Below are 57,671 nucleotides of genomic sequence, written 5' to 3'. Positions count from 1 at the left end.
CTTTGGTTTCGCGCTGACGCTCCGGGCAATGAGTGCCGCAAACGACGACAATAGCGCTACTTCAAATTCAAAAGTTCCGTGTGGACTGCCTCTGGTTTAACGCGGCACTCCCTTTCGTCTATCCTGTCCGGCGACATCGCACACGTCCGCGTCCCCTTTCCGTCCACGAACTTCGATATGCCGCACCCCGCATCCAAACTGACTTTGGGGATCATGGCGAAATACTGGACCGCAGGGACCGTAAAGACTCGGTTGGGGCGTTCCATCGGAATGCAAGCCGCAGCCGAAATCCACCGCGAGTTTGTATTGCGTTTGTGCAAACAATTGGCTGAGGTGCGGGATCGCCGCGTCCTTTCGATTGCTCCGGATTCCGCCACCGCGCTTCTCCGCGAGGAACTGGCACGCGACACGTGGGAGATCACCCCCCAAGGCGATGGTGATTTGGGTGACCGAATGTCGCGGTTCTTTCGCTCACAACTGGGCACCGCGTCGTCCGAAACACCGGCGTCCCGCGTCGTTTTGATTGGGGCCGACTGCCCTTTACTGAGTGAGTCGGACATCAAAAACGCGGCACAGCAACTTGAATCACACGATATCGTCTTGGGTCCGGCGATGGATGGCGGCTACTACCTGATCGGGCTGCGAGGCCCGTGGTCGGAGCGTTTTGAGCGTCTGTTTCAAGAGATGCCATGGAGTTCCGCTGATGTGTTCGCGATCACAAAACAGCGAGCCAACGAGAGTCAATTATCGCTGGCGGTGCTTCCGCAAAACGAAGATATTGATACGATCGAATGCCTCGACCGCTTACGCGATCATTTAAACGAATCCCGCGAACAAAACCGATCTCTTGCCGACTTTGCAGATCGGATCGACACAATCCTGAGCCAAAATCGAACCGCATGATGACCGCCACCACCACAGCAACCATCGTCGGCGGCGGTGTGATCGGACTCAGTCTGGCATGGGAACTTTCGCAGCGAGGCATCCAAACGCGAGTGATCGAACAGCGGCAAATCGCCGAGAGTACTTCGACGATTGCGGGTGGCATTCTGCCTCCGGCCAATCTCGATCTCGCTACCGACCCGCTGGACCAGCTTCGCGGATTGAGTCATCGATTGTTTCCCGAGTGGTCCGAGCAGCTCAAACAGACGACCGGAATCGACGTCGGCCTGCGTCGCTGTGGTGGCTGGTACTTGGCGAACTCACCAGGTGAGAAAGCGGTGATGCTCGGGATGTCCGATTATTGGAGCGAGCTGCAGATCCAGTGCGAACGTGCTGCGATTGATGCGTTGCAATCGCGTGAACCCGCACTCTCCGCTTGGCTCTCGCAGCATCCCGACGCTCAAGCATGGTGGGTGCCCGACGAATACCAAATCAATTCGCCGCTTTACATTGACGCGTTGCACCAAGCGTGCCTTGCTGCGGGCGTCACCGTATCACAGCAAACCGCAGTGCTGGATCTTCGCCACGATGCCGGCTCGGCGGCTGTGCGAACCGCCGAGGGCTGGACCGAAAGTGACAATGTCATCGTCTGTGGTGGATCCTGGACCGGGTTGGTGTCGCCTGATTTGCGATTAACGCAAAGCTTGATCCCGATTCGAGGTCAGATTCTCGTTGTCAAAACCGAACGACCGCTGCTTCGCTCGGTGATCAACGTTGGCAACCGTTACGTGCTGTGCCGTGACGATGGCCGGACGTTGATCGGATCGTGCGAAGAGGAAGTCGGCTTGGATAAAACGACGACCGAGGACATGATCCAGACGCTTCGCGAGTTCGCCATCGACTTGGTCCCCAAACTAGCCTCGGCGGCAACGGTGCAAAAGTGCGCAGGACTACGGCCGTTAACGTTCGACGGATTTCCGATGATTGGCCGCGTCCCCGAGACGTCTCATTTGTATGTGGCGTCAGGGCATTACCGCAGCGGCATTCATTTCTCGCCCGCCACTGCGGTCTGTCTTGCCGACATGATCACCGGACAAACGCCTCCGATCGATCTCCAGCCCTTCCGTGTCGGCAAACAACAAAAAAAGGTGTCCGACACCTTTAAGTCAAAATAGGCAAACCGCCAAACTACCCATTCCACCAAAAAGGTGTCCGACACCTTTTTTACTTGAGATTCTTTTTTATGACCTCTGAAACCGCGACTCTTGATCCGCCTGGCAGCATTGCAATTGTTGGTGCGGGACCACTTGGCGTCGAAGCCGCTCTGTACGGCCGATTCCTCGGTTACAACGTGACTTTAATCGAAGCGGCGGGAGTGGGGCACTCGCAACGAGTGAACTACGAATTGCCGCTACCGGTGATGCCGCATGAGTGTTTGTCGCCGCTGGCGGTTTCCGCATTGCACGCGCAAGACGCCGAGTTGCTTCCGCAAACCTTGCCGATGACGTACCAGGATTGGGTTGAAAAAGCACTGAAAGGAATCGTCGCGGGGGATTTGCTCGAAGGGCGTCTTCGCTGTCCCTCGCGTGTCACGAAAATCTCGACCGTGCCGGTCGAACTCGACGAAGAGGATTCCGAAGACGACGATCCAATCCCTCCCGATTTCCGGCTGGAATTGACCAGCGTGTATGGGCAGGCAGACCCGTTAGATTCCGAGGCCGTCATCTTGGCGATTGGCGATTCGGCTGAAATTCCTTTGGATTTCTCGCTCCCCGCAGACTACTTTTTCCGCATCGGGCAATCGTCCACCGGCAACTTGGCCGAAGACCTAAAACAGGGACGTCAAGAAATTGTGACCTTGTTCGCAGGGCTTGCGGGTCGCGAAACGCTGGATCTGTATCGACCTCGCCGCAGCGAGTAGTTTTTCTGCGGCACGCCCCTATGCCGCAAAATCGCGGGAGTCGATGGCATTGGCGATCGGGCAAACCGTTCCGACTGCGACGGTTATGCCGATCAGGCCAACATGTTGCCTACACAGCTCATCGGAACGAGCTGTTTCTTTTTTGCAACTGACGTCTTGTTGCCACAACGTGATCTAGCTTTCTACAGACTCACGTGGAGTCTCTTTGTCCAGCTGGGCGTGACCATTCCGAACGGGGAACACATCAATGATCAAGTTGACGCGACTTGACGGCGAGCCATTTGTGCTCAATGCAGACCTGATTCGCTACGTCGAACGGCGTCCCGATACGTTCGTGACATTGACCTCGGGCGACCGGATTGTGGTCAAAGAAACGATGGACGATGTGATCGAGCGAGCGGTGGAGTACCAACAACGCAAGCATTTTATTCCAACACCGCGTGTCGCCCTGAATCACGCCACGTCTTAGCGGCGGCCCCGCCATCAGAAAAGCGGCGGCCACAGCCCGGATTAAACAAACCAAATACGCTGAACTAGTTTCGGAAATAATTCATCATGGATATCGCCAGCCTCATCGGGTTGATACTCGCCATCGGATTGATCATCGCATCGATTGCCCTTGGCAACGCACCGTTCTCGGCCTTTATCGACATCCCGTCGTTTTTGGTTGTGGTCGGAGGTGCGGTCGCGGCTGCATTGATCTGCTTTCCAATGGGCAGCATGATCAAGTCGCCCATGATCGCACTAAAAGTGCTGCTAAACAAAGGCGAAAACCGCTTGGAATTGATCAAACAAATCGTTGAACTTGCAGAAACCGCACGACGTGATGGATTGCTGGCACTCGAATCTAAAGTCGGCGAGATCAAGAACACGCTGGTGAAAACTGGAATCCAAATGGCGGTCGACGGCAGCACACCTGAGATTGTCGAAGAAGTGCTTCGCACCGAAGTCAATGCGATTGCCGTGCGTCACCGCGAAGGCAAAAGCATCATGGACCAACTCGGACGTTTCGCTCCGGCTTACGGAATGATCGGAACGCTGATGGGATTGATCATGATGCTTCAAGACATGAGCGATCCATCGGGGATTGGTGCGGGGATGGCGGTCGCGTTGATCACAACACTCTACGGAGCGATCGTGGCCAATGTTTTCTTCAGCCCGTTTGCGGAAAAACTAGGCCTGCTAAGCCGTAACGAAATGGTCAGTATGGAAATCGCAATCCGCGGCGTGATGGCGATCCAACAAGGGGAAAGCCCACGAGCGATTGACCAAAAACTTCGTACCTTCCTGCCGCCGAATCAACGCGGCGCTGAATAAGCCCCGAAACAACTTTGCAATTGCATTCCCTCGCTATCATGTCAAAAGAAGTAAACAATGGACGATGAACCAGATGAAATGGGCATCCCTGAATGGGTTGTCACGTTCGGTGACATGATGAGTCTATTGCTGACGTTTTTCATCATGTTGGTATCGCTGAGCGAAATCAAAGAGGAAGAGACCTACCAGGCGCTCGTCGATTCGATGAAGCAGCAGTTTGGCTACGCACGAACAATTGATGCGTTGACCCCAGGTGATTCACGTCCGCGATCGAGCAAATTCAGCGTGCTGTCGACCACGGGCCGTGCGAAGAAGAAAGACACAGCCAAAGGGGGCGTTCCCGAGAAGGCCCCCAGTGGGGAAGACCCGTTGGTGCGGATCGTTCGGCCTGGGCAAGTCACGGCGGTCGGTTCGGTGATCTTTTTTGACATCGGTTCGGATGAACTGCGTCCGAGCGCGAAAGCAGCGATCAAGGACTTGGCGGCTCAGTTGCGAGGCAAACCTCAAAAGATTGAAGTCCGCGGTCATACCTCGGCCGAATATGCCGCTCGCACTGCAGGTACCGACGAAGCGGTCCAATTGGCGTTCCGGCGAGCGATTGCCGTTCGCAGTGCTCTGGTCGCCGAACAGGGGATCGAAGCCGAACGTTTTCGCGTTTCATCCGCGGGCGATAGCGAACCGATGCACCGCGCCGGTGGAAGCGTCGCGATCGCTCGTAATCCTCGCGTCGAAGTCTTTCTGTTGGACGAAACGGTCGAGGATCTGCACGGAACTGCCGATGAACGCAAGGCACGAACCATACAAATGAACGACTCCATTGGGGAGGACAACTAGATGGCTGACGAAAAAGAAGCTCCTGAAAACACCGACAACGAAGCGACCGTTCCGAAGAAAGCCGCCGTCGGCCGCGGACTCGTGATGGCGTTTGTCGGGGTGATTGTACTGCTCGAATCGGCAATGTTCTTTTTGATGATCCCCAGTGCCGAAGAAGTCAGCGCATTGGCGGAAGCCAAACTGATCAAATCGGTCCAAGAGGGCGAAGTCCAAGCCGAAAAGAAGGCGGATGACGAAAACGAAGTCAAGGAAATCGACCTCGGCACTTTTGGGGAAACGTTCAGTCCGATCGATACCGAGCGTGAATACACGATCGAATTGCATCTGTACGGTTTGATCCGCAAAAAGAACTCGGACGCCATGGACGCCGAATTGGGGGAAAAACAGGGGCGTTTGCGGCACGCGATCCGAATGAAAATCCGCACCAGTGCGTTGACGGAACTGCAAGAAAATCAATTGGGGTTGCTTGAAAGACGAATTTTGACGACATCTAATCACTTACTTGCGGAAGATTATTTGCTCGGAGTCGGTTTTCACGACTACCAGCTACGCGAGGAGTAAAGTGCACACGCGGGCCAGAGCGACGCGCGGCGTGTGAAACCGGTCGTGAAACAATGTCGTCCACGGAAGGACCTAGCCAGTGCCAGACCCTGCCAAGCCAGACCCCCAATCGCCTACTGCGACCGACCCTGTGGTCGAGCCAAAGTCCAATGGTGCCGACGAACATCTGGACATGGACGACATCGAAAAGCTGTTAGCCGAAGCGTCGGGAAACCTCGACCAGGCGGCTGGCAAAGGAGTCGCCAATTCGGGCAAACCTGAACCGTTCAACCTCGGCAATCTCGAACCCGACCACGCCTCGGGCGAGCGGCAATCGATCGATTTGCTAGGCGAAGTCGAGTTGGATCTTCGCATCGAGCTCGGTCGCACTCAAATGAAGCTCGAAGAGGTGTTACAGCTTCGTGGCGGATCGGTCGTCGCACTGGACAAACTCGCAGGCGATCCCGTCGATATTTTTGTCAACGGAAAACTGATTGCCCGCGGTGAAGTCCTGGTCATGAACGACAACTTCTGCGTCCGTGTGACGGAGTTGATCAGTGCATAAGACCTGCCATCCGCTCACGACCTGGCCCCGCCATGCCGCCATCACGATTGCATGGGCCGCGCTGGCAATGACCACTTGCAGCACCCCCGCGTCGGCGCAGCAGTACTCACTTGCCCAACCCGCTGCGGGGGAAATGGCATCGATGTCGGATCCGCAAACCGCGCAGCCGGCTTCGACAATCGAGACATCGGCAAACGAACCTTCGCCCAAAGTCATCGCCCGCGGCTTCCCCGCACTTTCGCAACGATCGGTCGCTAACGAAGAAACCGGTGCGCAACCCGAAAGCAAAAAAGAAAGCCAACTTGCGGTTCCCGGGTTTACCGTCGCATCGAGTCTGGCCGTCGTGCTCGGTTTGTTCGCAGGCTTTGTTTGGCTAACACGACGCTTCAGTTCCGGCGGTACCGCCAACGGCGTCATCCCCAAGGACGTCATTCAAAATCTCGGCAGCACCTCGATCGATTCACGCACCAAGGTGTCGATGATCCGCTGCGGCAATCGCATCATCGTGGTCGCCCAAACGGCAACCGGAATCCACCCGTTGTCGGAGATCACCGATCTGAACGAGGTGCAACAGTTAACCGCTTCGTGCATCGGCGATTCGAAACGCAATTTCGCCAGCACGCTTCGCGAGTTTGAAAAAGAGCCGGCGGAAAAAGGGTTTGTGGGTACACCGCCCGAAACACCTCCGACGCCCCGCAGCCGCGGTCGCCTGTTCGCCAGTGCCTAGCGGTTTGTCACAGCACAGTTTTCAGGTAGCAACGGCCCCTGGGCCGCTAAAACTTTGCAATTGACGTCGGATGTTGGTGCTAAGTTTTTCTTCCGGGATTTACTGCAGTTACCTCTCCACCGACGAAGTTGATGGAGAGGTGGCAGAAAACCTGCGCAACTAAAAATCACGAAAACACGAAAGTGATAACAGTCTAGGCGGCCTCGACCACCTCGGCGACCACGAAGTTGTCTCGAGGTTGCGAAAAACCGCATGTGAGCCACGCTCGCCTCGATGAATTACCGAAAGTCCTGGCGACTTTCGCTACGTCCGGAAGTCAATTCATTCGAAAAACGATACAATCGCGGCCATGATTGCCGCACTACTTTTTGTCACCTGTCTGCTGTTGGTCGGAGTCGCTCTGCGAATCCGATTTGGAATTTTCCAGTGGCTTTATATCCCTGCATCCGTGATCGCGGGAATGCTCGGATTGGCCGTGATCCAGCTTGCGCCTGCATCCGTGGGCAGCACCACCACAGCGATTGCTGCCACGTTAAGCGATTGGCCGAACCTGCTAATCGCAGTCGTGTTTGCCGGCATGCTGCTAGAACGCAAGCCTGCAGAACATCGGGAAAACGCAAGCAACGTGGGCCGCGAAGCACTGATGGTTTGGATCATCGTGCTCGGCCAGACCGCGTGCGGATTGCTTGCCACATGGATCTTCATCCAACCTTTTTATGATCTTCCCAATTCGTTCGGAATGCTGATCGAAACCGGTTTCGCTGGAGGTCACGGTACCGCTGCGGCGATGGGCGAGGTGTTCGCACACGAATCGATCGCACTGGCCGGCGGCAGAGACCTGGGCATTCTGATGGCCACCGTGGGACTTGTTTACGGAGTGGTCAGCGGGATTGGATGGATCAATCTTGGTGCCCGGCGAGGATGGTTTCCGACAAACCGCTTGGACAATTTGGATAAAGACACTCCGCGGCTCGATTCGGTTACCAGCGACGCTGCCTCGCCGCCGCCCCGCGTTCCGATCGGCTACGCAACCATTCGCGGTGAAACGCTCGACCCGCTGCTACTGCAAGCTCTGTGGTTGATGGCTGCGTTTGGCATTGGGATGGCGATGCAGCAAGCGGTGCTGATGGCCGCTGCGGCGGCGGATGGCTGGTTTGCCAGCGACACGCTTCGCGACGCCGCCAACCAACAGTTGTCCACTCGCTTGTCGCTTTCGCGAATTCTCGATTTCCCGCTGTTCATCTACACCTTGTTCGGCGGGCTGATCGTTCGCCGCTGCACTCGGATGTTGGGATGTGAAGATCGGATCGATAGCGATTCGATTGGCAGGATCTCGTCCGCGGCGATGGACGTGTTGGTGGTCGCCGCGATTGCGTCGCTGAACATTGCCGCGGTGGCAACGATGATCGTTCCCTTTTCGATCCTGGCGGTTGTCGGAGCGATCTGGACCGGCGTCTGTTTGCTGGTGATTTCACGCTGGGTGCTACCGCGAGACCACTGGTTTGAACTCGGCTTGATCAATTACGGGATGTCGACCGGCGTGACCGCGACCGGGTTTGTTCTGCTACGTCTTGTCGATCCCGACTTGGATACCGACGCCGCGGAAAATTATGCACTCGCGGCACCGCTTTCCGCCCCCTTTGTCGGAGGCGGAATGTTGACGATCGGATTGCCGCTGCTGGTGCTCGAGCGAGTCCCACTGGGCATCACGTCGCTGGTCGCCGTGGGAATCGTGATCGCGATGATTGTCGTGGGACGTCGCTGGCAACAAACCGCTACGGTTTGACCATCCCCAAACGCGTGAGCCAAGTCTGACACAAACTTGGCCACTGGTTCGCGCCGTCAACTTTCTTGGCCAACCCTAGCCCGTGGGCTCCGTCATTGAACAAGTGCATTTCGACTGGCACTTTGTGATCGACACAAGCTCGGTAATACAGCAGACTGTTTTCCACGGGCACTGCGGTGTCTTTGGCAGTGTGAAACAAAAATGTCGGCGGTGTATTCTCGCTGACCTGTGTCGGTGTGTCCAGCGAAGCCAGCAAAGCGGGATCGGGATTGTCACCCAGCAAATTACGCTGACTTCCCTTGTGGGTGTGCGGCTTACCAAGCGACAGCACCGCGTAACACAAGATACTAAAGTCAGGCCGCGAGGAAACGCGTTGCACCGGATCGGCGGACGACGGATCCGCATCGGCAAAGTGAGTCGAGACGGTGGAACAGAGATGGCCGCCAGCAGAAAAACCGATCACGCCAATACGATTGGGGTCGATGTTCAATTCTTTGGCGCGAGCCCGCAGCGTTTGGATGGCCCGCTGAGCGTCCTGCATCGGTGCTGGGTGTCCGTATCCCTTGCCATCGTTACCCTTGCCACGCAAGCGGTAGGTGCAAATCGCCGAAGACATTCCCATCGAATGAAACCAAGCCGCGAACTCATACCCCTCGTGTCCCATCGCGTGGCCGCCGTACCCTCCGCCGGGCAGGATCACGACCGCGGCAGTAGGAGAATCTGAATCGGCTTTGGTGATGATCAATTCAGGCACATCGCCCACTCCCGTCAACGTAACGCCCGGGATCCCATCAGGCCAAAGCGGTTCGGTAGTATTGGCGGGCTGCTGGGCGGAAAGGACGGAGGCGTTTGCCAAGGCAAGGCAAACAAGAGCTGTGGGCAGCAATGCATGAAGCGAGAACAGGATGGGTTTCACAATCAATCTTTCTTGCAAAAAAGGAGGGGGGATCAGGGGGAGGTGGAAAGGCAGGGGAGGACAGGGAGCACTTGGATCTCCTTCCCGTACTCAAATCACCCATCGTTTCCAAACGCTCACTATGGTATCCACGATCGCGTCGAATTGCGAACCACTCCGCCCCTGATGCGTTAAAAACGCCCGCCGAGTGAAAAAAGGAATGACGTCGGTTCGGCGTTGGCGGTTCGGCGTTGGCGGTGGTCTGTTCGGCAAAGGTATTGGTTAGGTAGGATAGGTCCGCCCCCGAACACTCGCTTGCCTCGACTCTTGCCACCCAAAGTCCAATTCCCGATGTCCACTGCCGCCGAAGAACAATGGAGCCCACCGCATCACAACAGCGGGCTGGGATGGCGATTGGCGACGTGGTGGATCATTTTGCGAACCGCACTCGAGGAGCGTTTGGTTTACCGAGGCGACTTTGCCCTCGGAACGCTGATGCGGTTTCTGCCGATCATCACGCAAATTTTCCTGTGGTATGCCGTGTTTGATTCGATCGAATCGAGCAAGAGCGGCGAAGAGGTCACGATCGGCAAGTTTGGCTTCAAAGAAATTATCGCCTATTACTTGCTGACGATGGTCGCACGGGCTTTTTCCAGCATGCCCAATTTGGCGTCCGGAATTGCGCAGCAGATTCGCGACGGCGAGATCAAACGTTATCTGATTCAACCGATTGACTTGATCGGTTTCCTGTTGCTGACCCGAATCGCGCACAAGTTGACTTATTACGTTGTCGCAATCGCCCCGTTTGCGTTGGTCTTTTTTCTGTGCCGCGGTTATTTCGTCGAGGGTTGGCCGTCGCTGCCCGTGTTCGCCGCATTCGCCGCGTCGCTGATCATGGGTTTCTTGATCGGCTTCTTCATGGAAGCTTCGATCGGCATGATTGGGTTTTGGTTTCTCGAGGTTTCATCGCTGCTGTTTGTGTTCATGTTGTTTAGTTTCTTTTTATCGGGACACATGTTTCCGTTAACGCTGTTGCCCGACGGCATTGAACCGTTCGTCCAGTTTTTGCCTTTCAAGTATTTGGCCTATTTTCCGGCAGCAATTTTCCTAGGCAAAGTGGAGCCCGAGACGTTGCCAATGGAATTGGGAATTCAATTCGCTTGGCTGGTCTTTTTTATTGTCGTGTGCCGGTTCGCCTATTCACGTGGCATGAAACGTTACAGCGGATACGGAGGCTAGGCGAATGGCAGACAAAATCGCTGACGAATCCCCTAAAATCGCGCCGAACTACTGGAAAGTGTTCCTGACGTTTGCTCGCAATTCGCTGGTGCGTGACATGACGTTCCGCATGAACTTCTTTTTGCAATGCATCAGCAGTGTCGGCTGGACGTTGATGAACGTCGGCTTCTACATGATCATTTTCCAGTACACCAATACAATTGGCGAAGGATCAGGCTGGGACCGTGACAAGTTCTTTGTCTTTCTCGCGACCACTTGGTTTGTCAATAGCTTGGTACAAGCGTTTTTCATGCCCAATGCGGAAGAATTCAGCGAACTGATTCGTACCGGCGGATTGGATTTTGCGCTGTTAAAACCGATCGATACTCAATTCCTGATCTCGTTCCGGCGAATCGACTGGAGCGCATTATCGAATTTCGCAGCCGGCTTGGTGATCTTGGTCGCGGCTCTCTATTCGTTGGCAACGCGTGAAGTCAATCCGATGGTTCCCACGTTATTGTCGGCGGTGCTGTACGTCGTGTTTATCGGCTGCGGCGTGGCGATTATGTACAGTTTGATGATCTCGCTGAGTGCGACGAGCATTTGGTTGGGCCGCAATCAAACGCTCTATAATTTCTGGTTCTACATCACCAACTTCAGCCGCTATCCGATGGAAATTTACAACCGCGGCTGGGGCACCCCGCTGTACGGATTCTTTACGTTTGTGATCCCCGTCTTGTTGGTGGTCAATGTGCCGGCACGGTTGTTGGCCAAACCGATCCAGCCACGAACCGATTGGGAGTCGATGCTGGTGGTGTGGGCCGTCGGGGCGACGGTGCTGAGCGTGCTGCTGAGCCGGTGGGTGTTTAAGAAGGCTCTTTTGAGCTACCGCAGCGCCAGCTCGTAAGCCGGAGGGGCTTCCAAATCGGCGGCCCGCCCCCAGAAAGGCCCGCCCCCAGACAGGCCCGTTGCCAATTTCGCCCATCCTGACTACCAATACGGTATGCCTATCGAGCCAAGCCGCAGCCGTTTTTCCAGTTACCGCGAAAAAATTCGCCAGCGCAATTCGCGTGCCAAGACCCCCGAGAGCCATTCCTATCATGGTTCAGGTCGAAGTGCCCGAAAACTCGGAACACGCGAGCGAGGTTTCTGGGAGCTGTTTCGCGAATTCATTCGCTTAATCAGCAGCTACCATCGGCAAATCGCGGGGGCGATCGCGCTGCTGACCGTTGGCATCGTGCTGCGGTTGATCCCACCGGTCGGCACGAAATTGGCCATCGACTCGGCACTTTCCACGCCTCGCAAACCGCTGCCGGATTGGACTGCGGGGCTGGGTTTGCCGACCGAGCCGTTTTCATTGCTATTGGCGATCGCCGGCATCGTGACGGTGGTCACCATCCTGGCGACGATCGCCCACTTATCGAGCCGCTGGATCGCAACCAAATCGGTCAATCAGGCCCAAGTCGGAATCCGCCGGCGCGTGTTTGATCACGCGATCCGATTGCCGCTGCAAAACGTTTACGACATGAAGAGCGGCGGCGTGGCGAGCCTGATTCGCGAAGACGCTGGCGGGGTCGCCGAATTGATCTTTAGCATCCTGTACAACCCGTGGCGGGCGATCGTTCAATTCATCGGCAGTCTCGTGATCCTGATGCTGGTCGATTGGAAATTGATGCTCGGCGGACTGCTGTTGCTGCCCGTGGTGTGGGTCACGCATCGCACCTGGATCAACCGAATCCGGCCGCTCTATAAAGACATCCGTATGCAGCGGCAAAAGATCGATGCCGGCGCGACCGAGACATTTGGTGGCATCCGAGTGGTGCGAACGTTCGCACGAAGCCGTAGTGAATCCTCGCGGTTTGTTCGCGAAGGAAGCTTTCTAGTGCGTCAGCAACTCTTTACGTGGTGGTGGACACGGATTATTGAGACCGTTTGGGAAGTCATCATCCCATTGGCATCGACCGGATTATTGCTGTACGGCGGCTACCAAATCATCCAGGCCGAGTTGACACTCGGTGACCTGATGATGTTCTTGGTTTATTTGACGATGTTGTTGGACCCGCTCGCCACCTTGGCGGGCAGTGCGGTCGGTTTTCAGAATAATCTTGCGGGACTTGACCGGGTGCTGGATGTCTTGGAGATCGAAGAAGAACTGCCCAGTCGCGCCGAAGCGGTCACGCTTGATCGCAATCGTGTCGAAGGAAGAATCTCGATCACCAACGTCTCGTTCTCGTACCCTGGGTCCGAAACTCAGGTGCTTAGCGACATCACGCTCGAGGTGGCTGCGGGCGAAACCGTGGCCCTGGTTGGACGCAGCGGAGCGGGCAAGACAACGCTGACTAACTTGATCGCTCGATTCTATGATCCCGACTCGGGTTCGATTCAGATTGATGGTCGTGATTTGAAAGACATCCAGCTCGAAAGCTATCGCCGATTGCTGGGGATCGTCGAACAAGATGTCTTTATGTTCGACGGCACGATCCGCGAGAACATTGCCTACGCAAGACGCAACGCAACCGATTCGCAGATCGCCGAAGCGGCACGGGCTGCTGCGGCGGACGAGTTTATTAACGCGTTACCCAAGGGCTACGATTCGATCATCGGCGAACGAGGCGTCAAGCTTTCGGGGGGCCAACGTCAGCGATTGGCCATCGCTCGGGCGATCTTGGCCGATCCTCGGATCTTGATCCTCGACGAAGCGACCAGCAATTTGGATAGCGAAAGCGAGCGACTGATTCAGCACAGTCTGGCCGATCTGCTGAAGGGACGCACGGCGTTTGTGATCGCTCACCGCTTGAGCACGATTGTGGGAGCCGACAAGATCGTCGTGCTCGAAGATGGCCGGATCGCTGACGTGGGAACCCACGAGCAATTGCTCAGCCGAGTCGGTCATTATCGCGACATGATCTACCTGCAGATGAACGAAACGCTTCCGGCAATCTCGTCATCTTGATTTCCGTGCGTAAAACGGCAGTCCCGCTGCGGCAAAAATGAACTAAGATACAGTGACGCAAGGTCGTGATCGTTTCTTGCGGCCCTCATCCCTAAGTTCATTTCGCCTCTTGCTCGCCATATTCTGCACATGAAGATCAAATGTCCCGCCTGTTCTGCGGTCTTGAATATTCCGGAATCCGCTGCGGGAAAAGTCGTTAAATGCCCCTGTGGAAAGCAATTACGAGCCCCCGGCGGGGCCGCAAAACCGGTCGCCACAGCAGCGGCACGCCCGGCAGCGGCGGCGAACCCCAACCGTGCTCCGGCACCACAGCGTCCTGTCACGCAACGTCCCGCACCGCAGCCGGCCGGTCCATCGATGGGCGATTTTGATCCGGCGATGTTTGACGAACTGACCGACGACGACTTGAAACAACCGGTACTCGCCGTATCACGCCCTGGGGTCGCTCCTGGGCCAGCCCCAGGTGGTGGTGGCGGTGGCAGCGTGAACCCCTACGCGGTAGGTGCTGGCGGAGCGATGCCTTCGCGAGGCAGCGGCAATATCGCCAGCATCGGGAAACGAATTAGCGGCGCTTTGATTGATGGTTTATTCAATGGAGTCGGATTCTTCTTGGCGATGGTATTGGTCGTCGCTTTGGCTCCTGCAGCTGAAGGTGCCGGTGAACAAGCCGCAGCAGGAATCGGACTGATCTTATTGATGGCCTGCGCTTTCATCATGTCGGTCCCGTTCATCATCAACATGGTGCTGATTTCGATGTCAGGGCAAAGCCTAGGCAAAAAGCTTGTAAAAACGCGAATTGTGGACAAACAAACCGGCGTCCAAGTTGGCTTTTTGCAAGGAGTGCTCGTACGAAACATTGGTTTCGGCGCCATCACTGCGATCCCCATGATCGGCGGCTTCATTGGGTTGGCCGACGTGTTTTATCTGTTCACACAGGATCACGAAACCTTGCACGACAAACTCGCAAAGACTGTCGTGGTCGACGCCTAATTGCCGATCACGCCTAACTCTGCCACCGTCGCAAAGTCGCGTCCGTCCTGTTCCGATGTCGCTCGCAGCAAGACGTAACGGCCCTTGACCGGCTCACACGGAATCGTCTGTGGCGTTCGCGTCTTGGCGAGCTCGGCTTTGACAACAGGGTCGGCGAAATGGTCCGCAGAATCGCTGACACTGAACTCGATGTTCTTGATCGCACCGTTCCAACCGCCGTCTTGTCGAGCTAGATAAACAAAGCCTTCGATACGGTACACCGCGCCTAAATCGATCACCAATTCATGAGGCGGCGGCGTGATGCCACCACTGAACTTGGTATGCCACAGCGTTTCGGGATCGCCATCGATGGCATTGCCAGCGAATTTGCGGTTTCCGGCATTCTCGCTGCTAAATCGAACCACGCTCCAATCCTTATTAGATAACATCCCCTTGGTTGGCATCGTGATCGTGGATTTATTTTTGCGAGTCTTCTTCACAGGCGGCTTGCCCCCAAATTTCGCCGCGCGATCACGCTCGTGTAGCTCCCTGGACTCGAACGTTCCTTCGACCACCGGTGTATGAGCTTGTTCGGCAAAGCCTTTTAGCTTGGCAAGCATGCTTGGGTTCGCCTCGGCAAGGTTCATCGACTCGCTGACCTCGCGCTCCAGATCGTACAGCTCCCAGTCACCCTCTTTTTTCGGTTGAATTGCTTTCCAGTTCCCCATCCGAACGGCGGTCTGACCTCCGATTTCCCAATACAAATACTCGTGTTTCGTCTGCGGGTGTCCCGCCGCGGTTTCGCCGATTAATTCCGGCAGGATGCTGATCCCATCGATATCCGCCGGCGCGGTTGCGCCGGTCACCTCGGCAATCGTCGGCAAGACATCGGGAAAGTACCAAAGTAGATCGCTGACGGTGCCGGGTTCAATTTTGCCAGGCCAACGTGCAACCACAGGAATCCGCAGCCCACCTTCGTACAAGTTTCCTTTCTTGCCGCGAAACTCGACTCCGGTGGTGGGATGTTTGTTGGCTCCATGCACCCCACGTGGCTGCTCTTTTGACGCAAAGTAATCCGCACCCCCATTGTCGCCACTGAAGAACACCAACGTGTTTTCATCGAGCCCCAATTCTTTAAGCAACCCGAGAACCTCGCCTACCTGGCGATCCAGCATCGTGACCATCGCCGCGTAACGTTTCGCTTGCTCGGGCAACGCTAGGTCTTTGTAGATGGCCCACGCGGGATCGTCATCGGGAATGTCGAAAATGCCGTGCGGCGGAGTGACCGGCAGGTATGCGAAGAAAGGTTGGTCCTTGTGTTCGCGAATAAACTTCGTCGCCTCGCCCATGATCACGTAATGCGAGTAGGTGTCACCGTTGCTGTTGCCATGGTTTCCCGCCAGCGGCATTTCTTCGCTGTTCCGCAGGATGTAAGGCGGATAATACGAGTGCGCGTGGACTTGATCGTAGTAGCCCACAAACACGTCGAACCCGTGTTTCTCAGGGACTCCGGTCGATCCACGTCCTCCGCATCCCCATTTACCAAATCCGCCCGTCGCGTAGCCGAGCGGTTTTAGCATCGATGCAATCGTTTCCTCGTCCGCTCGCAGCGGCGTTCCGCCTCCGTTGGACCGCACCGACGTGTGACCACTGTGTTTTCCGGTCAAGAAACAGCAGCGAGTTGGGGCACACACGGACGACCCCGCCAAGCCTTGGGTGAAGCGAATGCCTTCGGCCGCCATGAGGTCGATATTGGGCGTTTGAATGATCGGGTTGCCCATATAGGAAGGCTCAAAATAGCCGAGTTCGTCAGCCATGATGTAGATCACGTTGGGCCGCGTCGCGGGGGTGACGGGCCGCGTCGTTTGAGCGGTCGCATGGCTGACGAACGACAGCAAGAACATTCCCATCACATGGAAACGAAGTTGGTATTGCATCGATCGGGTTCGCAAGTTGAATGGGGGAAAAGAGGGCGGGTAGAGTCGCAGTCGAGCGACTGGCGGCCAGCGACTGGACAGTCTCCTACGATACTCGATCGCCACGCACGATGCTGCGACCGATGCCACAACGCCCGTGTCCGCCGGGACCTGGAATCGACGCAATCGCCCGCGTTTGCCGAGTCACGCTCAGGCACCCTGATATCCCTGGTCCAGCTGGCCTGCGATTTGCTATAGTGGACTCTCTCGACACCCACCTCCAATCCTTCCTGCAAAGCTCGACCCTACCCATGAAGTCTATTGCCAAAGTTGCGTGCGTTTCGTTGCTCGGGGCCTCCAGTCTGCTGTTGAGCTCTTTCGCGGTCGCCGGCGATGCCGATTGGCCTCAATGGCGAGGCCCCAACCGCGATGGCCACGCTGCCCCACAAGAATTGAAAAAATCATGGGCTGACGCCGCCCCCCGGCTTCGCTGGTCATTCACCAGTGCGGGACGCGGCTACTCAGCCGTTTCGATCGTCGATGGACGACTCTATACGATGGGCTCGCATGACGAAAAGTGTTTTGCCATCTGCCTGAATGCCAAGACTGGCGAAAAGATCTGGGAAACCGAAGTCGCTCGCGGCAGCACCGACGACGACTACAACCACGGCTGGGGTGGCGGACCGCGCAGCACGCCGACCGTCGATGGCGACCAAGTCTTTGTGCTCAGCGATATCGGGCAACTCGCGGCACTTTCAAAAGCGGACGGCAAAATCCAGTGGAGCACCAATTTTGTCAGCGATCACGGCGGCAGCATCCCAAAGTGGGGCTATGCCGAATCGCCGTTGGTGGACGGCGACCGAGTCGTTGTGACGCCGGGCGAAGCCAATTTCATGGTCGCGTTTGATCGCAAGACCGGCGAAAAAGTGTGGAGCAGCCAAGGTATCAACGCCCCCGCGCAATACGTTTCGATCATCAAAGGTGACGTGGGCGGCAAGTCGTTTTATGTGACCGCCAGCAAACCAGGACTGATTGCTGTCGATACTAAATCGGGAAAGCAAGTCTTCAGCGACCCGACCACGGGAAATGATGTCGCCGTCATCCCCACCCCCGTGTTATCCGAAAATCTGCTGTATCACACCAGCGATTACGGGGCGGGCAACACGCTGCTGAAGTTAAACGCCGACGGCGAAAAGATCGCAGCCGAATCGGTTTACCACTTGGCTGGCAAATCGATGATGAACCATCACGGTGGCGTCGTGCTGCATGACGGAGTGATCTACGGATGCACCAAAGCCAACGGCGGGATGTGGTTGGCACAAGACTTGGAGAGTGGCGAAACCTTGTGGGAGCAAAAGATGCGTCCCAATCGTAGCGGATCGATCTGCTTTGCCGATGGCATGCTGTATTGCTATAACGACGAAGAAGGATCGGTCGTCTTGGTCGAGCCGAATCGCGCCGAGTGGAAGCCCAAAGGCACATTAACGCTGCCACGCGAAACCGAACTGCCACGCGACAAGGGCGCCATCTGGGCGCACCCAGTGGTCGCCGACCAGATGCTGATCATCCGCGACCAGGACTTGATCTTCGCCTTCGACATCGCCCGCTAAAGTACTTGAGCTAACGTAGTGGATCTTGCTAAAGATCCCTGCTGCAATGGTTCTTAGACAAGATCCATGACGGGAAATCACCCCTACAAACGGATCTTTAGCAAGATCCACTACGTGGGGGCGACGAAGACAGGCTGAAAGCCTATCCCCCATTTTAACGTTGGTAGATTGGCAGGTAGCCGCGATCTAATTGCAACATGATCAAGTTGCATGCGGTCACGTAGACCGGATGAATCTGGCCTTCCCAGTAACCGTCCGGTCGCTGCTCGCTGACAATGCGGTCGTACAAACGGTCGCGGAACGTCGTCCATAACTCGTCGCCTTGGCGATAGACCACTTGGCTGTAATACAAATACGTGTAATGCCAATGGCCAAACGCTCGCGTCGAATCGCTGATGTCATGCAGTGATTCCTTGGCATACGTCAACATCTCTGGAACATGCTCGCTGTCGTAATCACCGGCGTTGTACAGTGCGGCCAGTGCGGCAGCGGTAATCGCCGGCCGACTGCTCCCTTTCTGGCGGCTGCTATAGCTAATGCCGCCATCAGGGTTTTTGCACTCGTAAATGTATTCCTTCGCTTTCGTGATCACCTCGGCACTAACGGGAATCCCCGCGTTGCGGCAACCGCGAAGCCCTTGCACCTGAGTGATCGTGGTCGAGCCTTCGTCAAAATCATTTCCCTCGCGAGCCGAGACGTAGCCCCAACCACCCGCGGCGGTTTGTGCATTCCCGCTGAACTCCACCGCCTTGGTCAACACTTCGACCAATTCTTCGCGGCGATCCAACAACCCTTCCTCGCCCAGCACTTGCGACAAAAACAGCATCGAAAATCCGTGCCCGTAGGTGTAGCGGGGATCCGACTGGGGATCACCGATCAAACCGTTGTCGCGGCTCTTGCTGATCAAATAATCGGCCGCTCTGGCGATCTCTTTCGCGTACGGTCCTTGTGTGGTCGTCGATCCGCTGCCGATCATCGCCGTACCGGCCAATGCCGCAAGTGCGGTGGGATAAGCCTGCGTGTTCCACTGGCCACGCGAAGATTGCGTGCGGCTGAGCCAATTGAGCCCCTTGGTGATCGTGTCGTTCCAGCGAGGATCGCGGGCGGCGTACGCAGTACGTGAACTCGCCGCTGTGGCTCCGGCAACCGACAGAACCGCAGCAGTACGAAGCCAGTCTCGGCGTGATGTTTTTTGCGTCATGAGAATGTCGGTGACGTATTGAAGGGACAAATTCGAGATACAGCGAGTGGCGATTAGCTCACGCCCTTCATTCTAGCGATTCGGCTCGCCGCGACGAACTGCAACCTCGATTATTCGTGAAAACGGGGACGAGTGTTTGGTTTCAGGTAAAAAATTAGGGTCGGGCGAAGTGGACGAGGCAACGAGTCGATCGCAAGAAAAGATAACCCCGGGACTCGTCGCCTCGTCCACTACCCCAAAAGCGAGATGCAATAACGCACTCGATATTCGCCGAAAGTCTTGACGACTTCCGCTACGGGGAAGGGGGGATTTTTTAGGCGGGTAGGGGTACGACGAGGCGGTGCAGACCACGCTTTTGCTGGCAAACAGGGCAGAAAAACGTGCTCCGCTGGGCCTGGACCATTCGCCGAATCACGCCGTCGTAACAGCGGGGACAGGGGTCGCCGGCACGAGCGTAGACCTGATGATGGGCTTGATAGCCACCTTCGCCATTAAGCGCGTTGCGGTAGGTCCCATCCCCCAAAGTGCTGCCCTCGTACCGAATCGCTTCCTCTAAAACATGTCGCATCGCCGACTCAATTCGCTGCCACTGAGCCAATGTCAGCCGATCACAGCGAGTGCGAGGATCGATGCCGGCGAAAAAAAGCAGCTCTGCCGCATACAAATTCCCCACTCCCGCCACCACCGCTTGATCCAACAAGGCGACTTTGATCGCCCGTTGGCTCTTCCCTAATTTCGCCTTTAACTGTTCCGCCGTGATCGCCAGTGCATCGACTCCAAGCTTGGCGTCGACGAGCGTTTCGACCTGCTTGGGTGTTAACAAGCGGACGGTTCCCAGGCCACGGCGATCCCAAAACAACAACTGGTCCCCCGCAGGCCCCGTCAACGTGATCCGCAGCCGCAGATGCTCCAGCGTTGGTGGATCCGCCAACAACACCAAACCGGTCATGCGAGGTTCGATCACGACCGTTTGTGCATCCTCGATTCGCAGCATCACGCGTTTGCCGCGGCGATCGACGTCGACGATGTGTTTTCCGCGAAGCCGACGATCAAACGCATCGATTCGCGGCGTCATCAAAATCGGCTTACGCTCGCAGGGCGGCCGAATCACGGCATCAATCCGGCTGCCGACAATCGGCAACACCCCCCGGCGCATGGTTTCGACTTCGGGTAGTTCAGGCACAGATTCTCTTTTGGCACGTGATCGCTGCATTGACCATCGATTGACCTCGGGCGACAATCTTAACGAAAACTGATTGCTATTTTGAGAGCCCCCGTTCAGAGATCCTGTTTAGAGACCCAATATGAGCCTGGAAGAAGCTGCAGCCCCCCACGCCACCGCATCGGTTCCCGATATTCGCGGGCGTTTTGGTGATTTTGGCGGACGCTTTGTTCCTGAAACGCTGACCCGAGCGTTGGACCAACTCGCCGAAGAGTACGACAAGGCCAAGAAAGATCCTGAGTTTCAACGCGAATTGACGTCGCTGCTAAAGACATTCGTCGGTCGTCCCAGCCCCCTCTATCATGCTAAACGACTGACCGATTCGGTCGGCGGTGCGCAAATCTGGCTCAAACGCGAAGATCTAAACCACACCGGTGCCCACAAAATCAATAACACGATCGGGCAAGCCCTGCTGACCCTTCGCATGGGCAAAACGCGAGTGATCGCCGAAACCGGAGCGGGCCAGCATGGTGTCGCCAGCGCCACGGCATGTGCCCATTTCGGTTTGCCGTGCACCGTCTATATGGGCAGCGAAGATATTCGCCGGCAAAAACCGAACGTGTTCAGCATGAAGCTGCTCGGCGCCGAGATCTGTCCTGTCGAAAGTGGCTCCAAAACGCTTCGCGACGCTGTCAACGAAGCGATGCGAGATTGGATGGCGTCGGTCGAAAATACGCACTACATCATCGGCAGCGTGATCGGACCGCACCCCTTCCCGATGATGGTTCGCGATTTCCAATCGGTGATCGGCCGCGAAACTCGCGAACAGTGCCGCGATTCGTTTGATCGGCTTCCCGATTGTGTGGTCGCTTGTGTCGGCGGTGGCAGCAACGCAGCCGGTATGTTCTATCCATTCGTCGAAGACGATAGTGTTCGCATGGTCGGTGTCGAAGCCGGCGGACGCGGAACCGCGCCCGGCGACCATGCGTCCCCGTTGACCTACGGCAGCCCAGGTGTCCTGCACGGCAGCTTCAGCTATGTGATGCAAGACGAAGACGGCCAAACGTGCAATGTCCACTCGATGAGCGCCGGTTTGGATTACCCCGGCGTCGGTCCCGAGCACAGTTATTGGAAAGACACCAAACGAGTCGACTACTTGGAATGCACTGACGATGCGGCGATGAAGGCGTTCGACCAATTGGCACGCACCGAGGGGATCATCGCGGCCCTCGAATCGAGTCACGCAGTCGCTCGGGCGATGACGTTGGCCGCCGAGATGAAACCCGATCAACATCTCGTCGTTTGTCTGTCCGGCCGCGGTGACAAAGACGCCATGGAAATCGCCCGTCTCCGTGGCGAAACCTGGTAACCCGCTTCACCTCCTCTGACCTTCAGCGAGATTCCTGATGTTAAAACTAACCTGGCTATCCCACGCTAGCTGGTTGATTGAAACCGACGAAAATCGCATCCTGCTGGATCCCTTTTTCAGCGATAATCCCGCCGCCAAATCGACGACGGATGACCACCGGGATATCAGCCACATTCTAGTTTCCCATGGTCATTTTGATCATGTCGCCGATGTGGCGGCGATCGCTAATCGCGATGACAGTACCGTGGTGGCGATTTTCGAGATCGCCCAGTGGTTTGCGGAAAAACAGCAAGTGCAATCCACCGTTGGCATGAATTTGGGCGGCAAGACTGAGCTGCCATTTGGCACCGTCAAGATGGTTCCGGCACTGCATAGCAGCCAATTGCCCGACGGATCGTACGGCGGCAATCCTGCAGGCTTTGTTCTCGAGATCGATGGCAAACGAATCTACTTTGCCTGTGACACCGCGTTGTTTTCAGACATGCGGTTGTTCGCACACCAAGTCGATGTCGCGGTGCTGCCGATCGGAGACCTGTTCACAATGGGGATCGACGACAGCATCGAAGCGACCAACTTGATCGAGCCGAAATGCGTGCTGCCGACGCACTACAACACATGGCCTCCGATTGAACAGGACGCCGAAGCGTGGGCGAAACGGATCAGCAGCGAAACCGATGCGATCCCGGTCGTACTGAGCGTAGGCGAGAGTTTTACGGTTTAGGGTTCGGCTCGGGGCTAGAAATCAGGGTCGAGCGTAGTGTAGCGGAAGTCGTCAAGACTTTCGTCGTTATGAATGACCATTTCCTTGTCCAGGATGATCGAAACTCTTGACGCGTTCCGCTACGTAAGAAAAACGCAAAGAATCGCGGAGCGATCAGCGACATTATTCTGACGGAGCTTCTTTCTCGCGAACTTGGACGTCATCGCCGACCACTTTGACTTCGAAGCAATCGACTTTCACTCGCGGGTTGTCCTCCCACGTTCCGTCGTGAATACAGAAGCGCCATGCGTGCCAGGGGCAGGTCACGACGTCGGTTTCAGGATCGACATGACCTTCGGCCAACGACGCGCCCATATGGGGACAAAGGTCGTCGATCGCGTACCACTCCTCGCCCTTGCGAAAAATCGCGACCATCCGGCCATCCACGGGAACCGCGCGTCCGACGCCTTCTTCAAAGTCACTGACTTTACCCACCGTTTCAAAATCGCTCACGCAAATATCCTCATATTTTGTTATGGTTTCAGATTGAGCCCGATCATCCGCTTTTCGATACGGCATCTACTTTAACGATGAAGCAGCGATTCCCCTACCTGACAACGATTGGAATTCAGCGACTATGATTAATCAACAACGCCGCCGATTACTTGAGTCCCGGGTTTGGCCGCATGTTCAAACGCCCGCCCAATACGTGGGGGGGGAACGCAATATTGTCGTTAAGGATCATCGGCAATTGCGAGGCCGATTGTGTCTGGGGTTCCCCGATGCCTACACGATCGGAATGAGCCATCATGGGTTGCAGGTGCTGTATTCGTTGATGAATCGCCGCGATGATTGGTGTGCCGAGCGAGTTTTTACGCCGTGGCCGGATATGGAGTCGCTGCTGCGAAAGCACGAGATCCCGCTCTATTCACTCGAAACGTTCACCTCGCTTGCCGATTTTGACGTAATCGGGCTGAGTCTTCAGTACGAAATCAGCTCGCCCAACGTGCTGACGATGATCGATTTGGGAGGCTTGCCGCTTGAATCAGTCGATCGCACGATGGCCGACCCGCTGCTGGTTGCCGGAGGCCCCTGTTGCCAAAACCCCGAACCGATGGCCGATTACTTCGACGTTATGATCATGGGCGATGGCGAACCGGCACTGCCCGAGATCTGCGATCTGTGGATTGAACTGCGAGAGCGATATCGACGCGACGATGGCACGTTCGCTGGCGGCGACGAAGGACGCCGGCAGCGTGAAGAGGCGGTTGCGGAAATCGCTCAAAAACTTGCGTATGCTTACGTGCCGCGGTTCTATCAACCCGAATACGAAAGCAACCGCATCGTTTCGCTCTCTCGCACCCGCGATGACGTCCCCGCGACGATCGCCCCCAGCGTGATCAGTGATCTCGATGGCATCCCGCTGCCGACCTCGCCGATCGTGCCTTACATCGAATGCGTGCACGACCGGATTGCAATCGAGATCATGCGTGGCTGTCCCCATCTTTGCCGTTTCTGTCAAAGCACCGTGATCAAACGTCCGCTGCGAATCCGCGAGGTCGATACGATTGTCGACGCGGCGATCGAGAGCTATCGCAATACCGGCTACAACGAGATCAGCGTGCTGTCGCTCTCCAGTAGCGATTACCCCCACTTCGCCCCGCTGATCCATCGACTGCACGAGGTGTTTCGCCCGCTTGGCGTGAACATCAGCGTACCGAGTTTGCGAGTGAACGATCAACTTCGCACGTTGCCTCAATTGATCGGCAATGATCGCCGTAGCTCGCTAACGCTAGCACCCGAGGTAGCACGCGACGACATGCGGGAACAAATCCGCAAGAAGATCAAGAACAGCGATCTGATCGAAGGTTGCCGCGTCGCGTTCCAGAACAACTACGAAGCGGTGAAGCTGTACTTCATGTGCGGTTTGCCGGGTGAACGCCCGGTCGATCTGGATGGCATCGTCGACTTGGCCGAAGAAATCGCGACGGTGGGCAAACAGGTCAAAGGCCGCTATCCCCGCGTGACCGCGTCGGTTTCCAACTTTGTTCCCAAGGCACATACGCCGTACCAGTGGAACGGGATGCAGCGCCGCGAGTATTTTAAATGGGCTCACAAATACCTGTGGAGTCGCCGCAAAATCCGCAGCGTCAACATCAAGTGTCACGACATCGAAACCAGCCTGCTTGAAGGGGTGCTCAGCCGAGGCGATCGTCGTACCGGCAAAGTCGTCCGTTTGGCATGGGAGCGTGGTGCTCGCATGGATGGATGGACGGAATACCTCGATCCCCAGCGTTGGTGGTCTGCGATCGAAGATGCGGGACTGGATGTCGAGCGACAAGTCCATGACAAGTACGAAATGATGGACAAATTGCCGTGGGATCACGTCAACGTCAAATTCGGTCGTGCGTATTTAGAGAAAGAGCAGGGCAGGGCAACGGTGCAGTTGGCCGCCATGGCCGACGCCACGTAGTAGGGGGATGCTTGTCTCATATTTTTGGTGCCGTTGGTCTGCTACCTCTCCACCAACTTTCACAGACGGCTGCTTTAGCAGCAGTCCCATAGGCCGGAGGCCGACACACTGACGGCAGAGTGTGCCGCCCGCTGGGCTGTAATCAATGCTACTAAGTCAGCAGTCTCCTTGGTTTGGCTGAGGTCGAGCAGAGCCTTTAGCAATGCTCGGGTGAGGGCGACCGAGCAAGCGGAGGCCTGCTGCAAGCACAGTTGCGCGGTCGGCCCTCACCCGAACGAGGCCTTAAGGGCCCGTTCGACCTCTCCCAGCTTCGCCGGGAGAGGTGACAGTACGCTAGCGGAACCCAAGATCACATCAATACCAACGTTTAAGCAGTCCGGCACAAACACTTCGGTGCCCTAACTGTACTACGGCGTGACCCGTTCGATTTGCAAGTCCTTGAACTGGACGACATCACTTTGATCCCATTGCTGTACCGCCGAACAAATCACCACCATCGTGTAAATGTCCTCCGGAACGGTGACCGTTGCATGAATCGCTCGCCACGACTCGGGTACACCATCCTCGGGAAACGCGACGACGTTGTGCGAGTTTGATTCCAACCATTTGCCATCCGCCGTTTTGAACTGGACCGCTAAACTCGTGAGGGCACGACCGGTTTGCTGGACGTGAACTGAAACGCGGAACTGCTCGTTGGGCTCAACCGTCACCGTCGCCAAACCCGCTGCTTCTGCAGCACCGCGGATCACGACGACATCTTCGCTGACGTTAGCGTCGCCCGACGGTGTGTCCGCCATCGGTCCATTACCCACCCACGTCGACCACTGGACCGCAACATCGTTTCGCGTCGCGCCGCGACGATCCGGCAATGACAATGGCTGCAGCTTTGCAACGGGCCGAGTTCCGGTTGCCTCGACAACCTCCTTCAGCACAACGTCGCATCCGGGAATCAAAGTCGGCCACTCGGGATAGACATCTTTGTTGTGCCACAGTGCCGTCTCGCCTGGCTCAGGCCACCAGCGTCCATGTTCACCGTAAATCCACACCAAACCGTCGCCATAGTCGATCGCCGCTGCGAGATTGCGGCGGAGTAACGCCAATCGATCGGGGCTCTCGGGCTCGAGCGTATAACGTCCTGCCAGATCCGGATGCATCGCATCCATGTAGATAGGGAAAGCGACTTTCAATTGCTTCGCATACTTATCACGATTCTCGGGTGACACCAACTGCACACCGCGGCGGCGAACATCGTCCGCCTCTTGGGCAAAGTCATTCGCCGATTTGTGCCAATATGCATACTCACACCCATCGAAGAGCGTCACGGTGGGCGGCAACACATCGAGCCAACCATCCAAGAACGCCGGCAGCAACCCATACGAGTGCCCCGCCAAACACCAAGATTCGTCGGAGCGGCCGACTGGCGAGGGGCCGCGATAGCGATGATCACGAACCAGGTAGCTCATCAGGAAGTAGCTCACCAATTCGGCTTCGGGAAACTCGGCGATGACCGCGGTCATGACTTCGCGGCCTCGTTTTCGGGCCGCCGCACGATACGCTTCGAACGAATGGTCGATGGCAGCTTCCTGACGCGAATATTGAAATTGGCGAAACGGTTCGCTGTAGGGTTCCGGATCAAACAACAAACCTCTCAACTTTCCACGTTTGGCGATCCGTGCGGCGATACGCCAGTGATCCACAATTGCGGCCCAGCCCTCATCGTCCAGCCAATCAACGTCGCCTGGGTTCGCTTTGACGAGTAGATAAGCCGAGGTCAATTTGCCGACATCGGCATTTCGCAATGGATCGACGCCAGCGCCAAACGTCAACGACGACCAATCATCGCGACTGTGGGCAGACCAAAACGGATGCGGCATTCCGGCGTCGGGGCGAATATCCAACACCGCTCCACTAAACCCAGACGATTGCATCCGCGACGCATCACGAGCAAACTGTATGGTCGTCGGTGCATTCCAACCGCAAGTGATAATGCGAGGTGGATCCGCAAATAAGCTCGCCGTACTCAGGCACCCCCAAAGACAACTCGCGATGCGAAACAGTGGCAATTGCGATAACATCATTCTTCCGATTTCACGCGAGCGAAACGAGGGACACGACCGGGATATCCTAGCGTATTCCACGTCTGTAATGAGAATTCGTTACCCAAATTTTCAAACGAACGAATGCACGGGCTGCGAAGTAAATGTCATCCACCCGGCAACGAGTTTTGGGGTTGAACGCGAACATTTGCAAGGCCGTATCGGCTACATCGGACAAACCAACGCAGCTCGATATAAAAAGCTGACGTAACTATTTGCTCAGATTGACTGGTCTTAAAAATGAACCTAACTCGAAGCGTTCACGGAAGACAGAAAACTTGTTGCGACAGACTAATAGGTTGGGCGGCAAGCATCGAAAAGGACAATCGCGACGTAAAGCTAAAATCGTAGTGGCTTCACATTTCTTTCCTAACTCCGGTCTGGTGAAGCCGCGTGTTTTAGCCGAATGCTTTTTGAAACCCAAACAAACAAAGGGTTAAAAAATCGAAGGTTAGAAGATGGGAGGGCCGATACGAGTGGATTGGGGGGCATGGCAGGCTATTTTTTAACCTTCCATTTTTTAACCTTCAGCAGACGGCGAAAGAAAACGGGGTTGGCTGGTGCAGATTTGACAAAAGGCATCATTCGATTTGATGATTGCGACGTACTCTGTACGATTCGTGGGCAGTGCAAGCAGGAATTAGCCTCTTGCTTGTCCTGCGTATATTGCCGCCCAAACAGAAAATGGATGCATTTTCAAATTTCAGTGAGAAAATACGCACTACCCGGTGACATCTGTATGTGCGGTGAGATGCAAGGACGAATTTTCCCGCCTGCGCTGATATTTAGCGATTAGGTGAATCAGCCGCCCCTGTCATTGAATGTTCAGCGGCCGAACATCACCCCTAACAGACACCAATTGTGAATCGAGCGTACGAAAACAGAGTGGTCCAAGAAGGTGAAACCAATTGACGCAACGCACCTGCAGCAACTGATCGATGCTCAAGCCGCGCACTCAAGCTGTACGCTAGGCAGTGGTGTCGCGCCCCCGAGGACGCGGTTCAAGAAGCATTAATCGAGCTAATGAAACAAACAACGCTTCCGAATGACCCCATCGCGTGGTTGTACACCACGGTACGGCGCCGGGCGATCAATTTGGAACGTGCGGACTCACGACGCCGCAAGCACCAAACACGAGCGGGCCAAGAACTGGAATCGTGGTTCATCCCTGCGGAAAACGATGACGACGATCCAGCCGATTGCGAAAGGATGCTAAGCCAATTGGCGGAGCAGGATCGTGAGATCGTCGTCGCTCGAATCTGGGGCGAACTTTCGTTCGCACAAATCGCAAACCTAGTTTCGCTGCCGCTCAGCACCGTTCATCGTCGTTACCAGCAGGCACTGCTGACACTAAAACAGTCGATCGATCAAACACAGAACCCCGAGGTCAATGATGGATCAAAACAACCACAATCATGATGCGGTACACAGCGATGTACGCTCATTCGAGCAACAGCTGAAGAAATTTCAGCCACGCCCGGTAGGCTTTGATGCTGAAGCGATTTTCGATGCGATCGCCGGGTCCAATGATCCTGTCGTTCGTCCGGCAAACACACGTGGTCGAAATCGATTCCATTTAGCAACCGCGTCCGCATGCGGATTTGCCGCTGGCGTGCTCGTGACGTTTTTGTTGCTAAGCCCCGACGGTGATTCGACTACCACAAACCAAGAATCGGCAGTGTTCCCTCAGGAGCATCTCGTCCATCAAGAATCAAGCAGCAATCCGTTGCGGTCAGCCACTCCTCCTGATTTGAAGATTCTTGTGCCGATGACAGCAGGAAACTTAGCGTCGCGACAAAGTTTGTCTGAAAGCGAACCAGTCATGACGTTCCAACCAAGTGTTCGTGAAATCCCGTCAATGGATGGTGAAACACTCGCCAGCCATACAACACCCAACGTCGAGCAACTGATCAAGGAACTTCTCGGCGTACGAAGATGATTTCGCACTCAATCTATCGGTTAATTTCGTCCTCTTCTCCGAACTAATACGATGCCCCAATCCATCCAAGTTTTTTCCAGGCTGATTGTATTGCTATTGGTCTGTCTTTATTGCATGCAATCACACGCCGATCAGTCAGCGACGAAATCAGCAAAAACATCCGATGGATGGTCGCAGCAAGAAACGGATGAATCCGACATCGTCATCATGACGAAACAGCTCGTCCTGCATCCGGCTGCGGAACCTCAACCAGCTTTGAAATATCATCTGATCCCACGCGGCTTCGATGCAATGCCTGGAAACGCAGCCCTGTACTACTTGAAAGCCGCCGGTTTCCTCGAACAACAAGGCCCCCGCCATTCGCTCTCGGAATTTTTTTCGAACGCGGTTAAACAAGCCGAAGCGGAAGGTAAAACGCGAGACGAGATGAGACCGTATGTATGGCTCTCGACGGCACCTAACGACTTGCCGATCGATGAGGTCAAAGCGTACTTGAAATTCACGAATTTCCAGACGGGATTTCTTCGGGAAGCCGCCAGTCGTCGGCATTTTGATCTGAACCGAAACCTCAAGCTGATCGATGATGATATGTTCGGCTACCTGTTGCCGGAGATTCAAAACTTTCGTGAATTGGCTCGCAACCAAAGCCTTCGCTGCCGCGTCGCAATTGCCGAAGGGCGTGTGGACGACGCGATTGAAATACTGGGGCAATTGTTCGCAATGGCTCGGCACATCGGCAGTGACGACTTTCTTGTTTCAAGTCTCGTCGGAAATTCGATCGCTTCGATTGCTTGGAACGATGCTTTGTATCTGTTGCAACACGCCCAAGCACCGAATCTTTATTGGGCGTTCGCCGCAATGCCGACGCCGCTAATCGATATGGAACAAGCCTTTGACGTGGAACGTGAATTCATGCACTTGCAACTAAAGATGCTTGCTGAGATTGACGAAACGCCTCGCTCCGCAGGCTATTGGAAAGACTTCGTCGATCGTTTACTACCCAAACTGAGGTCGCTGGAAGTCGAATTCAATCTTCCCACCGGAGATCCCAACGCGATTCGAGCAACAATCGAGAAATTCATCTTGGATGCCTATCCCAGTGCCAAAAAGTACTTGGTCGACGAGCAGAAATTGAAGCCCGAGCAAGTTGAGAAGTATCCAACCGCGCAGGCGGTTTTCTTGGCAATGGTCCGCTTTCTGGATCGATGGCGAGACGAATACTACAAATGGACGACGCTGCCCTATTGGCAAATTCGCACGAACCCCGCTTTTGTCGAGCTCGAAAAAAGGATGCAAACCGAGGCACAGTCCGCGGGGTTGTTTGCCAAGCCGGTCCAATCATGGTCTCCATCGTTTTCAGTGGCTGTAAAAAATGCGCAAGCGGGCTGCGAACGAAACATTGCGATGCTACGAACGATCGAAGCGATTCGGATGTACGCTGCCGCACACGACTCGGAATTGCCACCATCGCTCGAGGTACTCGACGTGCCCGCAGCGGTCGATCCATTCACCGGAAACTTGCTTCAGTACGAACGAAAAGACGACCATGCGGTGCTGAAAGGCTTTCCTGTACCTGGAATGCAACACCAACTGATCCTACGGATAGCTAAATAAGGCACCAACGGAGGTGTACATCGATTTGAGATAGTGAAAGGAGTCGTTCGCGGCAGAAACAACAAAACGTCTGTTTTCAGTTTGGTTGTTCGCAGTCGACCGATTGTAAATCGTTTACAGAAAAATGAAGTCAGAAAAACAGGAGGGCCGATACGTTCGAATCAATGGCATGGTTGTGATTCACTTTCGCGACGGGCTTGTCAGGGGGAGCGAACAGCAGAAGGGTACGGATGCAACGTTCCGCCGCAAAAGCCTCCGACTTCCCGCCCGACATCGTTCGCAGCAAAGCTTTTCACCTAATTGCCTCCGGGTTGCCGCCGATCAGCAAAAGTCTATACAATTAACCTCGCATGCTTGCCGTTGCTCTCCAGAGACGACGGCAAAGAAACAATCCGATCACATCTTAGCTGCATGAAGGCTTGCCAAGTAGATGCTTCCAATTGCCATGGAACAACGCATTTCGCTGGAAAGAAAATGTTCACTATCCGCCCTTCGTGACCAAACGTGTCACGCGAGCTATTAAATTAGATATTCTCAAATGGTAGATAGAAAGCACGGATATGATTCGTTTTCGCCGTGCTGGAAACAGACTTCATTCAAAATGCGCTGATGCCACAATACTTGCTCGCGAAAAGTGTCGATGGAACGTCTCCTTCACAACATGCGACGTTGCTACAACATCTCGCGGACGTTTTTGATTCAGCAATCAGTATTGTCAGCGTGAGCGGACACGATCAATTGTCCGCGTTTGGACTGGTCCCGATTCAGTGGCAGGACCGTTTTCGTAAAACCGTGCTTTTAGCTGCAGCGATCCACGATTTAGGCAAAGCCAACAACCACTTTCAGCGCATGATCGCTGGGGAACCACAACCTCAGGCGATTCGCCACGAATGGATTTCAGTTTGGCTGGCGGAGCAGCCTGCAGTGAAAGCCTGGCTTCTGCCCGCCGTAAACAGTTGCCAGCGATGTTGGCATGTCGCGATGGCAGCGGTTGCGGGGCACCATCCGAAACACGATCGATGCTCGCCGCAGATGGCGGAATTTAATAGCGAGCAAGCTAAAGTTTTCGTCGAGCACCAAAATTTTCGTTCTTGCTTGAGCCAAATTCAGTCGCAACTTGAGCTTGGTGACCCTCCCTCGGAGATTCGATCTGTCGTTTTCGGTGGTGCAAACGACCATGACAGCGCAGGACAGTTCCGCGAAATGGTGGATCGGCTTACTGATTTCGTTAACGATGAAATCGCAATGGAGGTTACATGGAGACGCTTTTGTGCATGTGTGAAAGCGTGCGTCGTCGCCAGTGATGTCGCTGGATCGGCATTGTGGGAACACATCGACACCGAGTCACAGAGACAAAGTTGGATCGCCGAAACTTTGAATCGACGCCCAGCACCTGGGCAAATCGAATCGATTGTGACCAATCGCCTCGAAAGCCATTCTCCACGAGAATTTCAAAGAGCGATTGCCGATTCTGACGCCAGTATCACACTGGTCGAAGCAGGTTGCGGAAGCGGCAAAACAGTCGCCGCCTACATGTGGGCTAGCCAGCAACACGCTGGGCGGCGACTTTGGTTCTGCTACCCGACGACGGGCACCGCAACAGCAGGATTTCAAAGCTATCTATTGGAAGCGGAAACAAATGATCCGTCCAAACAATCGGTCATCGATGGGGCGGATTTGTTTCATAGTCGCCAGCAATACGACAAGCTGCAGATACTTGGGACGCGAGAACTCGACGACAATATGGACGATGCCTCTGTCCGTGTCGAATCGCTCAAGGCTTGGGATACTAAAATCGTTGCTTGCACCGTTGACTCGCTGCTACTGATTCTGCAAAACCAACGACGCGGTTTGTACTCCTGGCCCGCAATATCACAATCAGCAATTGTGTTTGATGAGGTTCATTCTTATGACGACGTATTGTTCGGGAATCTATTAACGTTTCTGCGTGAGTTGCCGGGCATTCCGGTGCTCGTGATGACGGCGAGTCTGCCGATATCCCGTCGAGAGGCCATTGAAAAAGCTGCTAAGAAGGCCAAACGGAGCTTTTGCCGTGTTCCTGGACCGAGAGATCTCGAGCAACTGCCTCGATACATTCGCTATCAGTCGGACGAGACCTTGACGCGAGAGGATGCATTAGAGCTTGTTCGCGATGAGTTTGATTCGGGTGGACGCGTGCTTTGGATCAGCAATACGGTCGAGCGAACTCGCAAACTCGGCATCGAACTGGCTGACTGCAGCGCCAGCGTATACCACAGTCGATTTATTTACAAAGATCGTGTTGATCGACATAACGAAGTGACCGCGATGTTTGATTCGCGCGACGCTGGCTGTGCAACGACGAGTCAAGTCGCCGAGATGTCATTGGACCTGAAGCATACGACCTTGCTTATTACTGAACTCGCTCCGATTCCCGCACTTATCCAAAGACTTGGACGACTCAACCGCGCAATCCACCCAGGGAAACCCGAGGAGGAACGCCCACCTCGACCATTCGTAGTAATTGAACCTATACGAGACGACGGTGAATTTTCATCGGCACCGTATGACCAAAGTGAACTTGAACAGGCGCGAGCATGGTTAAGCAACTTGGGCGCAGAGCCAATCTCTCAATCGCAACTCGTCGACGCGTGGCGAGCCATCGATACAACGAGCAAGGTTAAAGCCGAAACAAGTAGTTGGCTCACTGGCGGGATGGAAACCCTCGTCGACTCGATTCGCGCCGCCGGATACGGAGTTACCGTGATTCGTGAAAACGATTTGCAGGAAATTAAGCGAGATCGTTCAGTCGTCGCCTACACATTACCCATGAACTATCCAACCAGTGACAACTGGAAACTGAACGACCTTCGACACGGAGGCTTCCCCGTCGCTTCGGACACCGCAATCGATTATTGCCCCAAAACAGGTGCCGTGTGGAGCACCTTTGTGATTCTTTGATCGCCGATGGCGTTAACGTATTTTTGGCTTCCCATCATGAACCTTGGCAACCGAAATGTAGGTGCTCAACGCATGCATAAATCTAACAAAGGATCACTGACCTTGATGCAATTAATTGAACTGTCGTTCCCGGCACAGGGGCAATCTCCTATCCCGGCCGATCATGGCTATGCATTGCTGGGAGCGGTCACTCAGTTGATACCGACTGTTCACGGTGGCAACGGGTTTGCATTGGCCCCAATCGCTGGCCGACAAGTCGGCGGGAGGCAAATGGCGTTGACGAGGTCGAGTCGCTTAGTCGTTCGTACAACAGTCGATCGTGTTGGCGAGTTTCTTCCGCTCGCTGGCAAACAGATCTCGCTAGCGGGGCGTCCTCTCACCCTTGGCGTTCCTACAGTCCAGCAAATCGAACCCGCTTCGCGATTACGTGCTCGCCTTGTAACGATTAAAGGCTTTTTTGAACCAAATGAATTCACAGAAGCCGTACAGCGACAACTCGACAAACTGGAAATTGCGGAGGCGGAGATCAGCGTAGGGCGTCAACGAACGATTCGCGTGAAACAAAACGAAATACTCGGTTTTGAGACGACATTATCCAAACTCGACGACGAGTCTTCGCTAAAAGTACTCGCTGGCGGGATTGGTGGGCGGCGGCATATGGGGTGTGGTGTATTTGTTCCTTGCCAGGAGACCAATGATGTCCAAGACAGCTAAATTGAAAACCGCGCCACCGGACCATTTGGAAGTCAGCCTGTTTGATCCTCAGATGGACCTGTTACTTCGTGCGGGATTGGGCGGACTGGCAACAACGTTGCAATGGATCGAACGTTCGATTCAAAGCGATCAATATGACGAAGATGAAATCCCCGAGTCTTGGGTTGACGAAGGTGTTCCGTGGAATTTGAATTCGGACAAAATACGATTCAATTTCGCTGATCCAGAAAAAGTAGAGGACGTCTTCAAGCCAATTTTCCGGATTGCCTTCGGTTTGAACGAGCGAACCATCGACTTGCCAACGACCTATATCGGCAAACAACCACAATCAGTGCGAATCAATCTTCAACGCGGATTACTGCTGACGTTTTTGCAGCATGGGAAAACTCGCGCTGGAGGGAAGTCAGATGTCACTAAATCCATTCCGATTGAAGACAATCAATTTGAATTAACATTCCGCGAAATTGACTGGTACAAGCACCAAGACGGCTACCAAGACTTAGTCGACAAAAAGAGCGGAACGCTATCGAAAAAAACGGCCGAGCTCCCTGGAACGCTCTATCCAGGTGCAGCCGTACGACACAATGGATTCGCGGGGCAAACGAAGTATGAAGGTAGCGTGCCACAACTGCTGGCTGCCTACTTCGCCCCAATCGGAACATTGGCTTTACCAATCAACCGTGGCTCTGCCGTATTGCTGGTGCCGGATGTACAAGACCTGCAATTGTTCGCCGTCAATCGACGCAAAATCACACCTCAGAGCTACCGTGACTGCCTGATTGGCGGCAGTGGTGATGCGGTCTTGCAACTCTACGCTCGGCTGCGAGGTGATGACACTCAACAGAAACTTGCGGTTGCCTCCGTGACGGCGTTTGTGTTCCGCCCCACTGCGTGGGCCACTCAACAAAAGTCGCGAGTTGCTGCCGACAAGATAGAACCACTAGACGCTCGACAACTGGAAATATTCCGTTACGCCAAAGACTATTTTGCTCCCCGGAAAGCGTCTCGAAAAGTGACCGAGAAATCCGGCAAAGGCAATACAGCCAAGTCCATCGAACGCGAGGAGTTCTTTTGGAGCGATAGTATCGTGCGGCCTTTAATCGCCGACAATTTGGCTCATCGTCGTGATTGGTTTGTTGGATTTACAAAACTGTTTGTTGACCGCGATCCGGCAAACGGAAAACCATTTCGTGATCGCTTGCCTTTTGAACGAACGGGATTGATAAGCATGATCAATGCAGACGTTTGGGATAAGTCTGGACAGATGGCCCTCGTCGGAGCCGTCCATCACGCGTTGCGCGGACGATACGGGCAAATTGCCAGTGAAACAGCAAATCAGAAAGCCGCGATGCAAAATCGGTTTCGCAGCGAATACGATCGCTGGCGGTTGGCCTTTTCCGGTGCAAAAACAGCCGACCAATTTCGCCATTCAATTTGCGATCTGTTCAGTCGAGTACCAGCTAACAAAGAGTTGCAAGCGAACTGGACCGACGTGCTTCCGTGGCTAGACGAATCCGGTTGGCAGCACGCACGTGACTTGGCTTTATTGGCGTTAGCGAGTTACCAAGGCAAAGGAGCGAAGGAACTCGCTGCGGTGGCTGAAGCATCAGAGGACGGGGATTCATTAGCTACATAAACGCGATCCCAATCAAAATTATTATTTCAATTTTCGAGGAACCTTATTAAATGACTCTGCACATCTTCGCCAATATCGTCACCGATTATGGAACTGCCGCGAACAACCGCGGTGAGACTGAAGGCAACACAACCACGCTCCAAAAACTGATTTGGAAAGGTGCTGTTCACACCACCGTCAGCGCCGAAGCCATACGTTTTGAAACACGAAGACATCTCGCAGCGATGGAGTCCAGCGGCACGAACCGAACTTGGAACGAGGACACACGATCCAACGACTGGAAAAAACCTGGCTTCGATGGTTGGGCCAAGAAAGGGGGTGATACGTTCATCGACGATGACTTGCTCGGATACATGTCAGCGGAAGCCGCAAAGGAAGAAGGCAAAGCGGGATCGGCAAAGGTGCGACGGGCGGTTTTGGAGGTCACTCGTGCGGTCAGCCTGACGCCATGGGCAGGCGATACGACCTTTAACGCCGCTTCACCCGGCGCGACGCCTTCAGCCGCTAAAAAGGGGAATAATCCGGTTCCGTACGGAGCTGAAATTCACGCGACTCGCTACCAATACGGGATCGCGATGACGCCTGATCGTCTGAGGCAAAGCGATCGTGCAGCCAAAGCACTGCAAGCGATTGCGAACCTTCGAACCGTCGCAGGAAATCACGGACGATTCTTGTTCGACTTCTCGCCCGCTGCGATTGTGTTTCGTGTGACGGAAGACCCCGCACCGCGATTGCTGTATTGCTTCGGGACTCCGGATGCGGGCCACACACTTTCGGCTGAAGAACTCGTCCGTCGTGTGCGATCCGGCGATATCGAGGCAAGTGAATTGATCATTGGCGGCGAATTAGCAACGACGGATTCAGGCAAAGCGTTAGCCGAAATGGGAGCGGAGGTGAAGGAAGGAATCAAATCAGCCACACAAGCGGTATGTGATCGCATCGCGACGGTGTCGGCATGATTGGCTTGTACGTGACCGTACCCATCGCTTCGTTTCGCCGCGGCGCGGCTCGCGAGTATTGGGAAACGCTGCCCCTTCCCGCCCCCTCGACGGTTTACGGTTTCCTATTGTCGATGGTTGGCGAAGTCGATCGTGAACGTCATATCGGTGCTCGTTGCACAGCGGGCGTGATCGGCCATCCTCACGAGAGTACAGTACTTCGTAAACTCTGGCGAGTCAAAGATAAGAAACTCGGCTTGGGAAACGGTGCGAATGTGCGCCCGGATTATCAAGAGCTATTGACCGATGTCCGTCTAGTTATTTGGCTGGACTCGAGCGAAGAAGAGCAGCAAGACGTGGACACGTTACAGCATCGTGTGGCCGAGTCCTTGACGAACGATGGCCGTCATCGCATAACGCGTTTCGGTGGATTGAGCTTGGGGGAAAGTACGCACATGGTCGACGAAGTACTACCAATCGAGCGTGCTCCCAATTTGGCTGACGAATCAGTTCGTTTGTTCCTGCTCGACAAGAGTGGGAACTTTACGCTTCCTGTATGGGTCGATCACGTCGGTTCGTCGGGCACACGAAACGCGTTGGGGCGTTTGATGGACGCAAATCTCGAACCTCCCAATGTCAAGAGGTTACCTCAAATCCGAAATCCAATGATGGTCACAAACAAATGACCGCCAACTCGGATTCTAACGTCACCGTTGTTGCTTCCGAAGAACCACCGATCCGGGTAATGGCTTTGCATGCGTTGCTGTATTGTGAAAGGCTATTCTACTTGGAAGAGGTCGAAGGCTTGTACGAAGCCGATGACCGCGTGTACGCGGGAAGGCGATTGCACGAAGAACGGGTTCCGAAACTCGACGATGACTCACGAGAACTCCGGTCATTTGAGGTCTCGTCGGACTCGCTCGGACTGTTCGGCAAAGTGGATGCAGCACGCATCCGAGATAGCGACTGGGTCGCCTACGAACACAAGAAGGGACGTTGCAAACGAGCCAGTAGTAACGACAAGACACCGATGGCTTGGCCCAGTGATCGGTTGCAAGTTGCTGCGTACGCGATGCTGCTCGAAGAACAACTCGGCCAAAGTGTCACCGAAGGACGCATTCGTTATCACCAAGACAACTTGACCGTTCGAGTGCCCATCGATGACGCTATTCGTGCGGAAGTCCATGCCGCAGTCGAGATGATGCGTCGTCTTCGTCGTTCGACCGATCGACCGCCGGTGACCGACAACGAAAAACTCTGTCGCCGATGCAGCCTGCGAGTCGTCTGTCTGCCCGAAGAAGAACGTATCACTGCTCAGCCCGAAGGCGAACGTGATCGCGCCACGTTGTTTCCCTCTCGACGAGATCGCCGCACGTTGCACGTGACCACCGTACCCGCAACTGTCAAACGATCGGCTAGGCAATTGCACGTCGAAACCGAAGAAGGCACCAAAAAAATCCCGATGGAACAAGTCGATGCCGTGGTGCTGTATGGCGGAGCTCAAATCACTTCGCAAGCTATCGCTGGCTGTGTCCACGAAAAGATCGCAGTTCAGTGGGTGACTGCTGGTGGACGGGTCACTGGCATGGTGGAAACGCCAGGCCGAGTCCGGCAACGAATCCGACAATTCACCGCACTGACGCAACCCGACGTTTGTTTACAGTTGGCTCGTGTGACAGTGGTCGCGAAAATTCAGTTCCAGCTTCAATATTTGCTGCGGGGAACCCGTGGTAATGAAACCGCTCGTGCGGCAGCGCAAGCCGATATTGAGATGATTCGCCGCGCGGTCTCACGAGCGGAAAAGGCTGAATCGCTCGATTCGCTGCGAGGCGAAGAAGGCATCGCGGCACGTCACTATTTCTCGTCTTTCAACCGACTTCTTTCTGATCGTGTGCCCGCATCCCTTCGCATGAACGGCCGCACCAAACACCCGCCGCGAGACCGACTGAACTGCCTGCTGTCATACGGCTACTCGATGATCTTTGGACTTGTCCAGCGCACGATTTTGACAATTGGCCTCGAACCAGCGTTCGGCTACTTTCACCAACCACGCACGACCGCTCCGCCCCTCGTGATGGACGTGATGGAGTTGTTCCGCACGCTGCTGTGGGAAATGCCATTGGTGGGCAGTCTCAACCGCGGTCAATGGGACGAGGCTTCCGACTTTGAAATTTTCCCCGGACACGTTTGGTTGTCCGACAAAGGCCGCAAGAAAGCGATAACGCTGTTTGAAACGCGGTTGACTGAATCGTATCGTGACCCGTACACCGACCAGTCGCTAGAGTACGGTCGGATGGTGGAGCTGGAACTGCGTCTATTGGAGAAAGAGTGGAGTGGTAGCAGCGGTGCGTTTGGTCAGCTTCGAATTCGCTAGAACAGATTCCACACATGACCTCACAACAAAAATGGAACCTGGTATCGTATGACGTCCGCGATCCGAAGCGACTGCGCCGGGTTGCCAAACTGCTCGAGGGGTACGGTGAGCGGGTTCAATACAGTCTCTTTCGTGTACGCGCGACTGCAGAGCGTTTAGAGAAACTACGCTGGAAACTTTCCGAATTGATGACCAGCGAAGACGATTTGCTCGTCATTCCACTGTGCGACCGCTGTGCCGCAAAAGTAAACGATCACTCACGCGGCGACCGCAGCGATTGGGGTGACCCGCCACCCAGTTTTGAAATCTTCTAACTTTCAAGCATCGGAGCTTGGCGGTCCAAGAGATGGTCCCCGGAACTGTTGATCTTTGTTAATCTGGTTGTTGCATTCAATTTTTTACTTCACGTTTCGTGCCACGATGCATGAGTGGGTCGCAAGTCTTTGCTGCGAAGGAGCTTACCACGTTTTGGAAGACCGCAATTGCAACCGCAAAGCACGACCGGTATCTTCTCGTAACGACACCCATGAAAAGGCAGGCGGTAAGTCGTTGCATCGCTGCCACTTACGTGAAGTGCTGTGATTGATCCGTTAACGCCACTCGGCGTTGAGCACTGGATTGGTGATGTTTACGCATGACCTCACTCCATCGTGATTGATCCGTTAACGCCACTCGGCGTTGAGCACATGTCGCAAAACGCCTGCGTCATAGCAGCCCAAGTGATGTGATTGATCCGTTAACGCCACTCGGCGTTGAGCACTCGCGTTGCCCGAACTCGCTGATCGACTGGACCAAGTGATTGATCCGTTAACGCCACTCGGCGTTGAGCACGAAGTGATGGGAGGAACAGAAATCCGAGTCGCAATTTGTGATTGATCCGTTAACGCCACTCGGCGTTGAGCACAACGTGGAAAGCTCATTGGGTGCCTGTGGGGTAGCGTGATTGATCCGTTAACGCCACTCGGCGTTGAGCACTTCAGCCATGATATCTTTCTTTGGCAAGGCGATTGGTGATTGATCCGTTAACGCCACTCGGCGTTGAGCACACCTTGAACCGATCACCAGCGACGGAGGAATCTTGGTGATTGATCCGTTAACGCCACTCGGCGTTGAGCACAGAGTTTGGATCGAGTAGCCAAGAACACACGCTTGTGATTGATCCGTTAACGCCACTCGGCGTTGAGCACGATATGCAATGACCGAAACCGACTGGCTACAAATCGGTGATTGATCCGTTAACGCCACTCGGCGTTGAGCACGCATTTTTACGAAGCGGTAGCTCAGTGGTAGAGCGTGATTGATCCGTTAACGCCACTCGGCGTTGAGCACAGACACTGCCGTCTGTCTGCTTGTACCGAACGGGCAGGGTGATTGATCCGTTAACGCCACTCGGCGTTGAGCACAAGTATTACGTCGGTGAGAACGCCGTCCGAAACGCAGAGTGATTGATCCGTTAACGCCACTCGGCGTTGAGCACATCGTCAGCTGCATTTCAAAGGTCAGCGTTTCGAGCAAGTGATTGATCCGTTAACGCCACTCGGCGTTGAGCACCAAACATCAAAAGTAAATCACGCGAATTTCCTGCCGTGATTGATCCGTTAACGCCACTCGGCGTTGAGCACGACATCCAGCCGTGGATGGGCGACAACGCACTGCCAGTGATTGATCCGTTAACGCCACTCGGCGTTGAGCACTCAACAAGTCACCGCAAACGTTGGTTCATCCAGGTGATTGATCCGTTAACGCCACTCGGCGTTGAGCACGATTGACGACGCCTATTTTTTGACGGCAACAGAAGTGATTGATCCGTTAACGCCACTCGGCGTTGAGCACATTTTCACCGATTGGCGGCAACTCCCCACGATCACGTGATTGATCCGTTAACGCCACTCGGCGTTGAGCACTCTTTGCGATCAGCGAAACGCGGCTCCGTTGTGTGTGATTGATCCGTTAACGCCACTCGGCGTTGAGCACTTAACGAGAAATCACAAAGCGTTTGACGAGCAACGCGGTGATTGATCCGTTAACGCCACTCGGCGTTGAGCACAAAAAGATCGCCGAGATCATGAAGTCGCAGGCCAAGTGATTGATCCGTTAACGCCACTCGGCGTTGAGCACAATATCCCAGCCCATATCTATTTCGACGTTTGGTGTGATTGATCCGTTAACGCCACTCGGCGTTGAGCACGATTTAACGGTTGAATACCTTTACCACACCGGCGTGATTGATCCGTTAACGCCACTCGGCGTTGAGCACTCGTTCCACCGACGCCGCTATAACTTCCGGCACTGTGATTGATCCGTTAACGCCACTCGGCGTTGAGCACTGCCGACAAAGTTTGATACGCGACTCAAAGGACTGCCAGAGGAGGTGATTGATCCGTTAACGCCACTCGGCGTTGAGCACGACGATCGTGGCAACGTCTATATCACGTACAGCAATGTGATTGATCCGTTAACGCCACTCGGCGTTGAGCACAATCCCACCTAGCCACCCCGCCACCCGTTTCAGTGATTGATCCGTTAACGCCACTCGGCGTTGAGCACTAATACCGAAACACGCCCGTTGTCGTCGTGGCGACGAGTGATTGATCCGTTAACGCCACTCGGCGTTGAGCACGTCAACACCGATCGCGCCGATCGAGCGGAAATGAATGTGATTGATCCGTTAACGCCACTCGGCGTTGAGCACTGCTTGTGGGGTTGCCGACAAATTGGTCGCAAGCGTGTGATTGATCCGTTAACGCCACTCGGCGTTGGAGCACGACGATCGTGGAAACGCCTGCAAAATTTTAGACCATCCACTTTCCGACGTGTTGTTACCAACACACCGCGATTCTTCGTACCCATCAAACGTCCCCGGCGACTGCTGTCGCAGTCAACACTCGAATTTAGAAATAGGAGTTCGCATGAAGATGCCTTTGCAGAACCGGGTCTCTCCCACCAGTGACATTGTCGCCGTGGCAGATCGCGGCATGTTCATGGGCAACCGCGGCTGTTTACATGATGATCAAAAACGATTGACTCGTTCGGTGTGCAGTGTAAAACGGTGGATCATCTGCCAGTTGCAGTTCAAGGACCGCCGTCGTTCGTTGATGACTCCCAATCAGTATACGGAACTGTTCTTTCTGGATGAAGCGACTGCCTTGGCCGCAGGTCATCGACCGTGCGCCGAATGCCGCCGACAAGCCTACAACGATTTCAAGAAAGCTTGGCTCATCGGAAATCCTCAGTACGAGCTAGGCAGCCGATGTTCGATTGACCGAATCGACGCATTGCTTCAGCAAGATAGATGGGAGCAGGGCAGCGGACAGAAGACTTTCCAAACCGAGCTACAAAGTCTTCCCGGTGGAGTAATTGTTAGCCTTCCAAACGAAACTTCGCCATGCCTTTGGCTCGAACGAAGCCTGTTTCGTTGGTCAGCAGGTGGCTACTTTCGACTCGGATCAACAAAACATGGTCAAAATGTGAAAGTTCACACGCCGAAAAGTACAGTCGAAGCGATCCGAGCAGGTTTCACCCCCATCATCCATCCTTCAAAAGATGCATCGAAATAGTCGGGGCAAAACCGAGAGGTCTTTGGTGTGATTATTGTTTAGACGTCTTCGCAGACGTCGTTGATCTCAACACCACGTGCTCATGATTGGGGGAGACGATTTGGTGGGCGGATCCGGGGGAATGAAGACGGGTTCGGCAGGCAAGAGCCTGGGGAACGAGTTTTTTTAGGACGCTTCGCTGTGGGTGTCGGGTTCGATGTGGACGTGGACGTCGCGGACTCGCGGCATTTCGATCAACAACATGTCTTTCACGTCGTGGCCGATTCGGTGGCCTTCTTGGACCGACATCTCGCCAGGGACTTGCACGTGGATCTCGACGAAAAATTCGAGTCCACTTTTGCGAATCCGTAACTTCTCGACATACGACACACCCGCGACCGCTTCGGCGACGGCGCGAGCTCGCGTGACAGTCGCCTCGTCCGCTTGTTGATCCATCATCTCGCGTGCCGTGCTGGTGAAAATTCGAATCCCAGTGATCACTAACATCGCACAAACACACAGTGCGGCGATCGGGTCGATGTACGGCCCCCAGGCACCGACATACGGCGACACCAATAACGAAATCGCAACCGCGGCCGATCCCAATGCGTCGCTGCGATGATCCCACGCGGTCGCTCGCAGCGCTGATGAATCGAGCCGCTGGGCAACGCGGGCGGTGAACCGATACGTCACCTCTTTGACCAACGCACAGACCGCTGCGATCCAACCAGCCAACACGGCGGGAACTCGCAGCTCGCCGCCGAATCGCTTTGCGGTTTCTATCGCCAACAATCCTGCACTAAATGCGACAAGCAAAGCGACACACAAACCGGCGATCGATTCGGCTTTGGTATGACCATAGGGATGATCGTCGTCCTCTTCCCGCTGGGCGACACTGAGTGCTCCGCGGACGGCCAGAGCACTGGCGACATCTCCGATCGAATTGACCGCGTCGGCAATCAGCGCGGCGGAGCCGGTCACGATCCCGCCCGACATCTTTGCGATGACCAAGACGACATTGACGCCCAATCCCCATACCGCCGCGCGGCCCGCGTCGACGTAAACGCGTTGACGCACCGCAATGGTCGCTTCGTCTCGAGGTGGGGTGATCGACAAGGGCGAGAACTCAGAGGTGGGGACGTTTGACGCTTTCGATGAACGTCCATTATCAAGCTTATCGTACCGCTAATCGATCCCAATTGAACCAGGGCAATTTCCGGATTCATCCCCCCACGGAGGCGAACCGTAACCTAGGTTTTCCCAACGCGTGTCCGCATTTACGTAATTTGCCTGCCTCAACCGTTGCCTGCGAAAACGAATCCATGAGCCATCGTCCCTCTCCGACCGCAAAACCGGAACAAACCGGATTGTCGACCCTTTGGTTTGCCGCGACCACACTGCTTGGCGCGTTTTTGGTTTTCCAAGTCCAACCGGTGATCAGTAAGTGTGTATTGCCGTGGTTTGGTGGCACGCCCGCGGTCTGGACCACTTGCATGCTGTTTTTCCAGCTGCTGTTGTTTGCAGGCTATTTGTATGCGCACGTTCTTAAAAGTTATTGTAAACCCGCGATTCAAGGCGCGATCCATTTGTCGCTGCTGAGCGCGGCCGCATTAAGCTTGCCGATTGAACCGTCCGATGTCTGGAAACCAAGCGGTGCGGAATCACCAACACTCTATTTGCTTTGGATGTTGTTGTGTCACGTCGGGCTGCCCTATTTTGTGCTCTCCAGTACCGGACCGCTGATCCAAGCATGGCTTAGCTACCAAGATTCGAGTGACAAAATCTATCGGCTCTACGCACTTTCGAACGCCGGGTCGCTGTTAGCACTGCTGAGCTATCCCTTTGCGGTCGAACCGTTTTTATCGGTATCACATCAATCGATAGTGTGGTCACTGATGTTTTGTGGTTTCGTCTTGATTCAAAGCGTGGTTGCGATTCGGTTGTTCCGCGTCGTCGATCGCAGCGAGAAGCAACCGACGGAATCCACACGCGTTTCCAACAGCTCCACATCCATCCCCTGGCAACACCGAATGGCGTGGGTCATGCTGCCCGCGTTTGCATCAACGCTGCTGCTTGTTGTGACAAATCACGTCTGCCAAGACGTCGCGGTGATCCCGTTTCTGTGGGTGCTACCACTGAGTTTGTATCTGCTCAGCTTTATCATCTGCTTTGATTCGCCACAGTGGTACAAACCAAAATGGATTGCGTTAGTCAGTATCTTGGCGATCGCAGCGCTCCGAAACAAATATTTGCTGCCCTTCTCGTTTCAACTGCTCACCGAAGCCAGTTGTTACATGGTGCTGCTATTGGGCGTGTGTTTGTTATGTCATGGCGAGGTCGCTCGCGTGAAGCCGGCGCCACAGTGGTTGACCCAGTACTATGCGTTACTTTCCGCAGGCGGTGCGATCGGCGGTTTGATTGTCGCGGTAGTTTGTCCGTTGTTATTCAACAATTTCACCGAACTGCCGTTGGCGTTGTCGCTTGCTTCGGCGTTAGCCGTCGTGATCTTTTTCGCCAGTCGAGGTTGGCAGCTGGCCGACTACGACTGGAACGCCGCGCGGAGAGTCAAGATTGTGGTGATGGTGGTGATGGCGTTGCCGATCATTGATTTGTCGATGAAAGGCCACGCCTCGGCAATCGCTTCGGACCGCAACTTTTTTGGAGTACTGCGAGTGCATCGCGACGAGGAAGGGACGCATTTGGTCCATGGCCGCACCATTCATGGCATGCAGCGACCGGGGGACGCGGCGTCAGAACCGACCGCCTATTACTATTACGACAGCGGTGTTGGCCGCGTGATCTCGGTACTGCAAGAACGTTCGCCGTCGATCAAAACCAGCGTGATCGGTCTGGGCTGCGGCGTGCTCGCCAGCTACGGCCGAGCGGAGGACGAGTTCGACATGATCGAAATCAATCCTGCGATCCAGCGAATCGCTAGCGAACATTTTACCTTCATGAGTGATTGTCCGTCGACAATTCGGCATCATCTCGGGGATGGCCGGTTGGTGATGGAACGGATGCAGGACCATCGTTTCGACCTGATCGTGCTGGATGCCTTCAGCAGTGATGCGATTCCCGCGCACCTTTTGACCACCGAAGCATTTGACCTTTATCGCACCCGGTTGGCGTCCGAAGGGGTATTTGCCGTGCATGTGTCTAACAACCATCTCGATCTGGTTCCGTTGGTCCACCGGTTGGCGAAGCACGCATCGCTGGAGAGCCGAGTCGTTTACGGAATCGGTGACGATGCGATCAGCGTACGAAATTCCAGCTGGGTCATTTTGGCGGACGCGGACAATCCGATCTGGGATCACCCGGCGATGGATACGGCTCAACCAGCGAGTGCAGAGCAACTTCGCGACGCGCCGTTGTGGACCGATCAGCACCACAATTTGGTCAGCGTACTGAATTTGTGGTAAGCAACTTGAGGGTTTGAAAAAAAAATTCTCGATCTTTTCTGGATTGGCTCAAGAAGTCGGAAAAACCGGTATTGCCCGTTGTTTCACGAGTTTGCTAACTTCCGCAGCGTCCCTGGGATTCAATTTGTGCACCGCACGGTGATCAAATTGATTGAAGTTGTCGCGGTCGATGGACGATGAAACAAATGTTTCCGCCCGATTCGCGCTGACGAAAGTCTCTTTTCGCTACGACGGATTGCATCCTGGGACAAGGATAGCGGCGCTGACGACCGAAGCGGAAACGGTCAAAATCAAGTGATCTCAAGGAAGATTTTGCTGGATAGGCCCGGTCAATTCACGCGCTTTCGCATCCATCGAACTAACCCACGGCGACTCATCACTGAGTTACGGGTGGTTTGATGGGAGTCACCAGTCCCAAACGGGAGCAATCAGATTATGCAAATTTTTGGCCCTTTTCGTATGTCCGCCTCGCAAAACGCAGGTGGGGCACAACGAACCCAATCCCCGACCCCCAATCTAGCGACGCCGAAGAAATCCGCAGCTCCTGTGGATCAACTCGACATCAGCAGTGCGGCATCGGGCGTCAACCGACTTGAGGGTGCGATCGCCGGTGGCGGAGAGATCCGCATCGACCGTGTGGCCGACCTTCGTCGCCAAATTGCCAGCGGCAATTACGACACACCTGAGAAGATGGACGCCGCTTTGGAGCGGATGTTAGACCAGTTCGCATAGTGCAGTGACACTCGCACGAGCGATCCCGAATCGGTTTTCCCCGATTCGGCGTGGTCAAAGTCGAAAATATGCGGTAAGACAGTGTTAGGGCATTCAAACAGCTCGCAGAATTGGTGTACTCTTTGAAGAGGACCACCGCGAGCTGTTTCCTCTGTTGGGACGGCGAAATTCGCCCCGCAATGCACCGACGCTACCGCCAATACTTGTCAACGTGTCAGACTCATCATCTCCTTCGCTTCAGCCGATTGACGTTTCGCTAACCCCTCAAGAGCGTTTTGAGGAGTATTTGCAAACGCGTGGGCTTCGACAAACCAGCCAACGGAAAACGTTGGTGGATCAAGTCTTTAGCCATCACGACCATTTTGATGCCGACGAACTGATTGACCGCTTGCCTCGCAAAGGGGCCAAGAACTATGTCAGCAGCGCGACGGTCTATCGTACGCTGCGTGAATTTGTCGACGCCGGGCTGCTGAAAAGCTTCCAGCTCGAGGGACGCACGGTCTACGAACACGATTACGGTTACCCTCAGCACGACCATCTGTACTGCACACGTTGTCGCGAGCTGTTCGAGTTCCAGAGCGAACCACTCACCAAGCTGCTGGAAGAAATCGGCGTCGAGCATGGATTCCGCATCTCGGGTCACCGCATGATCATCCACGGCGTGTGCCGCGAATGCAGCAAGAACCGCCGCAAAAAGCGAAAGCAAGACCTGGTCTAGTCCAGAGTGGCTTTTCGTGGCAGTGCGGCGCGGCGCCAACGCCGCCTTCTTTGGTAACGCTCGCGGCGCGAGCCTGAACGACTAAGTCTTTGCGGTTGACATTCGGTAATAGGGGTGAGTTTTTCATCCGCCCTATTGCCGTTACCAGCGACGAAGCAGACTGCTGATTTAGTTGGCCGCTTTGGCGCTAGCCACGGTTTCGTCGCCTGCTAACCGGGGCTAGCGCCCAAACGGCTAACGTAACAACGTTGATGACCGTGTAGCGATCAACGATTTAGTCGTCGCTGGGATCGCATTCGCGGAGCTGTTTCAAAATGGCGCCGAAGACCATTTCGTTGGCATCAAAGTCGCGACTCTCGGCTTGGATCTGGATCACAAACCGCTGTCCAGCGATCCGGGTCACGATGGTCCGCAGCATGATCAGCAGATCGAGATAGTAGAATTTCAGATCGACCGCCAAGCCGTTGTCAAAAAAGGAATCGATGGGCAGGATCTCTGATTCGACCTCGTTGTATTCGACGATGATGGCATCGCGGATCTCGTCGACAAGCTGCTCGTCCAGATTCTGACTCTGGTCACGGACGATTGAACAGAATCCACCGCTGGGCAGCTGCAGGGTCGCACTGTTGCCCCCTTCTTCCTCGTCAACCACGGATGTCCAGTTATCGGGATACAGGAAACGAAGTCCGAATTCGTCAAAAGTTGCTGGCATTTTCTCGTTTTGAATTTGCGTAGTGGACGGAGAAGATCGACGATGCCGAACCCCGCCGTGGAAGGGACGTTGGTCAGGAAAAGGACATTGCCAAGAAGAGCTGCGGAAGTGGCCCCGATCAGCGATCTTTACATTGCTTTTAACAGGGAAATCTTGCTAAAAGGAGCAAAGAACGTTCTTTTCCCAACGCGATCGCCCTGAAATGAAATCGAATTTCGCCCTCATGATACTGATGATAGCGGTGTTGGCGTTAGCCGGCTGCCGCTCGATTCGGCGGATCGGTGAAAGTCGACAATCGATTGCGGCTCGGCGGTTGTCGGGCCAGGGTTTTAAGGCCATGCACAACAACCAGTGGGATGTCGCCGAAACGCTCTTCAGCGACGCCTTGGATGTTTCTCGTGCCGATGACCGTGCCCATTGGGGACTCGCGGAATCGCTTTGGCAACGAGGCGAACATGACGCGGCGATTGAGCACATGGAACAAGCGGTCCGGCTTAGCGCCAGCGACCCCAAACGAGTCCAGCGACTTGGCCGCATGTACTTGGAAGTGGGACGCGACCAAGAGGCTCAGCAGCAAAGTCTTGCTGCACTGGCAACGGCTCGCACCTCGGCGGACGTGTGGGCGCTGCGAGGCGATTGTTTGCTCGCGGCAGGCCAACTGCCCGACGCACTGGCTGCGTATCATCGTGCGTTGGCACTGCAACCCGATTTCCCCGAAGTCCAACTGCAGGCGGCAGAAATTTACCACCAAGACCATCGCTATGGACGCCTGCTAGCGACGCTTGATCGGTTGCAAGACGGAATGGGAACCGATGCGACACCGGCTCGCGCCGATGTGCTGCAAGGGATTGCGATGCGACAACTTGGACGCAGCGACGAGGCTCAAAAGTGTTTCGTGCGTGCGACCGAGAAAGATCCCAGCGACTCGACCGCGCGTCTAGAACTCGCCACGCTGCTGTTGGATCAAGGCAACGTCGAAGCCGCCAAAGAATCGCTCGCGATGGCCCTGAAACTGAACCCCACCCTCGTAGGCCCCAACGCACTAGGCGGCGAGGCGAACTGGGCGAACGAAGTCAAAAAACAACAAGAGCGGCTGGCCAACGAAGAACATGGAATCAACACGCCCGCGAGTCTGCGATAACGCAATTGCGGTTGCGAATCACTCCGTCGCAACCGGTTTCCGCGACGTGTTATGTCGATGGTACCGGTTATTCCACTCGGCACCGTGTGTCTTCGTTCACTGAAAACGAGAAACCTCCGCGAAAAGAGACGCGAACACCGCGTCCTGCTATTTTGCAAGGTAGGCTTTTAACGGATTACCATGCTCATCTAGTTAAGAGTGAACTGATGCAACAACCCAATGTGCCTACAAACTATCTGTCAGCGGTAACTCCGGAAAACTTTTCGGTGTCGAGCCAACCCGCGTCCACTCACGATGCTTTTGTCGATCGTCGAGCCAAAGACGCATCCAAGCCACGAGGAGAGCGTCGTCAATTCGGCAGCTCGCACAGCGGACTCTCCGAAGAGGGACGTCAACTCGCGGTTGCCATCGACCAGTACAAATTGGAACATCACCGCCGTTACATCACCTGTGACGAGATGTTGATGGTGATCGGAACGCTCGGTTATTCCAAGTGACCGAGCGCCGTCAAAACTACTTGATCAGCGGCTGCAGCAATTGCCGGCGAGTGACCACCGATCGCATATCACCGTGATCATCGAATAACACTGCCACATCACTTGCGGCATCATACAGTCGCAACAAAATCCGCAGATGTCGATCGGTGGTTCGTCCACGAATGACCGGTTTGATATCGACTCGTGGATTGGCGACACACAAATCGGCGTAACGCAAAAACCCGATAATCCGTCCGCCTCGCTGGACCAGCACGATGGGATGGTTGCGGCGGCGAGCTTGTTGTTTCGCTTCGGAAACATTGACCGGAGCTTGCACGATCGCCAATCGTTGCGGCGGCACTCCGAACGACACGGCAGGCTGATTGCCGACTTCGAACAAGTTTTGTGCCAACACACGCTGGCCGGCCGCAAGGATACCGGCTTCGTGACCGTCTCGTAAAACTTGATCCAATTCACCGCGAGCCATGGTCAATCGCACGCGAAACGGGGTCTCGCCGGTCAGCAATCGCAGCGCGTTACCAAGCAATCCCAACAGGATCGTGACCGGGGCAAACAGCAGGGTGGCCACCAGCAGGGCAGGGCGGGTCGCTCGCAGCAACCGATAGGGGGCGTGAAAGAACAAGTACTTCGGCAACAGTTCGCCGAGTACAAATACGACAGGCGTCATCAGCACCGGACCGATCAGCTCGGCACTGGTATCGACACCAAACAAAATCAGTGCTGCCATCACGATCGCAAGACTGACCAGATAGTTGGCGATATTGTTACCGACCAACATCGTCGCGACAAAGATCGCAGGATGATTCAACAGCCACACGACGCCTCGCGCCATACGTGAACCACTGAGCCCATCGAGCACCAAACGGGTTCGTGATACGCGGTACAGCCCCGTTTCGCTACCACTAAAAAACGCGCTCAGCAGCAGCCCCACCGCAAAGATCAAGATCGCGATAATCATGATGTTGTCTCCGGCGAATCGAGACGCTCATCCACCACGCGAACATCGATCCAGACGGCATCGTCCTTTTCTTCGACGACTTCGAGCGTGTAGCGATCTAGCGGAGCACGATCACCGACTCGCGGCAGCCGTTCGTTATGCCGCTGGATCAACCCTGCCACCGTGGTCACTCCCTCTTCGACCGTTTCGATCCCCAATCGCTTGGCGAGCGCACGCGCGCTGGCGGATCCGTGGACCCGGTAGTGATTTTCTTCGAGCATTTGGATGGTCGCTTCGCCAATCGTATCCATCTCGTGCGTGTGCCGCGAAGCAAAAACGTATTGCAGGATATCGTCAATCGTGACCGCCCCAATCACTTCGCCAAACTCGTTCACAACCACAGCCACACTGCGGTCGTCGTCGTTGAGTTGGTCGAGCACTTGGGACACTCGCGCCGACCAGGGGACATAGATCACCGGTTCCATCGCATTGGCGAGGTCATCGATCTGGCTGGGCCGCAACAACCGGACGCTGATGGCGGCGTTGATTGATTGTCCATCGGTATCGGTGATCAAGACGTAACCGTTTAGCGGTTGATCTTGGCTGAGAATCTGATGCACTTCGTCAACGGTATACAACTGCAATTTGCTCCGCAGCCGCATCAGTTCCGCAACGCGAATTTCCGCCATTTCGACGAGCCCCGACAGCACGATTCGCTCGCGTTGCAGCAGCGCCGCATCGTCGGTCCCCAATTCAATGGCTCGTTCAATATCGGCAAGATCGATTTCAGGCTCGGGGCGAAACGACGGCCAAATCAAACGGCTAACGGCAAGGTTGGTGGTTTTGACCAGCGGCAACACCGGCCCAACGATTTTGACCGCGATGTTCAGCGGCGGAGCGACAAGCAAACACAACCGCGCCGGAGCGAGCACCGCAATACTTTTGGGCAACATCTCGCTAAAGAAGATGATCATCATCAAACTTCCGGCGGTGAACCCGACCGCTAGCGACGAACCGCCCGCCGGATCGTCTTGCAACTTGGTACCAACGATCGACGCGATCGCAAAGTACGTCATGTTGATCAACAGATTCCAAAACAAGATGGCAGACAGCAAGCGATCCGAATCATCCAACATGGATGCGGCCATTCGTCCTGTCACGCCGCGGCGTTTCAGTCGCAAACGCTCGCGATGAGGCAACGAAAAAAAGGCGGCTTCGCTGCCGCTAAAGAGTGCGCTTAGCAGGATCAACACTCCCATCACCAGCAGCCATCCCCAAGCCGCTAACAGGGAACTCAAGCGGAATCTCCACCGGCGCCGCGATCGCGGTCAAGCGACACATCAAACTCGCTCAATGCAGGAATCATCATCGCGGCGGTTGTAAATCCGTAACCGACGACCAACGAAAACACGACAAACAGATGGTCGGTTTGCAACAAGAACTGAGTGATCGCGTAAAACGTGATCAAGGGCAACAAGAAGGAAGCGGCAAAGATGGCCGACGACGGGTTCCGCCACCCAAGGGAAGCGAAAAGCGCCGCTCCACCTCCGAGAATCATCACCAAGAAGGGGGCCAATTGAAGCTGGAATGCGCCACGGAAACTGACCATGATCGTCATGCAAATCGCAATACCAACACAAAGAAAAAAGACCGTCCCAAGACTCGCCAGCGTGGCGGTCCGTCCGGCCACATAGTTCAGGGCCGAGTGGATGCCCAACATCGAAACAAACACATACAACGTGATCGCACCGACAAAGATATACGTCGCATTCTCGACCGTCATGACGCCGTTGGCCGCCAAATAAACGACCAACGCAAGCGGCAGCAGGATCATTTCTTTAGCAACATAAAGCACCCCCAGCAATTTGCCAAACACAAATTCACTCGGCGAAAGATCGGTCACCAACAACAAGTCCAGAGCCAATCCATCACGCTCCCCCGTAACGGCATTGACCGCCAACGCGTTCACCAACACCAAACTAATCACGCCCAATGCCGCCAATGGCAACGTCGCCGCCGGCAGAGCGCGACCGATTCGGCCAGCGGGTTCCATCGCCACTCCGCTTTCAATTTGAAAATAAAGGGCGCCGGTAACCAACAAGAACAATGCAACAAAGGCGACTCGGATCACCACCACTTTGCGGCCGTAAGCCCAGGTCATGATCTCGCGCCACAAAATTGGATTCTTCCACACCTGACGCGCCTGACGCACTTTCCAGGTTGCTGGTTCAGAATACTCGCGTAGTTCTTCGGACGTTTCCGGTTCAGGTGCTTTCAAGCGAACGTCACGCGACGGGTTCCAAATTCGAACCTTCATCACGCCAAACAACAATGTCGCGATCGACATACAGACCGACACGCCGACAAAGTAGGTGATCCCGATCGCCGTCTCGCTCGACAGGCTGGCTAATGGCGAGGCGGCGGCCAGCAGAGCTCGAGGCGGACTCAGCGCCAACGCGATGGTCTCGGGAACCCCGCCGATGACCGCAACCATCTCGGCGATTGCCATGTACATCAGTAACAACAACACCGTCAGCGCGATCGCTTGAAACGTTTTCTCTCGCCACAACCCCACGACGGTACCGACCGAACCGGCAAACACAATGGTTGCGGCGGTGACCACAAATACGCTTAGCACTTGTGCGGGCGAGACGCCACCAAGCAGTGGCAGCACCAAAAACAGAGGCAAGGCACAAACCAGCATCGAGAGCGGACCGAGCAGACTGGCCGTCAATTTGCCTACCACGACCTCAAAACCACTCAGCCGCGTCATCAATAGCAGTATCAGGGTACGGCGATCTTTTTCCTGTGCGACACTACTGGCGGCTCCGACCGCCGCCAAACTGCTGAGCACCAAAAATTGCAATGGCGACAACAAGGCGAACATCCAACCGCCAAAACGAGCCGAATCGGAAGTCGTCAACAGCGATCGCGAGCCGTCGAGCACCAAATAACCCGTGCATAGCAGCAAAAACAGCACCAGCACGTAGACGCCTCGACTGAGGTAAGTCTTGGGCCGTTTCGGGACGACCAACGCTTCGCGATTAAATACGGGTCCGAGCATGCTGATGTTACGTGGCGGTGATTGAGGAAAAAGACGATTGTCTACAGGTTAACAAACCCATCGTGGCGATACAGCCACCATCGATTCGTCTCTGGCCGCCATTGGCGGGCGTTTTGGAGGCCCTTTTTGCGAGAGATGCCCCCCGAGGCCGCTGTTAAAAATGGAACACCAATCCTAGGGGAATCCCCCACCGGGCTGAGTATGTGATGAATGATCAATCTAATCGGCAAATCCAGCCTCTTCGACCATCTATCGCACAAAATCAGCACGACCCTACGGAAGCCCCCCGTACTACGCGCCACAGCGCACTATGGTTTTGATAACAGAGCACAAGTTTCGAAGAATGTATTAAAAGCGAATGGCTGGCTTTTAATGAACGTGCTTGGGGCAAGCCAGCAACGCGATGCAATACAGACAAGAACTTACCATCATGATCAAGCCATCCTACAAACGTGCGGTCGTCGAATTTTTACGCGAAGAAGACGGCCCAACGGCCGTCGAGTACGCGGTGATGCTGGCGTTGATTCTCGCCGTTTGCATCAGCTCGGTCTCGTTCTTGGCCACCAAGACCCAAGAGAGTTTCGTGACGTCGGGCAATGCGATTGACGGTGCGTTCGGCAGCTAGTGCTAACAACGGACAATTCTGCGGACAAAATGTGATGGACCTGAAACGATTTTCGTCGAATTCGACTCGCAAACATGTGATTGCCGATCCGCATGTCCAAGGGGCCATTTTACGCCGCGTGGCACTCTACGCGTTTGCCGCGGTCCTGTACTACAGCGTCGTCTTCTGCTGTACTGTTTTCCTGTCCGATCGCGAGGGCACCACAAACCAACGGATGATCGAGTGTCTTGATGACGCGATTACCTGGATCCCAGGTCTGTTTGTCATTTTGCCGATTGCAGCCTACGACCTGCTGGCCACCACGAACCGATTTGCCGGTCCGATCTGTCGACTGCGAGGCGAATTGCAACGCTTGATCGCGGGTGAGAGCCCACGTCCCTTGAACTTTCGTGAACATGATCACTGGAGCGATATCGCGGAATTGTTCAATGAAGTCCGCGCGGAACTGCTGGTACTGCGAGAAGAATCGCAGAACCCAACAGGCCCACGCAAAACAGCGGATTCGTCCAAAGAAGTCGTTGACGTTCTTCTGTAGTCGGATGATCGACTAAGCCCTTTTCGTTAATCGCCAGCGAAATAAGCTCGTTCCTAGGCTGCTGACCAACGCCGAGATGTGTCAATTTTGGCGTCCTTTTTCATTTTGGTTCGTCAATCACGGCTTCTGTAATCGTCGCATGCCTCCCGATATGGCATACTCTTAGGCGACATCCTGACCGAATCAACGCGAAAGTGGACAAGACAGCATGGAGTTGCTCGAAAAATCTTTCAGCGAGGATCGATGCATCCTGGACCTTGAAGCATCGAGCCTTGATGAGGCGCTGGGTAAGATCTGCCATGAACTTGCTCGCCGCGGAACGATCGCCACCGAGCAACGAGATCCCATTCTCTCATTGCTGTTGCAGCGAGAGCACACCGCGGCCACGGCGATTGGACAGGCTGTTGCGGTACCGCATGCCTATAGCGAAATCTTAACCGAACCGCTGGTTGTTTTTGCCCGCTTGCGGCACCCGATCAATGCGGGAGCGCTGGACGGTGTCGGGGTTTCGTACATCTTCTTGCTAGTCGGTCCTGACCAAGCCGCGCGGCGTCATATCGACACGCTGGCCGCGATTGCTCGTTTTATGAGCGATTCGGAGGCGCGTTACGAACTTCGCCATGCCAAGGACGCGGCAGGGCTAACCGAAGCGTTCCAGCATTTTCAGACTCGGATTGCTCCAACCGCACCGGTAGCGGAAGTCGACGTTCACAAGGGGTTGCGTTGGACGGGTCGCGTTGCGGGCGGATTGATCGACGATTTTCGCCACCGACTGCCATACTACTTTTCCGATTTTCGCGATGGGGTGCATGGCAAAAGCATCGCTTCGATCATGTTTTTGTTCTTTGCCTGTTTGGCCCCGACCGTCACGTTTGGCGGGATCATGGGCGTGGCGACCGGCGGACAAATCGGAGCAGTCGAGACGATTTTAGCAGCCTCGATCGGCGGAGTCTTGTATGCGTTGTTTTCGGGTCAACCCCTCATCATCATCGGGACCACCGGCCCGTTGTTGGTGTTCATCACGACGCTTTACACTTTATGCGTACAACTCGAAATCCCTTTTTTACCGACGTACGCTTGCGTCAGTCTGTGGGCCGGCGGTTTGACGATCCTGTTAGCGGTTACCGACGCAAGCGCGTTGATGCGATTCTTTACGCGTTTCACCGACGAAATCTTTGCGGCATTGATCTCGGTGATCTATATCTACGAAGCCCTCTCGTCGCTGGCCCGCGAATCCCAAGACATCAACGATGTCGCCAACCCGTCGCATGCGTTGCTGACGCTGCTGCTAGCACTTGGAACCCTGTACTTGGCAATGAACCTGCAAGCGTTCCGCCGCAGTCGTTTTTTATTGCCGTGGATGCGTGAACTGCTGGGCGACTTTGGCCCCACGATTGCATTGGTCGCAATGAGTGCGGTCGCGTTTTGGCTGAGCAATGTGGAACTGGCAAAACTCGATATCCCCAATGAATTTGCCCCCTCGCTTCATGGCGGACGATCATGGTTCGTCAATCCAATGGATGCGCCACAATGGGTATGGCTTGCCTCCGCAATCCCGGGACTACTGGGTGCCGTGCTGATCTTCCTGGACCAAAACATCACCGCTCGCTTGGTCAACAGCCCGGATCATCGACTGCAGAAAGGGCCCGCGTATCACTGGGACCTCGGCGTGATCGGCGTGCTGACCGGTGTCTTCAGCCTGTTTGGACTTCCATGGTTGGTTGCGGCCACCGTGCGATCGCTGAATCACATTCGCAGCTTGGCGGATGTCGAAGAGGTGGTGACGCGAAGCGGCGAGCGACGCGACCGGGTCATTCACGTCCGCGAAACACGCTTGACCGGTTTACTCATTCATCTGGGTATCGGCGGGTCGCTGATCGCATTGGCGTTATTAAAGATGGTTCCGATGGCGGTACTGTACGGCGTCTTCCTGTTCATGGGGCTGGTATCGATGAAGGGAAATCAGTTCCTCGAGCGGCTAACGCTGCTGCCTATGGAAAGCAGTCTGTACCCCCAAGCACACTACATGCGACGTGTCCCTAAACGGGTCGTGCATCTTTACACCCTGTTGCAACTCGCCTGCTTGGCGGTCCTATGGGTCATCAAAAGCAGTGCGATCGCGATTGTCTTTCCGCTGTTCATCACGCTGTTGGTACCGATCCGTATTCTGGCAAATCGCTTTTTCAAGAAAGAGCATCTTGCGGCGCTCGATGCGGCGGAAACGCCAAACGAATCCGCCAGCAGCCTGCCTGGCTAGTGTAGAATAGGCTTCTAGCCTGTCGTCGGTTCCTGTCATCCGGCAAGGTCTGCACCTGATGACAGGCTGGAAGCCCAGGGCTGTAAGGGTATCGCTGTGGCTTGATTGTCGTGTATTACCGTGTTTTACACTACACGGAGGTTCGCGGTGTCATCTAAAGTCTTTGATCGGTTTGTTAACAAGGCTCCATTTGCTGTCATGACAAGAGT

The 57,671-nt window shown here is 55.0% G+C and carries 48 protein-coding genes and 1 CRISPR repeat array; of the genes, 37 read left to right on the top strand and 11 right to left on the bottom strand.

All coding sequences use genetic code 11. From position 1 onward, the window contains the following. Window positions 1-177: 177 nt before the first annotated feature. The 10 genes from ABD971_RS15435 to ABD971_RS15390 all read left to right on the top strand — a co-directional run bounded on the left by ABD971_RS15435 (window position 178) and on the right by ABD971_RS15390 (window position 8,572). The gene (locus ABD971_RS15435) at window positions 178-903 is read left to right on the top strand and encodes a TIGR04282 family arsenosugar biosynthesis glycosyltransferase (protein ID WP_339936862.1); all 726 of its coding nucleotides are present in this window, start codon (window positions 178-180) and stop codon (window positions 901-903) included. Then, a complete protein-coding gene (gene thiO, locus ABD971_RS15430; RefSeq protein ID WP_345323494.1) occupies window positions 903-2,057 on the top strand; it encodes a glycine oxidase ThiO in 1,155 nt (384 codons plus the stop codon). Before ABD971_RS15435 ends, thiO begins: the two co-directional genes overlap by 1 nt. A 68-nt stretch (window positions 2,058-2,125) precedes the next feature. After that, window positions 2,126-2,803 carry a hypothetical protein gene (locus ABD971_RS15425; RefSeq protein ID WP_345323492.1) on the top strand — a complete coding sequence of 226 codons (678 nt, stop codon included), beginning with the start codon at window positions 2,126-2,128 and terminating at the stop codon, window positions 2,801-2,803. Window positions 2,804-3,050: 247 nt separating this feature from the next. Next, window positions 3,051-3,272 (top strand): flagellar FlbD family protein, encoded by a 222-nt coding sequence (locus ABD971_RS15420; RefSeq protein ID WP_339936857.1) that lies wholly within the window; start codon window positions 3,051-3,053, stop codon window positions 3,270-3,272. 86 nt (window positions 3,273-3,358) lie between these two features. Next, complete coding sequence (locus ABD971_RS15415) at window positions 3,359-4,120, top strand: motility protein A (RefSeq protein ID WP_339936856.1); 762 nt, start codon at window positions 3,359-3,361, stop codon at window positions 4,118-4,120. Window positions 4,121-4,177: 57 nt separating this feature from the next. Next, window positions 4,178-4,954, top strand: a complete 777-nt coding sequence (locus tag ABD971_RS15410; protein ID WP_339936855.1) for an OmpA/MotB family protein — start codon at window positions 4,178-4,180, stop codon at window positions 4,952-4,954. Then, complete coding sequence (locus ABD971_RS15405) at window positions 4,955-5,515, top strand: dihydrolipoamide acetyltransferase (protein WP_339936853.1); 561 nt, start codon at window positions 4,955-4,957, stop codon at window positions 5,513-5,515. 79 nt (window positions 5,516-5,594) lie between these two features. Next, a complete protein-coding gene (gene fliN, locus ABD971_RS15400) occupies window positions 5,595-6,059 on the top strand; it encodes a flagellar motor switch protein FliN (RefSeq protein ID WP_339936852.1) in 465 nt (154 codons plus the stop codon). Then, complete coding sequence (locus ABD971_RS15395) at window positions 6,052-6,786, top strand: FliO/MopB family protein (RefSeq protein WP_345323488.1); 735 nt, start codon at window positions 6,052-6,054, stop codon at window positions 6,784-6,786. The genes fliN and ABD971_RS15395 overlap by 8 nt, the downstream gene beginning before the upstream one ends. A gap of 349 nt (window positions 6,787-7,135) precedes the next feature. After that, window positions 7,136-8,572: a sodium/glutamate symporter gene (locus tag ABD971_RS15390; RefSeq protein ID WP_345323486.1), complete on the top strand. Its 1,437-nt coding sequence runs from the start codon at window positions 7,136-7,138 to the stop codon at window positions 8,570-8,572. Here the strand turns inward: ABD971_RS15390 and ABD971_RS15385 are convergent. Then, window positions 8,562-9,488 (bottom strand): alpha/beta hydrolase, encoded by a 927-nt coding sequence (locus ABD971_RS15385; protein WP_345323485.1) that lies wholly within the window; start codon window positions 9,486-9,488, stop codon window positions 8,562-8,564. The genes ABD971_RS15390 and ABD971_RS15385 overlap by 11 nt on opposite strands. 330 nt (window positions 9,489-9,818) lie before the next feature. On the opposite strand from ABD971_RS15385, the gene ABD971_RS15380 reads away from it, so the two are divergent. The 4 genes from ABD971_RS15380 (at window position 9,819) to ABD971_RS15365 (ending at window position 14,628) form a co-directional block, all read left to right on the top strand. Next, window positions 9,819-10,706, top strand: coding sequence for an ABC transporter permease (locus ABD971_RS15380; protein ID WP_339936844.1), 888 nt, complete (start codon window positions 9,819-9,821; stop codon window positions 10,704-10,706). 4 nt (window positions 10,707-10,710) lie between these two features. Continuing rightward, window positions 10,711-11,592, top strand: a complete 882-nt coding sequence (locus ABD971_RS15375; protein WP_339936842.1) for an ABC transporter permease — start codon at window positions 10,711-10,713, stop codon at window positions 11,590-11,592. 96 nt (window positions 11,593-11,688) lie between these two features. Then, window positions 11,689-13,638, top strand: a complete 1,950-nt coding sequence (locus ABD971_RS15370) for an ABC transporter ATP-binding protein (protein ID WP_339936840.1) — start codon at window positions 11,689-11,691, stop codon at window positions 13,636-13,638. A 129-nt stretch (window positions 13,639-13,767) separates the two neighbouring features. Then, window positions 13,768-14,628, top strand: coding sequence for an RDD family protein (locus ABD971_RS15365; RefSeq protein ID WP_345323482.1), 861 nt, complete (start codon window positions 13,768-13,770; stop codon window positions 14,626-14,628). On the opposite strand, the gene ABD971_RS15360 is transcribed toward ABD971_RS15365, so the two are convergent. Beyond that, window positions 14,625-16,544, bottom strand: a complete 1,920-nt coding sequence (locus ABD971_RS15360) for a sulfatase-like hydrolase/transferase (protein ID WP_345323480.1) — start codon at window positions 16,542-16,544, stop codon at window positions 14,625-14,627. The genes ABD971_RS15365 and ABD971_RS15360 overlap by 4 nt on opposite strands. Window positions 16,545-16,834: 290 nt before the next feature. Between ABD971_RS15360 and ABD971_RS15355 the strand changes: the two genes are divergently transcribed. Further along, entirely contained in the window at window positions 16,835-18,133 is a 1,299-nt protein-coding gene (locus tag ABD971_RS15355; RefSeq protein WP_339936834.1) for a PQQ-binding-like beta-propeller repeat protein, read from the top strand. Window positions 18,134-18,287: 154 nt separating this feature from the next. Here ABD971_RS15355 and ABD971_RS15350 read toward each other — a convergent pair whose 3' ends face one another. Together ABD971_RS15350 and mutM are read right to left on the bottom strand one after the other, a co-directional pair. Beyond that, window positions 18,288-19,334 (bottom strand): prenyltransferase/squalene oxidase repeat-containing protein, encoded by a 1,047-nt coding sequence (locus ABD971_RS15350; protein WP_339936832.1) that lies wholly within the window; start codon window positions 19,332-19,334, stop codon window positions 18,288-18,290. A gap of 313 nt (window positions 19,335-19,647) precedes the next feature. After that, window positions 19,648-20,517: a bifunctional DNA-formamidopyrimidine glycosylase/DNA-(apurinic or apyrimidinic site) lyase gene (gene mutM, locus ABD971_RS15345; RefSeq protein WP_345323477.1), complete on the bottom strand. Its 870-nt coding sequence runs from the start codon at window positions 20,515-20,517 to the stop codon at window positions 19,648-19,650. Between the two features lie 121 nt (window positions 20,518-20,638). On the opposite strand from mutM, the gene trpB reads away from it, so the two are divergent. Next, entirely contained in the window at window positions 20,639-21,865 is a 1,227-nt protein-coding gene (gene trpB, locus ABD971_RS15340; protein WP_339936828.1) for a tryptophan synthase subunit beta, read from the top strand. 37 nt (window positions 21,866-21,902) lie between these two features. Next, window positions 21,903-22,586: a metal-dependent hydrolase gene (locus ABD971_RS15335; RefSeq protein WP_345323475.1), complete on the top strand. Its 684-nt coding sequence runs from the start codon at window positions 21,903-21,905 to the stop codon at window positions 22,584-22,586. 162 nt (window positions 22,587-22,748) lie between these two features. On the opposite strand, the gene ABD971_RS15330 is transcribed toward ABD971_RS15335, so the two are convergent. Further along, a complete protein-coding gene (locus ABD971_RS15330) occupies window positions 22,749-23,078 on the bottom strand; it encodes a Rieske (2Fe-2S) protein (RefSeq protein ID WP_339936824.1) in 330 nt (109 codons plus the stop codon). 124 nt (window positions 23,079-23,202) lie between these two features. Between ABD971_RS15330 and ABD971_RS15325 the strand changes: the two genes are divergently transcribed. Next, the gene (locus tag ABD971_RS15325; RefSeq protein WP_345323473.1) at window positions 23,203-25,038 is read left to right on the top strand and encodes a TIGR03960 family B12-binding radical SAM protein; all 1,836 of its coding nucleotides are present in this window, start codon (window positions 23,203-23,205) and stop codon (window positions 25,036-25,038) included. Between the two features lie 407 nt (window positions 25,039-25,445). Here the strand turns inward: ABD971_RS15325 and ABD971_RS15320 are convergent, their stop codons facing one another. Then, window positions 25,446-27,116, bottom strand: coding sequence for a hypothetical protein (locus ABD971_RS15320; RefSeq protein WP_345323471.1), 1,671 nt, complete (start codon window positions 27,114-27,116; stop codon window positions 25,446-25,448). Window positions 27,117-28,094: 978 nt separating this feature from the next. On the opposite strand from ABD971_RS15320, the gene ABD971_RS15315 reads away from it, so the two are divergent. From ABD971_RS15315 to ABD971_RS15265, 11 genes are all read left to right on the top strand, one after another. Beyond that, complete coding sequence (locus tag ABD971_RS15315; RefSeq protein WP_345323654.1) at window positions 28,095-28,553, top strand: RNA polymerase sigma factor; 459 nt, start codon at window positions 28,095-28,097, stop codon at window positions 28,551-28,553. Next, window positions 28,528-29,073 carry a hypothetical protein gene (locus ABD971_RS15310; RefSeq protein ID WP_345323469.1) on the top strand — a complete coding sequence of 182 codons (546 nt, stop codon included), beginning with the start codon at window positions 28,528-28,530 and terminating at the stop codon, window positions 29,071-29,073. Before ABD971_RS15315 ends, ABD971_RS15310 begins: the two co-directional genes overlap by 26 nt. Before the next feature lie 51 nt (window positions 29,074-29,124). Continuing rightward, a complete protein-coding gene (locus tag ABD971_RS15305) occupies window positions 29,125-30,687 on the top strand; it encodes a hypothetical protein (RefSeq protein WP_345323468.1) in 1,563 nt (520 codons plus the stop codon). A gap of 609 nt (window positions 30,688-31,296) precedes the next feature. Next, on the top strand, window positions 31,297-33,627 hold the full coding sequence (cas3, locus tag ABD971_RS15300; RefSeq protein WP_345323466.1) for a CRISPR-associated helicase Cas3': 2,331 nt from the start codon (window positions 31,297-31,299) through the stop codon (window positions 33,625-33,627). A gap of 105 nt (window positions 33,628-33,732) precedes the next feature. Then, window positions 33,733-34,341, top strand: a complete 609-nt coding sequence (gene cas6 / locus ABD971_RS15295; RefSeq protein WP_345323464.1) for a type I-MYXAN CRISPR-associated protein Cas6/Cmx6 — start codon at window positions 33,733-33,735, stop codon at window positions 34,339-34,341. Next, complete coding sequence (gene cas8a1, locus ABD971_RS15290; protein ID WP_345323462.1) at window positions 34,325-35,977, top strand: type I-MYXAN CRISPR-associated Cas8a1/Cmx1; 1,653 nt, start codon at window positions 34,325-34,327, stop codon at window positions 35,975-35,977. Before cas6 ends, cas8a1 begins: the two co-directional genes overlap by 17 nt. A 50-nt stretch (window positions 35,978-36,027) precedes the next feature. Beyond that, window positions 36,028-36,936, top strand: a complete 909-nt coding sequence (gene cas7i, locus ABD971_RS15285) for a type I-B CRISPR-associated protein Cas7/Cst2/DevR (protein ID WP_345323460.1) — start codon at window positions 36,028-36,030, stop codon at window positions 36,934-36,936. Further along, complete coding sequence (gene cas5 / locus ABD971_RS15280; protein ID WP_345323458.1) at window positions 36,933-37,601, top strand: type I-MYXAN CRISPR-associated protein Cas5/Cmx5/DevS; 669 nt, start codon at window positions 36,933-36,935, stop codon at window positions 37,599-37,601. The genes cas7i and cas5 overlap by 4 nt, the downstream gene beginning before the upstream one ends. Next, window positions 37,598-39,289: a type I-MYXAN CRISPR-associated endonuclease Cas4/Cas1 gene (locus ABD971_RS15275; RefSeq protein WP_345323456.1), complete on the top strand. Its 1,692-nt coding sequence runs from the start codon at window positions 37,598-37,600 to the stop codon at window positions 39,287-39,289. The genes cas5 and ABD971_RS15275 overlap by 4 nt, the downstream gene beginning before the upstream one ends. Window positions 39,290-39,303: 14 nt before the next feature. Further along, a complete protein-coding gene (gene cas2, locus ABD971_RS15270; protein WP_345323454.1) occupies window positions 39,304-39,603 on the top strand; it encodes a CRISPR-associated endonuclease Cas2 in 300 nt (99 codons plus the stop codon). A gap of 264 nt (window positions 39,604-39,867) precedes the next feature. Beyond that, a CRISPR array of direct repeats spans window positions 39,868-42,053; the repeat unit is 36 nt; unit sequence GTGATTGATCCGTTAACGCCACTCGGCGTTGAGCAC. A 145-nt stretch (window positions 42,054-42,198) separates the two neighbouring features. After that, complete coding sequence (locus ABD971_RS15265; protein WP_345323452.1) at window positions 42,199-42,846, top strand: hypothetical protein; 648 nt, start codon at window positions 42,199-42,201, stop codon at window positions 42,844-42,846. 165 nt (window positions 42,847-43,011) lie between these two features. Here ABD971_RS15265 and ABD971_RS15260 read toward each other — a convergent pair whose 3' ends face one another. After that, window positions 43,012-43,941 carry a cation diffusion facilitator family transporter gene (locus tag ABD971_RS15260; protein WP_345323450.1) on the bottom strand — a complete coding sequence of 310 codons (930 nt, stop codon included), beginning with the start codon at window positions 43,939-43,941 and terminating at the stop codon, window positions 43,012-43,014. A gap of 206 nt (window positions 43,942-44,147) precedes the next feature. On the opposite strand from ABD971_RS15260, the gene ABD971_RS15255 reads away from it, so the two are divergent. The 3 genes from ABD971_RS15255 to ABD971_RS15245 all read left to right on the top strand — a co-directional run bounded on the left by ABD971_RS15255 (window position 44,148) and on the right by ABD971_RS15245 (window position 47,694). Next, window positions 44,148-46,244: a spermidine synthase gene (locus ABD971_RS15255; protein WP_345323448.1), complete on the top strand. Its 2,097-nt coding sequence runs from the start codon at window positions 44,148-44,150 to the stop codon at window positions 46,242-46,244. A 459-nt stretch (window positions 46,245-46,703) separates the two neighbouring features. After that, window positions 46,704-46,976 (top strand): flagellar biosynthesis anti-sigma factor FlgM, encoded by a 273-nt coding sequence (locus ABD971_RS15250; protein WP_339936815.1) that lies wholly within the window; start codon window positions 46,704-46,706, stop codon window positions 46,974-46,976. 211 nt (window positions 46,977-47,187) lie between these two features. Continuing rightward, window positions 47,188-47,694: a Fur family transcriptional regulator gene (locus tag ABD971_RS15245; protein ID WP_339936813.1), complete on the top strand. Its 507-nt coding sequence runs from the start codon at window positions 47,188-47,190 to the stop codon at window positions 47,692-47,694. A 274-nt stretch (window positions 47,695-47,968) separates the two neighbouring features. On the opposite strand, the gene ABD971_RS15240 is transcribed toward ABD971_RS15245, so the two are convergent. Continuing rightward, window positions 47,969-48,406 carry a hypothetical protein gene (locus ABD971_RS15240; protein ID WP_339936811.1) on the bottom strand — a complete coding sequence of 146 codons (438 nt, stop codon included), beginning with the start codon at window positions 48,404-48,406 and terminating at the stop codon, window positions 47,969-47,971. A 223-nt stretch (window positions 48,407-48,629) separates the two neighbouring features. Between ABD971_RS15240 and ABD971_RS15235 the strand changes: the two genes are divergently transcribed. Together ABD971_RS15235 and ABD971_RS15230 are read left to right on the top strand one after the other, a co-directional pair. Further along, complete coding sequence (locus ABD971_RS15235) at window positions 48,630-49,547, top strand: tetratricopeptide repeat protein (protein ID WP_345323444.1); 918 nt, start codon at window positions 48,630-48,632, stop codon at window positions 49,545-49,547. A 206-nt stretch (window positions 49,548-49,753) separates the two neighbouring features. After that, window positions 49,754-50,044: a hypothetical protein gene (locus ABD971_RS15230; RefSeq protein ID WP_345323442.1), complete on the top strand. Its 291-nt coding sequence runs from the start codon at window positions 49,754-49,756 to the stop codon at window positions 50,042-50,044. A 16-nt stretch (window positions 50,045-50,060) separates the two neighbouring features. Here ABD971_RS15230 and ABD971_RS15225 read toward each other — a convergent pair whose 3' ends face one another. The 3 genes from ABD971_RS15225 to ABD971_RS15215 are packed head-to-tail and all read right to left on the bottom strand — an operon-like array spanning window position 50,061 to window position 54,045. Next, complete coding sequence (locus ABD971_RS15225; protein WP_345323440.1) at window positions 50,061-51,002, bottom strand: CNNM domain-containing protein; 942 nt, start codon at window positions 51,000-51,002, stop codon at window positions 50,061-50,063. Next, the gene (locus ABD971_RS15220; protein ID WP_345323438.1) at window positions 50,999-52,279 is read right to left on the bottom strand and encodes a CNNM domain-containing protein; all 1,281 of its coding nucleotides are present in this window, start codon (window positions 52,277-52,279) and stop codon (window positions 50,999-51,001) included. Before ABD971_RS15220 ends, ABD971_RS15225 begins: the two co-directional genes overlap by 4 nt. Next, window positions 52,276-54,045 (bottom strand): hypothetical protein, encoded by a 1,770-nt coding sequence (locus tag ABD971_RS15215; protein WP_345323436.1) that lies wholly within the window; start codon window positions 54,043-54,045, stop codon window positions 52,276-52,278. Before ABD971_RS15215 ends, ABD971_RS15220 begins: the two co-directional genes overlap by 4 nt. A 430-nt stretch (window positions 54,046-54,475) precedes the next feature. Between ABD971_RS15215 and ABD971_RS15210 the strand changes: the two genes are divergently transcribed. From ABD971_RS15210 to ABD971_RS15200, 3 genes are all read left to right on the top strand, one after another. Next, window positions 54,476-54,670: a Flp family type IVb pilin gene (locus ABD971_RS15210; RefSeq protein ID WP_339936798.1), complete on the top strand. Its 195-nt coding sequence runs from the start codon at window positions 54,476-54,478 to the stop codon at window positions 54,668-54,670. 34 nt (window positions 54,671-54,704) lie between these two features. Then, on the top strand, window positions 54,705-55,205 hold the full coding sequence (locus ABD971_RS15205; RefSeq protein ID WP_339936796.1) for a hypothetical protein: 501 nt from the start codon (window positions 54,705-54,707) through the stop codon (window positions 55,203-55,205). Window positions 55,206-55,413: 208 nt separating this feature from the next. Further along, the gene (locus ABD971_RS15200) at window positions 55,414-57,462 is read left to right on the top strand and encodes a PTS sugar transporter subunit IIA (protein ID WP_345323432.1); all 2,049 of its coding nucleotides are present in this window, start codon (window positions 55,414-55,416) and stop codon (window positions 57,460-57,462) included. Window positions 57,463-57,671: the final 209 nt, after the last annotated feature.

This window comes from Novipirellula rosea (assembly GCF_039541335.1).
Taxonomy (GTDB): Bacteria; Planctomycetota; Planctomycetia; order Pirellulales; family Pirellulaceae; genus Novipirellula; species Novipirellula rosea.
The sequence above is the reverse complement of the archived record's forward strand: the minus strand, read 5'-3'. Positions and strand labels throughout refer to the sequence as shown.

Coding starts and splice junctions, on each gene's coding strand:
- ABD971_RS15265 (WP_345323452.1), top strand. CDS start 42,199: ATGAAGATGCCTTTGCAGAACCGGGTCTCTCCCACCAGTGACATTGTC.
- ABD971_RS15235 (WP_345323444.1), top strand. CDS start 48,630: ATGATACTGATGATAGCGGTGTTGGCGTTAGCCGGCTGCCGCTCGATT.
- cas7i (WP_345323460.1), top strand. CDS start 36,028: ATGACTCTGCACATCTTCGCCAATATCGTCACCGATTATGGAACTGCC.
- cas3 (WP_345323466.1), top strand. CDS start 31,297: ATGCCACAATACTTGCTCGCGAAAAGTGTCGATGGAACGTCTCCTTCA.
- ABD971_RS15310 (WP_345323469.1), top strand. CDS start 28,528: ATGGATCAAAACAACCACAATCATGATGCGGTACACAGCGATGTACGC.
- ABD971_RS15255 (WP_345323448.1), top strand. CDS start 44,148: ATGAGCCATCGTCCCTCTCCGACCGCAAAACCGGAACAAACCGGATTG.
- ABD971_RS15420 (WP_339936857.1), top strand. CDS start 3,051: ATGATCAAGTTGACGCGACTTGACGGCGAGCCATTTGTGCTCAATGCA.
- ABD971_RS15215 (WP_345323436.1), bottom strand. CDS start 54,045: ATGCTCGGACCCGTATTTAATCGCGAAGCGTTGGTCGTCCCGAAACGG.
- ABD971_RS15390 (WP_345323486.1), top strand. CDS start 7,136: ATGATTGCCGCACTACTTTTTGTCACCTGTCTGCTGTTGGTCGGAGTC.
- trpB (WP_339936828.1), top strand. CDS start 20,639: ATGAGCCTGGAAGAAGCTGCAGCCCCCCACGCCACCGCATCGGTTCCC.
- ABD971_RS15325 (WP_345323473.1), top strand. CDS start 23,203: ATGATTAATCAACAACGCCGCCGATTACTTGAGTCCCGGGTTTGGCCG.
- ABD971_RS15410 (WP_339936855.1), top strand. CDS start 4,178: ATGGACGATGAACCAGATGAAATGGGCATCCCTGAATGGGTTGTCACG.
- ABD971_RS15240 (WP_339936811.1), bottom strand. CDS start 48,406: ATGCCAGCAACTTTTGACGAATTCGGACTTCGTTTCCTGTATCCCGAT.
- ABD971_RS15355 (WP_339936834.1), top strand. CDS start 16,835: ATGAAGTCTATTGCCAAAGTTGCGTGCGTTTCGTTGCTCGGGGCCTCC.
- ABD971_RS15425 (WP_345323492.1), top strand. CDS start 2,126: ATGACCTCTGAAACCGCGACTCTTGATCCGCCTGGCAGCATTGCAATT.
- ABD971_RS15405 (WP_339936853.1), top strand. CDS start 4,955: ATGGCTGACGAAAAAGAAGCTCCTGAAAACACCGACAACGAAGCGACC.
- cas6 (WP_345323464.1), top strand. CDS start 33,733: ATGCAATTAATTGAACTGTCGTTCCCGGCACAGGGGCAATCTCCTATC.
- ABD971_RS15365 (WP_345323482.1), top strand. CDS start 13,768: ATGAAGATCAAATGTCCCGCCTGTTCTGCGGTCTTGAATATTCCGGAA.
- cas2 (WP_345323454.1), top strand. CDS start 39,304: ATGACCTCACAACAAAAATGGAACCTGGTATCGTATGACGTCCGCGAT.
- ABD971_RS15360 (WP_345323480.1), bottom strand. CDS start 16,544: ATGCAATACCAACTTCGTTTCCATGTGATGGGAATGTTCTTGCTGTCG.
- ABD971_RS15435 (WP_339936862.1), top strand. CDS start 178: ATGCCGCACCCCGCATCCAAACTGACTTTGGGGATCATGGCGAAATAC.
- thiO (WP_345323494.1), top strand. CDS start 903: ATGACCGCCACCACCACAGCAACCATCGTCGGCGGCGGTGTGATCGGA.
- cas5 (WP_345323458.1), top strand. CDS start 36,933: ATGATTGGCTTGTACGTGACCGTACCCATCGCTTCGTTTCGCCGCGGC.
- ABD971_RS15210 (WP_339936798.1), top strand. CDS start 54,476: ATGATCAAGCCATCCTACAAACGTGCGGTCGTCGAATTTTTACGCGAA.
- ABD971_RS15350 (WP_339936832.1), bottom strand. CDS start 19,334: ATGACGCAAAAAACATCACGCCGAGACTGGCTTCGTACTGCTGCGGTT.
- ABD971_RS15380 (WP_339936844.1), top strand. CDS start 9,819: ATGTCCACTGCCGCCGAAGAACAATGGAGCCCACCGCATCACAACAGC.
- ABD971_RS15200 (WP_345323432.1), top strand. CDS start 55,414: ATGGAGTTGCTCGAAAAATCTTTCAGCGAGGATCGATGCATCCTGGAC.
- ABD971_RS15320 (WP_345323471.1), bottom strand. CDS start 27,116: ATGATGTTATCGCAATTGCCACTGTTTCGCATCGCGAGTTGTCTTTGG.
- ABD971_RS15415 (WP_339936856.1), top strand. CDS start 3,359: ATGGATATCGCCAGCCTCATCGGGTTGATACTCGCCATCGGATTGATC.
- ABD971_RS15250 (WP_339936815.1), top strand. CDS start 46,704: ATGTCCGCCTCGCAAAACGCAGGTGGGGCACAACGAACCCAATCCCCG.
- ABD971_RS15305 (WP_345323468.1), top strand. CDS start 29,125: ATGCCCCAATCCATCCAAGTTTTTTCCAGGCTGATTGTATTGCTATTG.
- ABD971_RS15205 (WP_339936796.1), top strand. CDS start 54,705: ATGGACCTGAAACGATTTTCGTCGAATTCGACTCGCAAACATGTGATT.
- ABD971_RS15230 (WP_345323442.1), top strand. CDS start 49,754: ATGCAACAACCCAATGTGCCTACAAACTATCTGTCAGCGGTAACTCCG.
- ABD971_RS15370 (WP_339936840.1), top strand. CDS start 11,689: ATGCCTATCGAGCCAAGCCGCAGCCGTTTTTCCAGTTACCGCGAAAAA.
- ABD971_RS15275 (WP_345323456.1), top strand. CDS start 37,598: ATGACCGCCAACTCGGATTCTAACGTCACCGTTGTTGCTTCCGAAGAA.
- ABD971_RS15335 (WP_345323475.1), top strand. CDS start 21,903: ATGTTAAAACTAACCTGGCTATCCCACGCTAGCTGGTTGATTGAAACC.
- ABD971_RS15375 (WP_339936842.1), top strand. CDS start 10,711: ATGGCAGACAAAATCGCTGACGAATCCCCTAAAATCGCGCCGAACTAC.
- ABD971_RS15225 (WP_345323440.1), bottom strand. CDS start 51,002: ATGATTATCGCGATCTTGATCTTTGCGGTGGGGCTGCTGCTGAGCGCG.
- cas8a1 (WP_345323462.1), top strand. CDS start 34,325: ATGTCCAAGACAGCTAAATTGAAAACCGCGCCACCGGACCATTTGGAA.